Raw genomic sequence first — 52,702 nt, forward strand, 5'->3', positions numbered from 1 at the left:
TACACGTCGGCGCGCAGGCGCTGCACCTGGCCCAGTGCTTCTGCGCCGACCGCACCGCCGCCGCTGGCCAAGCGGCCGCCGATCAGCTGCACCAGGGTGCCTTCAAGCGTGCTGGCGGCGGTGGCGATCTGCGGGGCATTGGTGATCACCGTCAGCCCGAGAGCGGGCGGCAGCTGCTGGGCGATCGCCAGGTTGGTTGAACCGGCATCGAGCAGTACAACCTGATTGGGTTGCAGCAACGCGCACACGCGTGCGGCCAGCTCGGCCTTGTCGCCGCGGTCGCGGGTCAGGCGCTCGCGCAGCGGGCGTTCCTTGGGCGGCGGCAGCACGGCGCCGCCGTAGACACGCTGGCACAGGCCCTGTGCGGCCAGCTCGCGCAGGTCACGGCGGATCGAATCTTCGGAGACGGCATAGCGGCGCGCCAGTTCGGCGGCGACCACGCGCCCCTGCTGGCGCAGCTCCTCCAGGATCTGCCGGGTGCGCTGGGCGGGGAGGGGGCTGGGGTCTGAGCTCATGCCATAAGTCTGCACGTTCGTGCAGTAACGTGCAACACCGTGCATCCGGTATTGGGGGGCACGGGGCGGCTGGACTGCCGGTGAATCCGCCCGCGCCCACGTCTATGGATCGCCCTCGCGGCCCGGCATGATGGCGGGACTCCTGGCATGGAATCCCTGATGTCCCACACCGTTCACCGCAAGCTGCGCATCGGCGCGGACCAGTACACCGGCCAGAAAGTGGTCGATCAGCAGTTCCACGAGTGCGATTTTTCCGGCGTGGACCTGACCGGCACCGAGTTCATCAACTGCAGTTTCTACGATGCCGACAGCCGTACCGGCTGCCGCTTCAATGGCGCCACGCTGAAGGAAGCCAGCTTCCGCAGCTGCGACATCAGCATGTGCCACTTCAATTTCGTCAAGGCATTGGGCCTGGAAATCAGCGAGTGCCGCGCGCAGGGCGCGGATTTCAGCGGCGCCAGCTTCATGAACCAGATCACCCCGCGCAGCGGGTTCTGCAGCGCCTTCATCAAGAAGTCGAACCTGCGCTACGCCAATTTTTCGCGGGTGACGCTGGAAAAGTGCGAGCTATGGGAAAACCGCTGGGACGGTGCAAACGTGAGCGGCGCCAGCTTCGCTGGCTCGGACCTGTTCGGTGGCCAGTTCGAGGGTGTCGATTGGAACAGCGCCAACTTCACCGACTGTGACCTGACCCACTCGGAGCTGGGTGAGCTGGACCTGCGCAGCACCAACCTGCGTGGCGCCACGCTGGATCTGCAGCAGGTGGCGCTGTTGATGCAGCGCATCGGCATCACCGTGGTGCCGTAGGCTTCACCCGGCGTACGCCACCCAGCCCCTGAAGCTGAAGCCTGCATAGAACAGCTCCACGCCGTCGAAGCCGGCCTCCTGCAGCAGCGCCACTTCCTGTTCGGGCGCCAGCAGTGGCAGTCGCTCGGCAATGGCGTCGATCGCGCGCTGTGCATCGGCGTGGGCAACACCCGAGGCTTCGGCGAACGCGGCGTAGCGCTGCAACCAGCGCAGCTTGCCGTCCGGATCCTGCGGCATGCTGTGGTGGGCCACCACCAGCGGCGCGCCGGGCTGCAGGCGCCTGTGCAGCTCGCGCAGCGTGTGCAGGCGCTGCGCGGCATCGAGGAAGTGCAGGGTCAGCAGGCAGCTGGCACCATCGAAGCGCACGTCCGGGGCATCGTCGATGTAGCCTTCCAGCAGCTCAACGCGTGCGTTCAACGGGCCCAGTGTCTGCTCGGCCAGCGCGAGCATCGGCGCGGCCGGATCCACGCCCAGCAGCTGCCAGCCCGGTTGCGCCTCGGCAAAGGCCTTCAGCTCCAGCCCACCCCCGGCACCGAGTACCAGCACGCGGCCCTGCGCGGGAACGCGTTCGGCCAGCAGCAGGCGGCTCATCTGCTGCAGGGCGAGGAAACCGGGCACCTGGCGCAGCGGTGCTTCGGCATAGCGGGCCACCGCCTGCGGATCGGAGAACGTGGACATGCGCGGATTCCTGCAGCAGGGGACATACCACTGTAGCGCGGCGCGCAAGAGGCATTGCGCGCCGCTGCCGCACAGGCAGGGCAGGACTCAGGCCGCCGCGGCCTCAAGCACGTCTTCCAGCCGCACCTCGCCGAGGAAGCCACCGCTGCTGGTAGCCGGCCGCTGTGCTTCGACGGCGTGGGCGAACTGCACGCCGGCGTCGTCCTGCAGGCGCTCGAACAGCTGCTGCACCCTGGGGAACTCGCGGCGGTCGACCACCTGGTGGTAATCGTTCCAGCGGGCGATGCCGGCGAAGTAGGCGTCGGCGAAGCTGCGCTGCTCGCCCAGCAGCCACGGGCCTGTGCTGAGCATCTGCTCCAGCGCCTGGTGGGCTTGGCGCACCTTGGTGGTGCCATAGGCACGCAGCGCCTTGCCGTCATCGCCCTCGGCGTGTTCCAGCGCGTGCCAGAGCGGGGCGTAGGCACCGAAGAAGCTGGTGTTGAGATAGGCCAGCCGGTGGTTGAGGCGGTCGAAGCCGGAGGTGCCCTGTGCGAAGCCCAGCCCCTGCGCGACGCCCTGGGCGGCCAGGTGGTTGAGGATGGCCAGGCTCTCGCTGAGCAGTTCGCCCTGCGCGGTGCGCAGAGTGGGAGTTTCGCCCAGTGGATTGAGGCGGCGATAGTCTTCGCCCTGCACCTGGCCGGGCATGTCGATACGGCACAGGTGATACGGCTGGCGCAACCATTCCAGCGCGACGATGGAGCCGAACGAGCAGCCCGAGGGCACGCCGTAGAAGAGGATCGGGGTCATGGCAGGTTTCCGGTTCAAGCCGCGATGCGGCGGGCGAGGAAAGCGTGCCTGCGTGGACATTGCCCCGGAAGCGGTTCGAATGGCATCCTGAAGTCCACACCTGTGGACGTTGCGCATGCTCAACCTCAACGATCTGGCCCTGTTCGTGGCCGCAGTGGAGCAGGGCGGTTTTGCAGCAGGCGGACGCCATCTGGGCCTGCCGCGCTCGACGTTGAGCAAGCGCGTGGCGCTGCTGGAAGAACACCTCGAGGTACGGCTGCTGCAACGCAGTTCGCGCCGCTTCGCGCTGACCGAAGTCGGCCAGGCGTTCTTTGATCGCGCACGCGCGGCGTTGTCCGAGGTGGAGTCCGCCGAGGCCATCGTCCGTGACCGCCAGGCCGAACCGAGTGGCACCGTGCGCATCAGCGCTTCGATTCCGGTGGTGCAGGTCGAGCTCGCCGTGTGCCTGCCCCCGTTGGCCCGCCGCTATCCGCGGCTGCGCATCGAAGTTGAAGTGAGTGATCGTTTCGTCGACCTGGCGCAGGAAGGCATCGACATTGCCTTGCGCAGCCACTTCGGTCCGCTGCCGGATTCCGGTCTGGTGCAGCGCTCGCTGAGTAGAGAACGCATCGTGCTGGTGGCGTCGCCTGGCTATCTGGCAGCCGCGCCAGCAGTGGATACGCCCGAGCAGCTAAGCGCGCATGCCGGCCTGCTGACGGCGCGCCACGCAACGCGCTGGACACTGCACGGCACCGACGCCCGCACCGTGCAGGTGGAACCGCAGGTGGCGCTGGTCGGCAATGAGTCGCAGCTTCTGGTCGCGGCGGCCGAAGCGGGCCTTGGCATCACGGTGTTGCCGCACAGCCTGTGTGCCGCAGCGATTGCGGCCGGCCGCCTGCAGCAGGTCCTGCCGGCGTGGCATGCCGGCGAAGTGACCACCAGCGTGCTGCTGCCGCATCGTCGTGGACAGTTGCCGGGCGTGCGCGCGGTGGTGGATGCGCTGGTCGCGCATTACCAGCTCAACGCAGCGCCAGCGCCCAGGGAAAAAGGCGACGGAGGGGATTAAGTCGTTTCGGGCACAGTAGGGCCGATTACGACTTAATCCCCTCCGTCCCCTTTTTATGAGGCGTTCTGGAACAGGTTCGCGACGGCATAGTCGATGAACACCCGCAGGCGTGCACTGGGATGGCGCCCACCGGGCCATAGCAGCGAGAACTGCCCCTGGCGCGTAGGTAGTGTGGGCAACACCTGTTGCAGGCGGCCGTCGGCCAGCGCGTCGGCGGCGAGGAAGTCGGGCATCCAGGCCAGGCCCATGCAACCGATCGCAGCGGCCAGCACGGCTTCCATGTTGTTGCAGGTCATCGCCGTGGAAAGGCGCGCCCCGGCGTCGCCTTCGATGCCCGGCAGCTGCCACGGATGCAGTTTTCCGGTGGTGGGGTAACGGAAGCGCAGCGCGGTGTGCAGGCGCAGGTCGCCTACATCGCCGGGAATGCCGTGCGCCTTCAGATACCCCGGTGCCGCACAGAGGATGAAACGAAAGTCGCCCAGTCGCCGTGCGGTCAGGCTGGAATCGGCCAGCTCGCCGCTGCGTATCACCGCGTCCAGCCCTTCGCTGACCACATCGACGATGCGGTCATTGAACTCCAGTTCCAATTGCACCTGCGGATAGCGTTGCTGGAAGCCGGGCAACACCGGCAGCAGGAAGCGGTAGCCGATGGTGGGCAGGCCGATGCGCAGCAGCCCACTGGGAGCGTGCTGTCGTTGCGCCAGGTCCGCCTGCGCTTCGGAAAGTTCATCCAGTGCGCGGCGGCAGCGCTGCAGCAGCAGTTCGCCTTCGTCGGTGAGGTGCACGCGGCGGGTGGTGCGCTGGAACAAACGGGTGCCCAGGTTCTGTTCAAGGCGGGCGATGCGCTTGCCTACCGCCGAGGCGGACAGGCCGAGTACGCGGGCGGCGCCGACGATGCTGCCCGCCTCTGCGGTTCGGACGAAGGCGAGCAGAGCAGAGATGGAGTCCATGACCGACATGATTGCGGAACATATGGCCGCAATCAACGTCCATAGAGCCTGTTTTTCAGGAATAACGGCCCGCTCATCATCAATGCCCCTGATGGAAGGAGGCCCGCATGGCCCCGGATTCGACGTTCCCTGTACCTGCCCAGACGCCGCAACGCTGGACGCTGCTTGCGGTTTGCCTGGCCGCGCTGGCGCTGCCGTTGTCCTTCACCGCCGGTGCCGTCGCGGTGCCGGTGCTGGCCCGCTCCGCAGTGGCATCGCCCACTGCGCTGGCCTGGGTGACCAACGCCTTCATGCTCACCTTCGGCAGCCTGCTGCTCGCTGCCGGTGGCCTGGCTGATCGCCATGGCCGACGGCGGATGTTCCTGCTGGGCACGGCCGGCTTCACCGTCGCGACGGCCGCTGTATGCCTGGCGCCTACGCTGCTGTGGCTGGATCTGGCGCGCGGCCTGCAGGGCGTGGCCGCCGCCGCAGCGCTGGCCTCGGGCACCGCTGCGCTGGCGCAGGGCTGGCAGGGACCGAGGCGTGCCCGTGTCTTCGCCCTGCTGGGCACGACATTCGGTGCGGGCTTGGCGCTGGGGCCGCTGCTCGCGGGCCTGCTGCTGCAGGCGCTGGGCTGGCGCAGCGTGTTCGCTGCGGGCGGTGTGCTGACGTTGGCGGCGTTCGCCCTGGCCGCGCGCGCGTTGCCCGAAAGCCGGGGCGAGCGCGGACGGCTGGACATCGCCGGCATGCTGGGCTTCAGCCTGATGCTGGCGGCATTGACCCTGGCCCTGCTGTGGCTGGGAGAGTACGGCCTGCACGCCGGTCGCGTGCAGCTGGCGCTGTTGGCGACGCTGCTGTTGGGCGGCGCGTTCGTCTGTACCGAACGGCTGCATCCTTCCCCGTTGCTGGACCTCTCACTGTTCTGGCAACCGGCGTTTCTCGGCGTCCAGCTGCTGCCGGTGGCGACCTGCCTGGGCTACGTGGTGCTGCTGGTCGTGTTGCCTCTGCAACTGCTGGGCGTGCATGGCCAGAGCACGACGCTGGTGGGACTGCAGATGCTGGCGCTGTCCGCGCCGATGCTGATGCTGCCGATGCTGGCCGCGCGTTGGGCGGAACGCGTTGGAAGCGCACGGCTGTGCACGCTGGGGCTGCTGGTGTGTGCCTCTGGCCTGTACCTGCTGTCGCGCCATGCGACGCATCCGTCGCCCTCGCAGTGGGTGCCGTTGCTGATGTGGGTCGGTGCAGGCACGGCCTTGCCGTGGGGGCTGATGGATGGGCTGTCGGTGAGCGTGGTGCCTGTACAGCGTGCGGGCATGGCCGCCGGCATCTTCGGAACCGTGCGGGTAGCAGGCGAAGGTATCGCCCTGGCCGCAGTGACGGCGCTGCTGGCGATGCTGGTCGACCAGCAGCTGCATGGGGCATCGCCCGCGTCGTTGGCGCGTGCCGGTGCCTATCTGGCGAGCGGGTCCCGCGACCAGGCGGCGGCACTGCTGCCGGCGATGAGCGCTGAGCAGCTGCAGCAGGTCAGCGCCAAGGCGCTGGCAACACTGCTGCGTGTACTGGCGCTGCTGACGGCTGTGTGTGCTGTGTTGTTGCACCTGTTGCTGCGGAAACGCAAAGGCACGTTGGCCGAGCATACGGCGTAGCAGGCTCATCGCCCCCTCCGCCGTCATCCCGTTGTCGTCTTCCGCTCACACCGCCCATGCCCACCCAGGTCTAATGTTGATCGTCCCCGTCCCCCACGGAGACCCGCCATGTGGCTGCTCGACCATCTCTGGCCCAGCCGTCGACCGCTTCCTCCCCCGGTCGCGGATGCGCCGCAGGCGCCGCCACGCCGGCCTTGGCTGAAACGACCCGCGCGGGCGGGGCGCAGCGGCATGGCGCCCTGGCAGAAGATCGCCACGCCGCCGCGGCGCACGCGCCACTAGTCGCTGCGGTCTGACGGGTGATTGATCCCGTCGCTGACCGGAATGACCCCCAGCGCGAACGGGTCGATGCCTTCCAGGCAGGCCACGTTGTAGCCGTACTCGTCCGGGTTGGAGCGGCGCCGGTGATGGGTGTAGATGCCGCACACGCCGCAGAAGTAGTGCTCCGCCACATGGGTGTTGAACTGGTACTTCTGCAGGTGATGCTGCCCGCGCACCACCTGCAGGCCCTGACGGGGGACGCTGGCGGCGATGGCGCCACGGCGGCGGCACATCGAGCAGTCGCAGCGGCGGGGATCGACGATCCCGTCCGGCAGGTCCAGCAGCAGCTCGACCGTGCCGCAGTGACAGGTTGCGCGGTGCCGGGGTTGGACCGGAACGCCGGCCACGGAAGTGATGCCCATCGTTGCTCCTGTGTGATTCATCTGGCCGCGGGGCCGCCGCAGACGGTGCGCCGGCGTGCCTGAACGGGCCGTAGATGCCACGGTGAACCCGCTTGTGGCTAACTATGCGGCTTCGGGACCGCGACAGGATGCCAGTGAGAGCCGCAGGACGTTGGATGACAGGAAGTGCCATGGCGCTGGCAGCGTTGTGGGTGACCGGGCTGCTGGCTTACCAGATGCCCGGGCCGGGCTGGCTGGCGAACGGTATTGCCGTGCTGTGGCTGCTGGCTGCGCTGTGGGCCTCGTGGCGGGTCGCGCGTGGCCGCAGCAGCCGTCGCCTGGGCCTGGCGTTCGGCGCTTCGCTGGCGCTGGCTGGCCTCTGGTGGCTGCTGCTGACCCCGCGCCAGGACCGCATATGGGCCGACGACGTGGCCCAGCGCCTGCATGTGGTGTCCTTCGACGGGCGCCACGTGGTGTTTGACAACGTGCGTGATTTCACCTGGCGCAGCGAAACCGACTACGACGCGCACTGGGTGCGCCGCGCGTACGACCTGGACCAGCTGCGCTCGGCCGACCTGGTGCTGTCGTACTGGATGGGCCCGGCGATCGCCCACACCCTCATCTCGTTTGGCTTCGAGGATGGGCGCCACGTGGTGTTCTCGCTGGAGATCCGCAAGGAGCGCGGCGAATCGTTCTCGGCACTGGGCGGTTTCTTCCGCAGGTTCGAGATGACCCTGGTGGCCGCGGAGGAAACCGACATCATCCGCACCCGCACCAATGCGCGCGGTGAGGACGTCTACCTGTACCGCCTGCATGGCATGGACCGCGCGCAGTTGAAGGAGCTGTTTGCCGCGTACATCGCACAGGCACGCGAGCTGGATGCGAAGCCGGGCTTCTACAACACGCTCACCAGCAACTGCACCACCATCGTCTTCGACCTGGCCCGCCACATCGCGCCGCGCCTGCCGCTGGACTACCGCCTGCTGCTGTCCGGGTACCTGGCCGAGTACGCACAGGAAGTGGGTGCGTTGACCCCGGGTGTGCCGTACGCCGAGCTGCACGACAAGGGCCGCATCACCCAGCGTGCGTTGGACCTGGGCAGCGGCGAACACTTCTCCACCGTGATCCGCCAGGGCGTGCCTGGCACCGAGCAGGACCCGCAGTAATGACTCGACTCCTCCTGATCCGCTGGCAGCGTGCGCTGCCGGTGTTGTTCGCCGCCTTCCTGCTGCTGGGCAGCAGCGGTTGCGCGATGGTCACCGTCAAGCAGGTCAAATCCAGCGATTCGCTGGTCAACAAGCGTGCCGACGTGCTCAATACCGGCAAGCTCAGCCCCGCCGCGCGCGAGACGCTAAGCGCGGCAGGCCTGGACGAATCGCAGTGCGAGAAGGACTTCCTGGTCTGCCGCAGCACGCTGCTGATGACCGACGATCTCAATGTCGAGCAGCGGCTGTCGGCGCTGTCCGAACTGTGGGTGAAGGCCGCGCTGGCGCTGACGCCGAAGAAGACCGCAGCCGGTGATCCGCCGATGAGCGACGCAGCGCTGGACGCCTGGCTGGAAGCCGCGCGCTACGCCTATGCCTACCTGTTCTACAGCGGCCGATCGCCGTCCGACCGTGCCTTCGAGGACCGGCAGACACAGGTGCGCGACTACTACAACTACGCCGCCGAGAAGGCAGCGGTGGTGCTGTTCGTCCGCGCGCGCGCCGCTGCGTTGGCTGGCGAGGACTACACGAAGCCGATCGCGGTTGGCAGCTGGTCGCTGGCCTCCAACTACCAGCAGCTGAACCTGAAGAGCATTCCCGCACAGCTGGTGCCGGCCGGCACGGTCAGCTTCGTCGGGCTGCGCAGTACTTATCGCCGTGATGGCTTCGGTGCCGAGCTGGTGATGGTGATGGACCCGCCGAAGCTGGTCGCACCGGTGATCGCGCCTGAGGGCCCGAAGGCCGAGACACCGCAGGATGACGAAGAGGGCGCACGCCGTGGCCGTCGCCACCGGCATGACGATTCGGTGCCCGAGTTCAGCGAGATGTCCTCGATCAACGTCACCGCGTTGCTGCGTTTCGAAGGCAGCAGCCTGGACGATGTGATGCGGACGCGCCGGGTTGAACTGGATGCCTATTCGCCGGAAGCCACCGAGCGCATCACCCTGCACGGCGAGCAGGTGCCGCTGGCCGGCAATTTCACCGCAGCCTACGGCCTGTGGCTTGCCCAGAGCGGCTTCGCCCGGCAGTCACTGCGCACCCTGTTCGGCATGAGCGAGGGCATCGGCGAGCCACACATCTACCTGATGCAACCGTGGGACCCGAACCGCCGCATCATCTTCATGCTGCACGGCCTGGCCAGCAGCCCGGAAGCCTGGGTGAACCTGGCCAACGAGATCATGGGCGACCCCGAGCTGCGCCAGCAGTTCCAGGTGTGGCAGGTCTATTACCCGACCAACGCACCGATCGCGCTGAACCGCTACGAGATCGCCAACGCGTTCAACGACACGCTGAAGCACTTCGATCCCAATGGCAGCACTCGTGCATCGAAGGATATGGTCTACATCGGCCACAGCATGGGCGGCGTGCTCGCGCGGCTGCTGGTGAGCGATTCCGGTGACGTGCTGTGGAACGACCTGCTGGCCAACTATGACCTGAAGGGCGAGCGTCTGAAGCGCGTGCAGAACAAGCTGGGGCCGTTGCTGCATTTCAAGGCACAGCCGAACGTGGAGCGTGCGATCTTCATCGCCGCTCCCCACCAGGGCACGGACATCGCCGGCAACAAGGTCGGGCGCCTGCTGGGCCGGCTGGTGCGCCTGCCGCTGACCATTCTCGGCAAGTTCGAGGACGTGTTCATGGCGCTGGCGCAGGCCGAGCAGCAGGTCGATGGCACGGCCAAGCCGAAGATTCCCAACAGCATCGACAACCTCAAGGCCAGCGATCCGTTCGTCAAGGCCGCAGCGCAGCTGCCGATCGAAGCGGGACTGAAGTACCACTCGATCATCGCCCAGCGCAAGCCGGAGCTGCCGGTGGACAAGTCCGATGACGGACTGGTGCCGTACTGGAGTGCGCACCTGCCGGGTGCACAGTCGGAGAAGGTGATCATTTCCGGCCACAGCGTGCAGGAGACCCCGCAAGCGGTGCTGGAAGTGCGGCGCATCCTGCACCGGGATATCGATGACGTGGGGACGGGGACCCGGTAGTGCCGGCCGCTGGCCGGCACTCTCCGCGCACGCGGGAATCCCGTGATGGTGCCGGCCAGCGGCCGACACTGCCGAAACCGGGCGACGCTACACCCGCCGCGCGATCACCGCGGCCAGCACCGCCAGGCCGAAGGTGATCGCCAGGCACAGCAGGTAGCCGGTGTGCGGCGCGCTTTCCACGAACAGCGCGAACAACGCACCGGAGACCGCCAGCGCGGTGGTCACCGACAGGGCCTCGCTCAGCTGCAGGGCCGACGTGTTGGCACCCTGCTCATGCGCTGCTGACAGCGAAAGCGTGAGTACCGAGAGGCTGGCGTAGATCATGCCCATGCCGAAACCGGTGACCGTCCAGCCCACCAGGGCCACCGGCAATGGCACTGCATTGAACAACACCGCAAGCGTTGCGGCGATGCCGACCGTCATCATCGCCGTGCCGACGCGCAGCAGCTGCTGGCGTGACCAGCCGCGCTGCTGGTGACCCTGCAGCCAGGAGCCAGCGAACCAACCGAGTGCGCCGAGGCTGAGCACCGCGCCGGCCCAGCTGGGCGGGAGCCCGCGTTCGCGCTGAAGCAGCAGCGGCAGGTAGGCTTCGCAGGCGAAGAATGCGGCGGCGGCGATGCCGCGCAGTGCGATCACGCTGGGCAGGCCCCTGCGCAGGATCAGCGTTCCGGCCGGCAGCAGGCGATGCACGCATAGCAGCTGCGCCAGCATCGCCACGCTGATGCAGAGCAGGGCGGTCGGACCGTGCTGCTGGCCGCCGAAGTACAGCAGCAGCGCCGCCAGCGATGCACCACTGGCCCAACGTACGACGTTGCCGCGCCCCTCGTCGTCGTTGCTGTCGGCGGAGGGTTGCATGCGCGCCAGCGCAGGCCGCAGCAACAGGGCAGCAGGGACTGCCAGCAGCGGCACCGCCAGGAACACCCAGCGCCAGCCGAGATGCTGGACGATCAGGCCGCTCAGCGCCGGGCCGACCATCGAGGGCACCACCCAGCCCGCCGAGAATGCCGCGAACACCTTCGGCCGCAGGTGCTCGGGGTAGCTGCGGCCGACCATCACGTACAGCGAGACCGAAATCGCGCCCGCACCCAGGCCCTGCAGCAGGCGCCCGGCCACCAGCATGCCCATGCGCACGGCGAAGCCGGCCAGCAGCAGGCCCAGCACGAAGCAGGCCAGGCCGTACCACAGCGGCCGTGCCGGGCCCTGGCGGTCGGCCCAGCGTCCGGCCAGGGTCATGCCGATCACGCTGGTGGCCAGTGTGCCACCGAAGGCCAGCGCATACAGGCGCAGGCCGCTGAGTGCTTCGGCCACCGTGGGCATCGCGGCCGCGACGGCCAATGCTTCGAAGGCGTGCAGCGCGACCAGCGCGACCATGCCGAGGGTGGTGGCGCGGTAGCGCGCGGACAGGATCGATGTGTCAGCCGGCAGGCGGGTGTCGGCGGGAGAGAGGGTCGGGGTCATACCGGTCAGGGGCGGGCCGCGCTTGTCAACGGGCGGCGAAGATAGCAGCATGCCACCTCAACTATAGTTGAGGTCAAGCAATGGCATCCCAGGAACTCAGCGTTGGCGAGGTTTCCCAGCGCAGTGGCGTGGCCGTTTCCGCACTGCATTTCTACGAGCGCAAGGGGCTGATCAGCAGCCTGCGCACCTCGGGCAACCAACGCCGTTACAGCCGCGACGTGCTGCGCCGGCTGGCGGTGATCCGCGTTGCGCAGCGGGTGGGCATGCCACTGGAAGCGGTCGGCCGCGCCTTCGAGAGCCTGCCTGAAGGCCGTGCACCGACCAAGGCTGACTGGGCCAAGCTGTCCGCGCGCTGGCGCACCGAGCTGGAAGAGCGCATCCACATGCTGCAGCTGCTGCGCGATGAACTGACCGGCTGCATCGGCTGTGGCTGCCTGTCACTGCAGCATTGCCGCCTGGCCAACCCTGGCGACGTTCTCGGCGAACGCGGCGATGGCCCGATGCGCTGGGAATGAAAAAGGGGACGCGCTCCCGGTAGCGCCGGGCCATGCCCGGCGGACGAAAACGACTTGATCCCCTCCGTCCCCTTTTTCTTACCAGACCGTGATCGTCTCGCCGCTCTGGATGCCTTCCACTGCACGCTGGAAGGCCAGTGCGGCGCGTTGTGCGCTTACCGCTTCGAAGCCCGGGAAGTAGGGGCCGTAGGCCGCCATTGATTCGATCAGTACGTTCGGGCTGACCACGTTGATGCGCAGGCCGCGCGGCAGCAGCTCCAGTGCGGCAGCGCGCACGAAGCCTTCCAGTGCGGCATTCACTGCGGTGGCGTTGACGCCGTCGCGGATCGGCTGCGCGCTGATGATGCCGCTGGTCAGGGTGATCGAGCCACCGGCATTGAGGTGGTGCTGCGCGGCCAGTGCCAGCCGCACCTGTCCCAGCAGCTTGTCCTGCAGGCCGATAGTGAACTGCTCGGGCGTCATCTCCTGCAGCGGTCCGAAATGCACCGAGCCGGTGGTGGAGATCACCGCATCGACTGCACCGGTGCGGGCGAACAGTTCGGCGACGCTGGCGTCGTCAGTCAGGTCCACACGCAGTTCGCCACTGCGGCGGCCGGCGGCGAGAATCTGATGCTGTTGGCCGAGCTGACGGGCGACTGCCTGGCCGAGGGTGCCGCTGGCACCGACGAGGAGGATCTTCATGGCCGTTCCTTGCGTGTGGGAGTGAGCGCAGTCTGCGCCGTCACAGCGTGGTTAGGTAAGCGGCGTATGATTCGCAGATTCCTAACTCTGGATTAGCAATGGATGCCCTTCGCTGCATGCAGGCCTTCGTGGCAGTGGCCGAGCGCGGCAGCTTCGCCGGCGCCGCCGAACAGCTGCAGGTGTCGGCGGTGATGGTGGGCAAGTACATCCAGCAGTTGGAAGCACATCTGGGCACCGCGTTGCTGCAACGGAACACCCGCCGCCAGCGCTTGACCGAAGCCGGCAGCGCCTACCTGGCCGGGTGCCGGCAGGTGCTGGAGCAGGTGCAGCAGGCCGAGGCCGATGTGGCCGGCCTGCAGGTACAGCCGCGTGGCCTGTTGCGGATAAGCGCGCCCACCACCTGGGGCAGCTGCGTGCTGGCGCCGCAGCTGGCCGGCCTGCTGCGCGCGCAGCCGCAGTTGAATATCGAGCTGGACCTGAGCAACCGCCGCGTGGACCTGATCGAAGATGGCTTCGACGCGGCGATCCGGGTCGGGCCGTTGCCATCGCAGGAGGTGGTGGCGCGGCCGCTGCCGCCGTATGCGATGAGCCTGTGCGCGGCGCCGTCTTACCTGCGCAGGCGCGGCACGCCGCGAACACCGGATGACCTGCAGGGGCACGACTGCCTGAGCCATCTGGCCTGGCGCGGCGGGCATGGCTGGCAGTTGGCCAACGGCGAACAGGTCGACTGGGAGGCACGGCTGAGCAGCAACGATGGCTTCGCATTGCGCGAAGCCGCCGTAGCCGGGGCCGGGCTGGTACTGCAGCCCACCGCACTGCTGGCGGCGGAGATCGCGGCAGGGCGGTTGAAACCACTGCTGCGCGACTACCTGCCGGAACCGCGGCCGATGCACCTGATCTACCTGCCCGATCGACGCCCGCGCCCCCGTTTGCAGTGCTTCGTCGATTTCGTCATGACCACGTTGGGGCAATGATCATCGGGTTAGATCGGGTCAGACCCCTTTGCCTCGGCAAAGGGGTCTGACCCCAGGGGATCAATCATTCGCAGCAGACAATTCCTGTCCACGCACCTGCGCGGCGCGCAGTGCTTTGTCCACCAGTGCCTCGAAGCCGCCAGCCTGGAAGCTCTCGATCGCGGCCTGGGTAGTGCCGTTGGGTGACGTCACGCGTCGGCGCAGCTCTGCGGGGCTCTCACCGGCCTCATCCAGCATGCGCGAGGCGCCCAGCAGGGTCTGCACCACCAGCGTGCGCGCGGCCTCGGCCGGCAGGCCCTGGGCAATGCCCGCCGCTTCCATCGCTTCGGCCAGCAGGAACACATAGGCCGGCCCGCTGCCAGACACGGCGGTGACCGAATCCATCAGTGCCTCGCGTTCGATCCACACCGTGCGCCCAGCGCTGGCCAGCACCTGTTCGGCCTGCGCGTGCTGCTGCGGATTCACCGAGGGCGTGGCATACAGGCCGGTCACGCCGGCGCCGAGCAGAGCGGGGGTATTGGGCATTGCGCGCACCACCGGCAGGTTGCCACCCAGCCAGCGCTCCAGCTGTGCGCTGGTGATGCCGGCAGCGATCGACACCACCAGCGGCCGGTTTGCCTGGGCCAGTGCCTGCAGCGACTGGCAGACCTCACGCAGCACCTGCGGCTTCACCGCCAGCAGCCAGGTGCTGCCTTGTGCGCCGGCATCGGTGGCGTTGTCGTGTACCTGCACGCCGAAGTCGGCAGCCAGCGACTCGCGCAGCGCTGCAACCGGTTCGGCCACATGGATGTGCGCGGCGGGCACGCCCTGGCGGATCAGGCCGGCGATCAGGCTGCGGGCCATGTTGCCGCCGCCGATGAAGGTGATGGAATCAGCTGCCATGGAAGTCTCCTTGGAAAATCAGGCCGGGCGCGCGCGCGCGCCGAACAGGGCGGTGCCGATGCGCACCAGGGTGGCGCCCTCGGCGATGGCTTCGGCGTAGTCGCTGCTCATGCCCATCGACAGCGTGTCGACCTGCGCGCGCTGGGCGGCCAGCGACTGGAAAAGTGTGCGCATGCGCACGAACGCATCCCGACGGCGCTCCACCTCGGGCCACGGCGCAGGAATCGCCATCAGGCCACGCAGGCACAGCGAGGGCTCGGCGGCAATCGCTGCGGCCAGCCCCTCGACATGCTCCGGTGCACAGCCGTGCTTGCTCGATTCATCGTCGATGTTGACCTGGATCAGCACATTCAGCGGGCCGCGTGCGGCCGGGCGATGGCGCGCCAGCGCCGTTACCAGCTTGGGCCGGTCCACGCTCTGCACCCAGTCGAAATGGGTGGCCACCGCCTCGGCCTTGTTCGACTGCAGGTGGCCGATCAGGTGCCACTCCAGCGCCAGGTGCTGCAGTGCCTGCATCTTGGCCAGCGCTTCCTGCACATAGTTCTCGCCGAAGGCCTGCTGGCCCTGTGCGGCCAGCGCGGCCACGGCCTCGGCCGGTTGGGTCTTGGACACGGCCAGCAGGCGCGGATCGGGCCGGCCGGCCGCCTCGGCGGCGGCATGCAGGTTGCTCAGGATCTGGGGCAGGGGAGTGGCCACGTAACGCGTTCCGTTGAATCAGGAGGCTATACTGCCGCCCGGGGAAAGATCCTTCCAGTCGAAGCCGTTATTGGGGAGTAGCCGCTCATGGATATCGCCGAACTGCTGGCGTTTTCCGTAAAGAACAAAGCGTCCGACCTGCACCTGTCTGCAGGCCTGCCGCCGATGATCCGCGTGGACGGCGACGTTCGCCGGATCAACATCCCGGCCCTGGACCACAAGCAGGTCCACGCGCTGGTGTACGACATCATGTCCGACAAGCAGCGCCGCGATTACGAGGAATTCCTCGAAGTGGACTTCTCCTTCGAGATCCCGTCGCTGGCGCGCTTCCGTGTGAACGCGTTCAACCAGAACCGCGGCGCCGGTGCGGTGTTCCGTACCATTCCGTCCGAGGTGCTCACCCTCGAGGACCTGGCCTGCCCGCCGCTGTTCCGCGAGGTAATCCAGCAACCGCAGGGCCTGATCCTGGTGACCGGCCCGACCGGCTCGGGCAAGTCGACCACGCTGGCGGCGATGATCGACTACATCAACAAGAACGAATACGGCCACATCCTCACCGTCGAGGATCCGATCGAATTCGTGCACACCTCGCAGAAGTGCCTGATCAACCAGCGCGAAGTGCACCGTGACACGCATGGCTTCAACGAAGCACTGCGCTCGGCACTGCGTGAGGACCCGGACATCATCCTGGTCGGCGAACTCCGCGACCTGGAAACCATCCGCCTGGCACTGACCGCCGCGGAAACCGGCCACCTGGTGTTCGGCACCCTGCACACCAGTTCGGCGGCCAAGACCATCGACCGTATCATCGACGTGTTCCCGGCCGGCGAAAAGCCGATGGTGCGTTCGATGTTGTCCGAGTCGCTGCGTGCGGTGATCTCGCAGGCACTGCTGAAGAAGGTCGGCGGCGGCCGTACCGCGGCGTGGGAAATCATGGTCGGCACCCCGGCCATCCGCAACCTGATCCGCGAGGACAAGGTGGCGCAGATGTACTCGGCCATCCAGACCGGCCAGCAGTACGGCATGATGACCCTGGACCAGCACCTGCAGGACCTGGTCAAGCGCAGCCTGATCACCCGCAACCAGGCCCGCGAGTACGCCAAGGACAAGCGCCTGTTCGAGTAAGGCGGGACAGCGACGGGCGGCGCGCGCAATGGCGCGGCCGCTCCGTGTTGTTTCCTCCACCGACCGTTACCTGGTAAACCGCTTTCCGGGAGCCCGCCGTGAACACCACCGCGACCACCATCGATTTCACTTCGTTCCTCAAGCTGATGGCGCACCAGCGCGCCTCTGACCTGTTCATCACTGCGGGTATGCCACCGGCGATGAAGGTCAACGGCAAGATCTCGCCGATCACGCAGACGCCACTAACGCCGCAGCAGAGCCGCGACCTGGTCCTCAACGTGATGACCCCGGCACAGCGCGAGGAATTCGAGAAGACCCACGAATGCAACTTCGCCATCGGCCTGTCCGGTGTCGGCCGTTTCCGCGTGAGCTGCTTCTACCAGCGCAACCAGGTCGGCATGGTGCTGCGTCGCATCGAGACGCGCATTCCGACCGTGGAAGAGCTGAGCCTGCCGCCGATCATCAAGACGCTGGCGATGACCAAGCGCGGCATCATCCTGTTCGTCGGTGCCACCGGTACCGGTAAATCGACTTCGCTGGCGGCGATGATCGGTTACCGCAACCAGAATTCGACCGGCCACATCATCACCATCGAAGACCCGATCGAATTCGTGCACAAGCACGAGGGCTGCATCATCACCCAGCGCGAAGTCGGCATCGATACCGACAGCTGGGAAGCTGCGCTGAAGAACACCCTGCGCCAGGCGCCGGACGTGATCATGATCGGCGAGGTGCGTACCCGCGAAGGCATGGACCACGCCATCGCGTTCGCCGAAACCGGCCACCTGGTGCTGGCCACGTTGCATGCCAACAATGCCAACCAGGCGATGGACCGCATCGTCAACTTCTTCCCGGAAGACCGCCGCAACCAGCTGTTGATGGACCTGTCGCTGAACCTCAAGGGCGTGGTCGCGCAGCAGCTGGTGCCGTCGCCCGATGGCCGCTCGCGCAAGGTGGCGATGGAGATCCTGCTGGGCACGCCACTGGTACAGGACTACATCCGCGACGGCGAGATCCACAAGCTGAAGGAAGTGATGAAGGACTCGGTCCAGCTGGGCATGAAGACCTTCGACCAGAGCCTGTTCGAGCTGTACCAGGCCGGCGAGATCAGCTACGAGGACGCGCTGCGTTACGCCGATTCGCAGAACGAGGTGCGCCTGCGCATCAAGCTCAGCCAGGGCGGCGACGCGCGCACCCTGTCGCAGGGGCTGGATGGGGTGGAGATCTCCGAAATCCGCTGACCTGGCCGGCAACGGTCATGACCGGATTGATGAATTCCAGTCATGACCGACTGCGGTCCAGCCGGCTCAATCCATCGCCACCGCAGGCGTATCGTCAGCACTCCCCCTCTGGAGTACGACGATGCAGACACGTGAACTCGGCCGCAGCGGCCTGAAGGTTTCCGCCCTGGGCCTGGGTTGCATGGGCCTGACCCATGCCTACGGCCAGCCGGTCGAACCGAGCCAGGGCATCGCCCTGCTGCACGCTGCCGTCGAGCGCGGCGTGACCTTCTTCGACACCGCCGAGGTGTACGGCCCGTACACCAACGAAGACCTGCTCGGCCAGGCCTTGGCGCCCTACCGCGACAGGCTGGTGATCGCCACCAAGTTTGGTTTCAAGGACGCGCGCACCGATGCCGGCCTGGACAGCCGCCCGGAGAACATCCGTGCCGTGGCCGAAGCCAGCCTCAAGCGCCTGCGTACCGACCATATCGATCTGTTCTACCAGCACCGCGTCGACCCGAACGTGCCGATCGAGGATGTGGCCGGCACCGTGCGCGACCTGATCGCCGAGGGCAAGGTCGGCCACTTCGGCCTGTCCGAGGCGAGCGCTGCCACCGTGCGTCGCGCGCATGCGGTGCAGCCGGTCACCGCCGTGCAGAGCGAGTACTCGCTGTGGTGGCGCGAACCGGAGCGTGAGCTGCTGCCGACGCTGCAGGAGCTGGGCATCGGCTTCGTGCCGTTCAGCCCGCTGGGCCGCGGCTTCCTGACCGGTGCGATCAACGCCGATACCACCTTCGACGCCAACGACTTCCGTAACAGCGTGCCGCGTTTCGAAGTGGAGGCGCGCCGCGCCAATCAGGCGCTGGTGGATCGCATCAGCACGATTGCGGCAGCGCGCGGTGCGACGCCTGCGCAGGTCGCACTGGCCTGGCTGCTCGCGCAGGCACCGTGGATCGTGCCGATTCCGGGCACCACCAAGGTTCATCGCCTGGAAGAGAACCTGGGCGCGGTCGACCTGCAGCTGGCACCGGAAGAACTGCAACGCATCGCGCAGGCGCTGGACGAAGTGTCGATCGTTGGCGAGCGTTACAACCCGCAGCGTGCGGCACAGGCCAAGGGCTGATCACCGGGTGCGGACCGAGGTGGGGGCGGACGGTTGGTCCGCACACCTCATCCAGCCATCGGCCCGCGCAGCGCATCAAGCACCGTCCGCATCGCCACGGTCACGTGGCGGCGCGAAGGGTAGTACGCGTAGTAGCCATCGAAGTGCGGGCACCAGTCGTCCAGCACTGATTGCAGCCGGCCATCGTCCAGCATCGGCTGCACCTGGTCTTCCGGCAGCCAGGCCAATCCGCTGCCTGCCAGCGCAGCGGTGCGGGTCATGCCCATGGTGTTGAACGTCCACTGGCCGCTCACGCGCACGCTCAGTTCATTGCCGTCCTGGCCGAAATCCCACGGCATCAGCCCACCATGCGTGGGCAGCCGCAGGGTCACGCAGTTGTGCCCGGCCAGGTCGTCCGGATGCCGCGGCACCACGTGCTGGCGGAAGTAGCTGGGCGCCCCGACCACGCGCATGCGCAGCGGCGGGCTGATCGGTACGGCGATCATGTCACGCGCCAGCCGCTCGCCCAGGCGGATGCCGATGTCGTAGCGCTCGGCCACGATGTCGGCCAACCCGTAGTCGGCCGCCAGTTCCACCTTCAAATCCGGATACTGCTGCAGCAGCGGCGCCAGCCTGGGCCAGGCGATGTACTCGGCAGCGTGGCCGGTGGCATTGATACGGATGGTGCCGGCCGGGCGTTCACGGTACTCGGCCAGCGCGGCCAGCCCGTCCTCGATCTCGGCCAGGCGCGGGGCCAGGGTATCGAGCAGGCGGGCACCGGCTTCGGTGGTCGAGACGCTGCGGGTGGTGCGGGTCAGCAGGCGCACGCCCAGGCGCTGCTCCAGTCCGCGCATGGCATGGCTGAGCGCGGACTGGGACACGCCCAGCTGGGCGGCAGCCTTGGTGAAGCTGCCCTCGCGGGCAACGTGGACGAAGGCCTGCAGGTCGTTGAGATTTTCGCGGGGCATGCGGGAATGATACGGCCGGGCTGCGCCCGGCACCTGCTTCGAGCCAAGGCAACGTCAACGTCAAATGCGTACATTCCGTGGGATGGCGTGGTGGGTCCGGCTGAGGGGGACGCCGTCCGTGTGGCTCGGTCGCGCTTGCTCGTGTGCGCTGTCCTGCGCACACGGCAAGACCGGGGTTGGGCGTCCTGCCCAACCCGCCCGAGGCATGCCTCGGGCCCATGGCGCTCACGCCCCCGCAACCTGAGCCAGCCCGCCTTCGACAGTTTCCCGCGAGCTGTTGGAACGGCATTCTGCCTTGGTGGGTGCCGACCGTTGGTCGGCACCGGGTCAAACGTGTGGGTATGTCGATTTCAGGGACTGTGGTTCGTCGAATGAATGACTTCAACGGGAGCTGCAGATGAGCACTGACACCAAGCCGAAAGGCCCGGCCTCGTACTTCCCCTTCATCGAGAAGACCTACGGGCAGCCGGTGGCGCACTGGTTCGGGCTGCTGGCGGGGAAGAAGGGCCTGAAATACATGGAACTGGTAAGCTTCCTGAAGAGCGGCACGGCCTGGGCCATGGCCACGCCAACGCGCTGGTGGCATACCACCTGGCCGGAAAGGGGTAACCAGCGGCCGGCGGAGGGCAGGGCAGGACGCATTCAGCTGAACGATTTCATCTGCAACTGTCATGCAGATCGTGTCTAATACCGCTCCCCACCTGCTGTTCCCCCACCCGCATGTCCCTTCCCTCCCATGGCCCCGCGCCGTGCGACGACGCTGACGGCCACCTGGTCACCGCCGGTCCGCTGACCCCGCCGCCCGACAGCGCCGGCACCACCGCCGACGACAAAGCGCTGCGTCACTCGATCGCCGAGGACGTGCAGGGCATGGTGCTGGCCACGATGGTGGCCTCGCTGGGCCTGGCCATCTTCGCCAAGGGCGGGCTGATGATCGGCGGCATGGCGGGCATGGCCTTCCTGCTGCACTACGCGATGGGCTGGAACTTCGGCCTGGTGTTCGTGCTGGTCAACCTGCCGTTCTACTGGGTGGCGCTGCGGCGCATGGGCTGGGAATTCACCCTGAAGACCTTCGCCGCGGTCACCGCCTGTGGCGTGCTGACCGACCTGCTGCCGCGCTGGATCGACTTCTCGCACATCAACCCGCTGTACTCGGCGATTGTCGGCGGTGCGTTGTCCGGCCTGGGCATCCTGTTCTTCATCCGCCACCGTGCAAGCCTTGGCGGCATCGGCATCCTGGCGGTGTACCTGCAGCGCACCCGTGGCTGGAGCGCGGGCAAGGTGCAGATGTCCTACGATGCCTGCCTGATGGTGGCCGCGTTCTTCGTGTTGTCGCCATCGAAGGTGCTGTACTCGGCCATCGGCGCGGTGGTGCTCAGCCTGGTGCTGATGTTCAACCACCGCCCCGGCCGCTACATGGGCGTGTGACGTTCAACGGTGTTGCCGGCCAGCGGCCGGCACTACCTGAACCCATGCATGGCAGCGCCGGGCCATGCCCGGCGGATATCCATCAGCGGGCGGCGGCCTTCAACCACGGCGGCGACAGCATCAGCAGCCGCGCATGCACCGGGCAATCCTCGGCGTGCGCACCGGGCAGGTAGCCCAGGCTCATCAGGAATTCGCCGGTGATCTCGCCGCCGGTGAAGCGGAAGGTCTTCTTGAACAGCTTCACCCAGTCGGCCTTGCTGCGCGGGTGGTGCGCATCCAGCCACGCCGCGAAGCTGCCATGGCTGGCCCGCAGCTGCTGGATCACCTGCGCGTTGTGGATCGCCGCCAGTACCTTCAGCCGGTTGCGGATGATGCCCGCGTCCGACAGCAGGCGCTCGATGTCCTGTTCGGCATACGCGGCCACGCGGTCGACATCGAAGCCGTCGTAGGCCGCGCGGAAGCCCTCGCGCTTCTTCAGGATCGTTTCCCAGCTCAGGCCGGCCTGGTTGATTTCCAGCACCAGCCGCTCGAACAGCTCGCGCTCGTCACGCTGCGGGAAGCCGTACTCGTTGGCGTGGTAATAGTCGTGCACCGGATGGCCCGGGGCGATGAGGCAGTAGCCGCTCATGGGGAAGGCTCGTTGGAATCGGATTCGGATTCGGGATCGATGGCCACCGCAGGGTGCCCGCCGATGGACAGCATCGGCCAGCGCGGTGGAATGAGCGTGAGTCTGCCGTCACGCAGGGCCTGGTTGATCGTCTCGGCCTGGCCGCTGACGGTGCCGAACAGCGCACCGGCCCGGCGCCACTGCGAATCCTTGCCACGTGCGTACAGTACGCAGTCCGGTCCACGGTGGGTGTTCAGCTCGCACAGCAGCACCTCGCCGGTACCATCGCCGTCCAGGTCGCGATGCACGATCAGGCAGTCGCGCTCGCTCTGGGCGCAGGATTCGCCATTGATCGATCGGGTGGCCAGAGCTTTCCACCAGTCGTCCGGTGGCGAACTGGATCCCTTGGCCAGCTTCAGCGCGCGCTGAAGCGCGGCGACGTCCTGCGGCCCCTTGTCGAGGCGATGGCCGTCGTCCCAGCGTGAGGTGCGTGCCAGTGCTGCAGCGATCACCTGTGGCGCGTTGGCATCAGCGGTGATGGCCGGATCGCGCTGCAGTTCGCGCAGCGCCTGCACGCCACGGCGCCCCAGATCGAAGCGCAGCACGTTGACGTCGCTGCTGGTGATCGCCGGCGGGTCCACGCGCAGCCGCTCCAGTTGGCTGGACAGGGTCAGCCGCACCGGGTCCAGCAGGGGCGAGTTGCCCAGCAGGGCCAGTGCCAGCACCGCCCAGCACATCCAGCGGTTGACTGGCTCCAGCATCTGCAGCCAGCGGCGCTGCCGGCGCAGCACCGCCAGCGCGTAGCCCACGGCATAGCCGGCCGTGGCCAATGCGACGAGTACCGCCCAGAAGCGATCCAGGGTCCAGCCGTACTGCGCCACGCGCAGGCCCAATGCATACAGTGCCAGCGCGGCGTAGACCGGCAGTGTCAGCAGGCTGGCTTCGACCAGCCTGCGCAGCACCAGAGGGTAGGAGACACCGTCTTCCCCCTGCTGGTAGACCGCATTGGTGAACGTCACCAGCAGCAGCGACACCACCACCAGCAGGCTGGCGGCCGAACGGGTCTTCCACAGCGGTTCCAGCCCGGTAAGCGGCAGGCTCAGCACGAACAATACGGCGATAAACGACAGCAGCGGCAGCAGCCCACGGCAGATCGCGAACAGCACCTGGCGGGTGATCTGGATCGCGCGGTGCTGGGTGCGCCCGATCAGCACGCCGAACCCGGCCAGGCTGCCGGTGGCCAGTGCGATGAAAGCGTCCTGCCGGAACAGGTCGCGGAAGACATTCACGTCCAGCAGTTGGAACAGCGCTGCCCACAGCCACAGCAGCAGCCAGGTCAGCCCGGTGAACAGCGCCGCCAAAGCGAGGGTCAAACCGTTCTGCCAGGCGCGCTCGAACAACTCGGGGTAGCTGGCGCGCCAGTGCCCATGCTGCAGCTGGAACTGCCACCAGGGCAGGGCCACGAACACCGCCACGCCCATGCCCAGGGTCAACGGAAACTGCAGCGCGCCCGATTCCAGTGCGGTCTCGCCATTGAGGTTCCAGCCGATCCAGGCGGCCAGCGCCAGCACCACCGCCGAGCCGAGCGCGGCCTGCAGCCACAGGCGGCGCTGGCCCAGCTCGACCAGGCTCAGCGCCACCGCGCTGGGAATGGCCAGCACCCAGGCGTACCAGCAGTAGCGCCAGCCGATATCGCGGAACGGCCAGGCATCGGACAGCTCCTGCGCGGCGTACAGCATCAGGCCCTGCAGCAGGGCGATCAGGACGATGGCGCTGCGTGCCGGCAGGGTCAGGGGCGATGAAGATGGCATCAATGACCTTCCGTGGCAAAGCACCATCCTAGCCCATCGCGGTTCGGCGCCATCGCGCGACCATCCCGCCCCCAGCAGGTAGAATGGGCCCATGCCTGTAATGCCGACCTCCCTTGCCGATCACCTGCTCGTCGCGCTGCCGTCGCTGCTCGACGCGACCTTTGCCCGCAGCGTCGCGCTGATCTGCCAGCACGACGAGAACGGGGCGATGGGCGTGCTGGTCAACCAGCCTTCCGAATACACGCTGGGTGAAGTGCTCGCGCAGATGGACATCACCACCGGTGATGGCGAGCTGCAGGCGCGCATGGTGCTCAATGGCGGTCCGGTGCATCCCGAACGCGGCTTCGTCATCCATGACGACGCGCGCGCGTGGGATTCCAGCCTGACCGTGGGCCACGGCCTGTACCTGACCACCTCGCGCGACATCCTCGAAGCGATGGCGCGTGGCGAAGGCCCGGCCAATGCGGTGGTCACCCTCGGCTGTGCCGGCTGGGGCGCAGGGCAGCTGGAAAGCGAGCTGTCCGAGAACAGCTGGCTGACCGTGCCGGCCGATGCCGAGCTGGTGTTCCAGCTGCCGCTGGAGCAGCGCTGGCAGGGAGCGGCTTCGCGCATCGGCGTGGACCTGTTCCGGCTGACCGACTACAGCGGCCATGTCTGAGCCCATCACGCCCGCCCCGGTTCCTGCTGCGCCGGCGATCCGCCGTGACGGCACCGTTCTGGGTTTTGATGTTGGCTCGCGACGCATCGGCGTGGCCATCGGCAGTGCTTTCGCCGCGCATGCGCGCGCGGTGGCCGTGGTCGATGTGCACGGCAACGGCCCGGACTGGACCGCGATCGAACGCCTGCTCAAGGAATGGAAGCCCGACGGCCTGGTGGTCGGCGACCCGCTGACCCTGGACGGCCAGGACCAGCCCAACCGCAAGCGTGCGCAGGGCTTTGCCCGCCAGCTGCGGGAACGCTTCAAGCTGCCGGTGGTGATGATCGACGAGCGTTCCAGCTCGGTCGAGGCGGCCCGCCGTTTCGCCGTCGAGCGCGCCGAAGGGCGCAAGCGTCGCCGTGATGCGGCCGCCCTCGACGCCGTGGCCGCGGCGGTGATCATCGACCGCTGGCTGTCGTCCCCCGACGACGCCACCCCCATTCCCTGACTGCACGACTCCCGCCATGACTGCCCAGCAAATCGATGCCTCCGGACGCCTGCGCCACCTGCTGACCCTGGAGGGCCTGCCGCGCGAAACCCTGCTGCAGCTGCTCGATCGGGCAGGGCAGATCCGCGACGCCGCAGTCGGCCGTGTCGGCAACAAGCGCCACGTGCTGGCCGGTTCGGCGGTGTGCACGCTGTTCTTCGAGCCGTCCACGCGCACCCGCAGCTCGTTCCAGCTGGCCGCGCAGCGCCTCGGGGCCGATGTGCTGAACTTCGATGCCTCGACCTCGTCCACGCGCAAGGGCGAAACCGCCTGCGACACGCTGCGCAACCTGGAAGCGATGGGCGTGCGCGGCTTCGTGGTGCGACACCCCGATGACGGCGCCGTGGCCGCGCTGGCCGAGGCGGCGGGCGAGGGCACCGCACTGATCAACGCCGGCGACGGCCGCAGCGCGCACCCGACCCAGGGCCTGCTGGACATGCTGACCCTGCGCCAGGCCAAGGGCCCGGATTTCTCGAAGCTGAAGGTGGTGATCGTCGGCGACGTGAAGCACTCGCGCGTGGCGCGCACCGACCTGCACGCGCTGCGCACGCTGGGCGTGGGCGAGATCCGCGTGTGCGGCCCGCAGTCGCTGCTGCCGGACGACGAGACCCTGAAGGGTTGCGTGGTCGGCGATGATTTCGACGCGATGCTGGAAGGCGTCGACGCGCTGATGATGCTGCGCCTGCAGCGCGAGCGCATGGAAGAAGGCCTGGTGCCGTCGCTGGAGCAGTACCACGCGCAGTACGGCCTGACCCGCGCGCGCCTGGCGCGTGCCGGCAAGGACGCTGCGGTACTGCACCCGGGCCCGATCAACCGCGGCGTGGAAGTGACCGACGACGTGGCCGATGGCCCGCAATCGTGGGTGCTGCGCCAGGTCGCCAACGGGGTCGCCGTGCGCATGGCCGTACTGGAAACCTTGCTGGGCTGACCACTTTGGTGGGTGCCGACCGTTGGTCGGCACTGAACCATCAGTGCGGTGAAGTGCGGGCCTGGCCATTGAATGGTTTCGGGCCTACCTGTATTGACGTGTTGCCCGATAGAAGAGAGATACCGGCAGGCGCACGCTTGGGCCCATGAACCGCGCACGCCTACGCCTTGGCCGCCATTCCCGGATCGGGCAATCCTACATCCTGACCACCGTCACCCAGGAACGTCGACGCTACTTCGATGATGCCACTGCGGCACAGGAGGTGATGGATGTGTTCCGTCGCATTGATGATGATGGCCTGACGCACTCACTTGCCTATGTGGTCATGCCGGACCACATCCATTGGCTTGTTGAGATCCGTGCGTTCTCGCTGGACTACATCATGCAACGCTTCAAATCGAGCAGTGCATTGCGGATCAACCGCATGCTGGGCAAGACAGGACCATTTTGGCAATCGAGCTATCACGATCACGCCATTCGTTCTGAAGAATCACTGTTTCGCCATGCGATGTACATCGTCGCCAACCCGGTCAGGGCGAACTTGGCGAGCTGCGTGGGAGAGTATCCGTATGCCTGGTGCCGATGGGAGATTGATGGGAGTTACCAAGCAATGGATTACCCCGAAGCGGAGAGATAGTGCCGACCAACGGTCGGCACCCACCAATACCCAAGCCGACCAACGGTCGGCACCCACCAATACCCAAGCCGACTAACGGTAGGTATCCACCAACAGATGTTTCCCAGCAGAAGCTGCGGTTCAGCGCTTCTGCGCGAACAGCCATGCCCACATTGCCGGGTCCGCGTAGGTGGCGTCCCAGGCATTGTGGTTGCCTTCGGGGTACTCGGTGTAGCGCACGTCACGCGCGTTGGCGTTCTGGAATGCGGCGTGCAGCCGGCGGTCGTCATCCGGCGGCACCACGTCATCCAGCGCACCATGGAAGATCCAGATCGGTGTGTGCCGAAGCCGCTTGGCGATCACGGCATAAGGATCGGATTCCTGGGCCACCTCTTCGACGAACAAGGTCGGACGCACCGCGCGCGGCGCCAGCACTGCGCCGCATACTGGCACGATCGCGGCGAAGCGCCCGGGTTGATCCAGCGCGATGTTCCAGCTGCCATAGCCGCCCATCGACATCCCGGTCAGGTACTGCCGCGAGGGATCGGCACCGAACTCGGCGATGGTGGCGTCCAGGGCGGCCAGCGCAACGCGGTTGTTGCGCCCGCTCCATTCCTGGCGGCCCGGCACCTGCGGGAATACGGCCAACGCGGGGAAGTCGGCCGCGTGCCTGCGCAGGTGCGGCCCCAGCCCGGCATGGGTCTGCTTGACGCCGTCGCCGCCACGCTCGCCGGATCCATGCAGGAACAGCACCACCGGCAGTGCGCCAGGCGTGCGCGCCGCGGTTGCCGGAATGAACACCTGGTAATAGGCGGTACGGCCATCCACTTTCACCGCACGCGATTCGAAGCGGCCACGTGCGCTGTCCGGGTGCGAGGCGCAGCCGGCCATCATCAGGATCGCCAGCATCGGCAGCCAGCGCATCATCGTACGGACCATCGACGTTCCCGGAGCGGTGGGTTCAGCCGCATCCTAGTCCGCCGCAGGTCAACGCGGCATCATGCGCCGCATCACTGCGGGCGCGGGAAGCTGGCGATGATGTCCAGCTGTTCCTGCGCTTCGGCATTGCCTGCCGCCGCCGCAGCCTGCACCTGCACCATGTCCGGGTGCAGCACCACCAGCAACGGGTTTTCGCAGACCGGGCAGTCGTACTCGGTGGCGTCCTCGTCCAGCTCCATCTCCATGGCACGCGAGCTGCCCTTCCATTCGCAGGCTGGGCAGGTGTGCTGCTGGTCGCGCCAGCCGGGCTGGAAATAGTTTTCGATCGTTGTTGCCATGAGGGTCCAGTTGGAATCGGGTCAGAGCCCCGCGCTGCGGGGATCCGACCCTGGGTCTTGGTGTGCGTCGGAGCTCCGCGTTGCGGGGATCCGGCCCGGCAGGGATCAATGCAGCAGCACCAGCGTGGCCAGGCCGAGGAAGGTGAAGAAGCCCATCGAGTCGGTCACGGCAGTCAGGAAGATGCCACTGGCCAGCGCCGGGTCGAAGCCGAAGCGTTTCAGGGTCAGCGGCACCAGCACGCCGGCCAGTGCCGCGAACAGCAGGTTGCAGGTCAGCGCGATGGCGATCACCGCCGACAGCCCGGGCGAGTGGAACCAGACCAGCACGATCAGCCCCAGGATCGAGCCGAGCAGCAGGCCGTTGAGCGCGGCCACCCGCACTTCCTTCCACAGCAGCGTGCGCGCGTTGGAGGCGCCCACCTGGCCCAACGCCAGGCCACGCACCATCAGCGCCAGCACCTGGGTGCCGGCATTGCCGCCCAGGCCGGCCACGATCGGCATCAGCACCGCCAGCGCCACCAGCTTGTCGATCGTGCCCTCGAAGTGGCCGACCACGCTGGAGGCCAGGAAGGCCGTGCACAGGTTGATCGACAGCCACATCAGGCGGCGGCGCATGGCGCGCCAGACCGGGCTGAACAGGTCCTCGTCCTCGTCCAGGCCGGCGGCGCCCAGCGCCTGGTGCTCGGCCTGGCCGCGGATGATGTCGACCACGTCATCGATGGTGATGCGGCCAACGAGGATGTTGTTCTCGTCCACTACCGGTGCAGAGATCCAGTCATGGTCGGAGAACTGCCGTGCCACTTCCTGGTCGCTCTCGCCGACGTCGATGGCCGGCTGCTCGTCGTCGATCAGGCGGTTGATCGGGGTGGTGTCCTCGTGGGTCACCAGTGCCGCCAGCGACACCCGGCCGAGATACTGGTGCCGCCGGCTGACCACGAACAGGTGGTCGGTGTGGTCCGGCAATTCGCCGCGCAGGCGCAGGTAGCGCAGCACCACGTCGACGTTGACGTCGGCGCGCACGGTCACCACGTCCGGGTTCATCAGGCGGCCGGCGCTGTCCTCGGGATAGGACAGCACCTGTTCCAGCCGCTCGCGGTTCTCGCGGTCCATCGACTTGAGGACTTCATCGATGACCGTATCCGGCAGGTCTTCGACCAGGTCGGCCAGATCGTCGATGTCCAGGTCTTCGACCGCGGCGATGATCTCGTCCGGGTCCATGTCCGCGAGCAGGCTTTCGCGCACGTCCTCGCCGACGTGGACCAGCACCTCGCCGTCGTCTTCAGGATCGACCAGGCCCCACACCACCTCGCGCTTGCCCGGCGGCAGCGATTCAAGCAGGTTGCCGATCTCGGCCGGGGCCAGGGTGTTGACCAGGCGACGTACCGGGCCCAGCCGGCCGCTGTCCAGTGCATCGGACAGCATCCGCAGTTGGCGCGCAGTCTTGTCGTGGCGTACAGCTTCAGCCATCGCAGCTCCCGCGGGATAAGAAAAGCCGCGATCCCGGCAAGGATGCGGCAACAGGGGTGTTCAGCGCGTCATTATCGCAAGGCGATGTTTCAGCGCATAGCCGCCGGATGGCACCACCCTTGGCGCTCAGGCCGTTTCCGCCACCAGCGCCAGCCAGCGTTCGATGGCGCGGCGGTCGCGCGCGGCCAGCAGTTTCGGTGCACGGGCGCGCAGTGCGCCCAGGTCAGCGTCGCGTATCGCGCGGCGTACCTCCAGCAACGTACCGGGGTGCAGGCTGAACTCGCTCAGGCCCAGCGCCAGCAGCAGCGGGGTCATCCGGGCATCACCGGCCATCTCGCCGCAGACCGCCACCGGGACGCGGTGACGCGCGCCGGTCTCGATCACCATCTGCAGCAGCCGCAGCACGGCCGGGTGCAACGGTGAATACAACTCGCCCAGCGCCTCGTTGTTGCGGTCGGCAGCCAGCAGGTACTGCACCAGATCGTTGGTGCCGATCGACAGGAAATCGACCAGGTCGATGAAGCTCTCCAGCGCCAGCGCAGCGGCGGGGACTTCGATCATCGCGCCCAGCGGTACATGGTCGGACACCATGTGGCCTTCGCCGCGCAGCTGTTCGGTCAGTTTGAGCATGCGCCGGCGCACGGCCAGCAGCTCCTCGCGGGTGCTGACCATCGGCACCAGCACGCGCAGCTTGCCGTACGCAGACGCGCGCAGGATCGCGCGCAGCTGGGTGTCGGCCACCTTCGGCCGTGCCAGCGACAGGCGCACTCCGCGCAGGCCGAGTGCAGGGTTCTCTTCGTTGCTCAGGGTCAGGCCGGTACGGTCGGCCTTGTCCGCGCCCAGGTCCAGCGTGCGTATGGTGACCGGCCGCCCGCTCATGCCCAGCGCGGCATCGCGGTAGGTCTGGAACTGCTCTTCTTCGTCCGGCAGCGCATTGCGCTGCAGGAACAGGAATTCGGTGCGGTACAGGCCGAGCCCCTGCGCGCCCAGTGCATGTGCCTGGGTCACGTCTTCCAGCGATTCGGCATTGGCCAGCAGGGCAATGTCGACCTGGTCGCGGGTACGGCTGGGCTTGCTGCGCAGGCGGCCGAGCTCGCGCTGCTCGCGCGCGTGCTCCTTCAGCCGGACGCGGTAGTCCCGCAGGTTGTCGGCCTGCGGGTTGACGGTGATGCTGCCGTCGGCGCCATCGATGATCAGCACATCGCCATCGGCGATGCGGCTGAGCAGCTGCGGCACGTTGACGATCAGGGGCAGGTGCAGGCTGCGCGCCAGGATCGCGCTGTGCGACAGCGCGCTGCCGGCGGCCGTGACGATGCCGACCACGCCCTGTGCCTGCAGCTGCGCCAGCTCGGAGGGCGCGATGTTGTCGCAGACCAGGATCTCGCCGGCCAGGCCTTTCACCGCCGACGGCCGTTCGGGTTGCAGGAAGGCGTGGATGCGCCCGATCACATGGTCGAGATCGTCCATGCGGCTCTTCAGATAGGCATCGTCCATGCCATCGAAGACCTTGGCCAGGCGGTCGCGCTGCAGGCGCAAGGCATAGCCGGCGCTGTACGGGCCGCTGCGGATCAGCTCGTCCAGGCCGTGCAGCAGCTCGGGGTCGTCCAGCAGCAGCGCGTGCAGGTCGAGGAACTCGCCCACTTCCTGGTTCAGGGCGCCATGCAGGCGCTGGCGCAGCTCGTGCATTTCCGTACGCGCGGCATCCAGCGCCCGGTGCAGGCGCGCTAGTTCGGCCTCGACCTGGTGGGCGGCCACGCGCTGCTCGGCCACCTCCAGCGCATGCGGCAGCCGCACGCGTGTCCGGCCCATCGCCGTTCCGCGCGCGGCGCCGTGGCCGGCCAGCAGCTGTACCGGCCGTTGGCCGGAAGGGACCTGGCTGGCGCGTGCGCGCGGCACGCTCAGCTGTCCTCGTCGAAGCGGCGTTCGAACAGGCCGACCACCGCTTCCATCGCGGCGGCTTCGTCCTCGCCGTTGATGCGCACGGTGACCGGGGTGCCCTGGCCGGCGGCCAGCAGCATCACGCCCATGATGCTCTTGGCGTTGATCTCACGGCCCTTGGCGGCCATGGTCACGTTGCAGCGGAACGGTGCCAGGGTCTGCACCAGCTTGGCGGTGGCCCGGGCATGCAGGCCCAGGCGGTTGCTGACGGTGAGTTCTCGTTCAAGCATCGTCGACTATCGCTCCATTACGGGTACCCGCCGCGGCTGTGGCGGGCAGTTGATCCAGTCCCTGTTCCGGATAATTCATCACCCGCAGCAACATCGGCAGGCTCAGCGCCGATACCCGGCGAACCGGGGTCCCCAGCCGGGCCAGCTGCCCGGCAAGGTTGGCGGGGCTGGCGCCGTACAGGTCGGTCAGGATCAGCACGCCGTCACCTCCATCGACCCGCCGCAAAGCGGCCGAGGCGAGCGGGAGCAGGGCGTCCAGGTCTGCGTCGAACGGTACTTCGAAAGCTTCGGTTTTCAGCGGCAACTGCCGCAGGAGCCGGGTCGCCACGTCAAGCAGGGCGGTCCCGACCCCAGGATGTGTTACGAGGAGAATGCCACAGGTCATTACTGCACGTTAACAGGTCAAGGTGAATCGGCGATAGCAGCAGATGAGGGGTACTGTGTCCCGTATTCAGTGTTGCTCGGGTCGGGGCCCTTTTTCATTGAAAAAGGGATCCGACCCCATGCGTTTTTCGATGCCTGGCAGCGATTCATCCACGCATGGCGTGGATCTACCGTGTCGACCAAGGTCGACACCTACCCACACCGCCCCGCCATCCCACGGAATGCCGCTTTTGCTTTTGCTGTTGCTGTTGCCGGCCAGCGGCCGGCACGACCGGTGGGTGCCGGGCGCAGCCCGGCCGACCACCCTCAATCCTGTTCGCGGTGGTAGGTGGCCACGTCCTGCCAGCCCATCTCGCGGGCGTGCCGGGCCATGCGCTCGGCCAGGAACACCGAGCGGTGCTTGCCGCCGGTGCAGCCGAACGCCACGGTCACGTAGCTGCGGGTGCCATCCCCCAGTTTCGGCAGCCAGGTATCCAGGAAATCCATCAGCTGGGCCAGGTAACGCTGCACGTCGGGCTGCGCTTCCAGATAGTCGCGCACGCCCGGCTCGCGGCCGCTCAGCGCGCGCAGGTCCGGGTCCCAGTGTGGATTGGGCAGCACCCGCGCATCGAACACGAAGTCCGCCTCGGCCGGTACGCCGCGCTTGTAGGCGAATGATTCGAACAGCAGCGACAGGCCGGTGGCATGGTCCATCGCGAACTCGGTGATGATCCGCCGCCGCAGCTGGTGCACGTTGAGGGTACTGGTATCGATCACCGCATCGGCCTCGCGGCGCAACGGTGCGGTCAGCTCGCGCTCGCGGGCGATCGCTTCGGGCAGCGACAGGCCCAGCTGGCTCAGCGGATGGCGACGGCGGGTGTCGGCGTAGCGCTTGAGCACCGTTTCGTCGCTGGCCTCGAAGAACAGTACCTTCAGTTCCACGCCGGCGTCGGTGGCCAGCTGCCGCCAGTCGCCCAGCTGGCTCAGGTCGGCCTGGCCGCGGACATCGATGCCTACGGCCAGGCGGCGCGGTGCGCTGCCGTCGTGGTTGGCCAGCAGGCTGCGCACGAAGTCCGGCAGCAGGTGGATCGGCAGGTTGTCCGAGCAGTAGTAGTCCTGGTCCTCGAAGGTCTTCAGGGCGACGGATTTACCCGAGCCGGACAGGCCGCTGACGATGATCAGGGTCGGGGCGGTGGGGATTGCGGTGCTCATGGACAGGCTCTTCGAGGGGCAGGAGGATCAGGGTGTTCGCCGTTCCAGCAGGTTGCTGTGGCGGGCGATGAACATGGCCGCCGGATCAATGCCCTTGGTGCGCAGGATGTGCAGGCGGGTGGCGGCTTCGGTGAGCACGGCCAGGTTGCGGCCAGGCATCACCGGCAGGGTGATCAGCGGAACGTCCAGGTCCAGCACATGGCGGGTGCCCGAGTCGCCGGTCAGACGCTCGTAGCCATGCGGGGTGGGTTCGGTCATCGGCTTGGTCAGGTGGACGATCAGCCGAAGGTACTTGTTCTTCTTTACAGCCGTGTCGCCGAACATCTCGCGCACGTTCAGCACGCCCAGGCCGCGCACTTCCAGCAGGTCCTGCAGCAGTTCGGGGCAGGTGCCGTCGAGTACATCCGGGGCGATCTGGGTGAACTCGGGGGCGTCGTCGGCGACCAGGCGGTGACCACGGCTGAGCAGCTCCAGTGCCAGTTCGCTCTTGCCCGACCCGGCCTCGCCGGTGATCAGCACGCCAATGGAATAGATCTCCATGAACACGCCGTGCAGGATCACCCTCGGTGCGAGCGTGCGCGCCAGGTGGTAGGACAGGTGGTTGAGCAGTTCGTGGCCGCGCTTGGGCGACAGCCACAGCGGCGTGCCGGATTCATCGGCGGCGGCGCGCAGGTCTTCCGGGCAGGCCTGGTTGCGGGTCAGCACCAGCGCAAGCGGGTGCGACTGCATGATCTTTTCGATGGTCTCCCAGCGCTGGCGCGGTTCCAGCGCATCCAGCCAGGACAGTTCCTCGGTGCCCAGGATCTGCACCTTGTTGGGATAGATGGCGTTGAGGTAGCCGGCCAGCGAGGGACGCCGCGAGACGGTATTGCCGGCCTCCAGCTCGCGCTTCTCACCGGATTTGCCGGCGGCCCAGCGCAGCCCCAGCCGCTCGCGCTGCTGTTCGAACAGTTCACGGGCGGTGATGCTGGTATTCATGCGGCGCTCGCAGGTGGGGTCATGTCCAGCGCCTCGCGCAGGGCCCGGGCATCGCCGGCCTCACGCAGGGCCTGGCGGATATCCGGCGCGGAAAACAGCTCGGCCAGCTCGGACAGCAGCATCAGGTGCTGGTGGGTATAGTGGGCCGGGACGGCCATCGCGAACACCAGGTCCACCGGCTCATCGCCGCCGAAGTCGACCGGGCTCGCCAGACGCAGCAGGGCGCCACGGGGGCGGTCCAGGGTCGGCGCGCGGCCGTGGGGGATGGCGATACCGTGGCCGATCGCGGTGCTGCCCAGGGCTTCGCGCTGGCACAGGTTCAGATAGATCTGTTCGGCATTGGCCTGGCGGCAGGCCAGCAACCCGGCGGCGGCCTGCAGGACGCTGTCGCGGTCGGTGGCCGCGCAGAGCTGGGTCTGCACGGCCGCCAGGAGGTCAGTCAGGGGCATGTCTGCGGGGAACGGTGGCGATCAGCCACCATTGTCACCCACCGGCAGCGGTGCGTGCTGCTGTTTTTTCTCCTTGTGCTTGATGACCAGGCGGTCAAGCTTGTCCGCAAGCAGGTCGATCGCGGCATACATGGTCTGGCCGCCGGCCTCGGCGTGCAGGGTCTGCCCCGGGATGTTGAGGCTGGCGTCGACGTGGTGTTCGGTCTTCTGCAGCTTGAGGGTCACCCGCGCTTCGCAGTGCTGGTCGAAGTGTTTTCCGATCCGGGCCAGCTTCTCCTCCACATAGGACTGCAGGGCCGGGGTGACTTCGACGTCTTTGCCAAACGTTTCGATGCGCATCGGGTTTCTCCTGTGTTCGGATGTGCCAATGAACCTCTCCGCCGGGCGCGGCGGTGCGTCAAGCGATTCTGACCCTTTCGTGCGAGGCGGAGATGTTCATGGCTTCACGATACTTCGCCACGGTGCGTCGCGCTACTGGAATTCCCGACGATTTGAGCAGGTCAGCCAGCTTGGCGTCAGAAAGCGGCTTGCGCGGGTTTTCGTCGTCGATCAGGCGCCGGATCATCGCCTGGATGGCGGTGCTGGACGCCTCGCCACCGCCTTCGGTATCGATGCCCGAGGCGAAGAAGGCACGCAGCGGCAACGTGCCGCGCGGTGTGCGCACATGCTTGCGGGCGATCGCGCGCGACACCGTCGACTCGTGCAGGCCCAGTTCGGCGGCGATCTCGCGCAGGGTCAGCGGACGCAGCGCCTGTTCGCCGAACTCGAGGAAACCGGCCTGCTGCAGGATCAGGCTGCGCACCACCCGCAGCAGGGTTTCACCGCGCTGCTGCAGGCCCTTCAGCAGCCAGCGCGCCTCCTGCAGCTGGCCACGCAGGTAGCCGGCGTCGGCCTCGCCACAGCGGCGGATCAGCTGTTCGTAGCCACGGTGGATCACCACCTTCGGCCCGGCATGGGCGGCCAGCGCCGCGCGCCAGATGCCGTTCTGCCGCCACACCACCACGTCGGGCACCACGTAGGTATCCTGCGAAAGCGGCGCGATCTGGGTCCCCGGACGCGGGTCCAGCGAGCGCAGCAGGGCGACCGCTGTCTCGACCTCGTCCAGCGGCTGTTTCAGTTCATGGGACAGACCGGCGACGCCACTGCGTGGCAGTCGTTCCAGCGGGCCTGCGGCAATCTGCCGCGCCAGCGCCAGGCCCGCGGTGTCGCCAGGCAACAGATCCAGCTGCAGCTGCAGGCATTCGCCGAGCGTGCGCGCGGCAACGCCGACCGGGTCGAAGCGCTGGATGCGATGCAGCACCGCAAGGATTTCATCCTCATCGGCATGAACCGACGGCAGCAGGGTTTCGGCGATGGTGGCCAGCGGTTCGCGCAGGTAACCGTCGTCGTCCAACGCATCGATCAGCGCAGCGCCGATGCTGCGGTCGTGCATGGAAAGATGCGACAGGTGCAGCTGCCACAGCAGGTGGTCGGCCAGCGTCTCGGTTTCGGCCACGCGCTCGGCGGCGCTGCCGGCGTCATCATCATCGTCGAAGCTGCCGCCACTGCCGGCAGCGCTCCAGTCGAGCTCGGCCGGTGCCCAGTCGTCGCCATTGTCGGTGCGTTCGGCCGGCGTGTCGGCGTCCGTGTTGTCGCCGCCTTCATTGGCGGCACTGCTGTCGTTGCTGTCGGCCCAGTCCAGCAGCGGATTGCTTTCCACGGCCTGGGCAATTTCAAGCTCCAGCTCGGTCGTGGACATCTGCAGCAGCTTGATCGCCTGCTGCAGCTGGGGGGTGAGCACCAGCTGCTGTCCCAACGATGTCTGCAGCCGAGTCTTCATGCCTGTGCCGAATGGAAGGAAAGGGACCCAGCACCTGCGGTCACAGCTTGAAGGAATCCCCAAGGTAGACGCGACGTACGTCAGCGTTGTCCAGGATCGCCTCCGGCGAGCCCTGGGCCAGCACGGTACCCTCGGCGAGGATATACGCGCGGTCGCAGATTCCCAAGGTCTCGCGCACGTTGTGGTCGGTGATCAGCACGCCGATGCCACGCTGCTTGAGATGGGTGACGATGCGCTGGATTTCGCCCACCGAGATCGGGTCGACACCGGCAAACGGTTCGTCGAGCAGGATCAGGCGCGGCTGCGCGGCCAGTGCGCGGGCGATCTCGCAGCGACGACGTTCGCCACCGGACAGGCTGGCACCGAGCTGGTCGGCGACATGGCCCAGCTGCAGCTCGTCGAGCAGGCTGTTCAATTCGCGCTCGCGGCCGGCCGAATCCAGGTCTTCGCGCAGTTCAAGCACCAGGCGGAGGTTGTCGGCCACGGTCAGCTTGCGGAACACCGACGGCTCCTGCGGCAGGTAGCCCACGCCCTGCTTGGCACGGGTGTACATCGGGTCGCTGGTGATGTCCTTGCCGTCGAGCACGATGCTGCCTGCATCGGCGGCGACCAGGCCGACGATCATGTAGAAGCAGGTGGTCTTGCCGGCACCGTTGGGGCCGAGCAGGCCGACCACTTCACCGGCGTCGAGGGTCAGCCCGAAGTCCTTGACGACTTCGCGCTGCTTGTAGCGCTTGCGCAGGCCCTTGGCGACGAGCATTACTTCTTGCTCCCCGCCGGCCTGGCCGGCGTGCTGGCCGGAGCCGCCGCGTTCTTGTTCTTCGGCGGAATGACAGTGCGCACGCGGCTGCCATCGCCACCGGAGTTCATCTCCCCGGTGCGGGTGTTGTAGACCATGCGCTGGCCGGCATTGGTGCCGCGCGCGCTGGTGACCTTGTAGCTGCCGGTCAGGGTGATGATCTCGGTCTTGATGTCGTAGTCGATGCGATCAGCCACCGCGTCCATCCAGGTGCCGTCGTCGAGCTGCTGCTTCATCGTGGCCTGCTTGCCGGTGAATACCGCACGCACGGCCTCGCCGTCCTTGAGGTAGATCTCCGCTTCGGACGCGCGGATGTCCAGCGTGCCCTGGGTAACGGTTACGCCCTGCGAGAGCACGGTCTTGCCATCGCCGGTGAGCACGCCCGACTGAGCGCCCGAGTCGATGGTCATGTTCTCGTTGCGGTCGGTGGACTTGGCAAAGCCAACGCTGGGAACAAGGAGACCGAGCGCGAGTACGGCTGCAAAGGGAATCTTCATCGGGGTCCGTTCTACCGGTGGGGCCGTCCGGGAAACCGGCGGCGGGTGGGTGGGCCGCCTTCCTTGCGCCGGTCCGGGGACGTCGCAGGAGGGTGGCGGAATCAGCGTCGGGGCGTGTATCGGCCCTTGGACTGGCTGAGGAAATGATACGTGTTGTTCTTCGAATCCACCTCGAAGCCCACGCCGGACTGTTCCATGCCGGGACGGGTCATGGTGACCCGCGCATCGGTGCGGGCACGGTTCTCCTTCGGGAACACGTCCAGGTGGTCGGTGCGGAACGTGGTCGGCACCACGCCCGGATCGGCCGGACTGTCGCCAGCGACATTGCCGCGCAGCTTCATCTCGTCGCCCTTGGCGCTGAGCCAGCCGGTCTCGGCGCGCAGGGTCCAGTGCTTGCCATCCTTGTCCGGCATCTCGAACAGTGGGGTGGCGATGTTGATGGTCTGGTCGCCGCGCTGCCGTTCCAGCCGCGGTGCGCGCAGGGTGGTCGATTCCTTGCCCTGCTCATCCAGTGCGACGATCTGGAAGTCGTGCAGGATGTAGTCCACGCCGGCGTCCTGGCCGGCAGTGGCCGGGCCCTTGTCACGGTTGCGCAGGGCGGCCCAGCTGCTGAGCAGGGCCGCCAGCAGCAGGCCGATGCCGAGCACGGTGCGCCAGTTCAGGGTGGGCAGGTTCATGCGCCGAACCTCGCCAGGACCGCGTCCACATGGCCCTGGGCGGCCAGCAGGATGTCGCACAGTTCACGGGCGGCGCCACGTCCGCCATCGGCGCGGGTCTGCCAGTGCACGCGCTCGGCGATCCACGGGTGGGCGTTGGCTGGCGCCACCGCCAGGCCGACCGCGCCCAGCGGCGCCAGGTCCGGCAGGTCGTCGCCCATGAAGGCCAGCTGCTCCAGGCCGATGCCATGCTGCGCACACAGCGCCTGCACGCTGGCCAGCTTGTCGCCCACGGCGATCTGGGTGTCGATGCCGAGGTCGGCGCCGCGCTTGAGCGCGGACTGGCTGTTGCGCGCGGTGATCAGCACGGGATGGATGCCGTGCTGCTGCAGCAGTTTCAGGCCCAGACCGTCCTGCACGAAGTACGCCTTGCTCTCGTTGCCGTCCTTGTCGTAGTACAGCCGACCGTCGGTGAGGGTACCGTCCACGTCGAAGCAGGCCAGGCGGACGCGGGCGGCAGCGGCATGCAGGTGGGCGGGGAACGCGGGCAGCGGGGACCAGGGCATCAGGCGATCAGGCTCGGTGGGGGCGTGTGGGGCATTACAGACTGAATGGGGTCTACGGACTGTCGGTTAAACCACCCGGGCCCGCAACAGGTCATGAATGTTCAGGGCGCCGACCGCACGGCCCTGGCCATCGACCACGATCAGGCCGTTGATTTTCTGGGTCTCCATCTGCCGCGCGGCCTCTACGGCCAGCTGGTCGGCACCGATGGTGCGCGGGTTGCGGGTCATCACATCGGCGATCTTCGCGGTGCGCACGTCCAGCGCGCTGTCCAGCGCCCGGCGCAGGTCGCCGTCGGTGAACAGGCCGATCAGCACGCCATCGGCGTCGACCACGGCGGTCATGCCGAGCCGCTTGCGGCTCATTTCCACCAGCGCCTCGCTGAGGCTGGCATCGGCGCTCACGCTGGGCAGGTCCTCGCCGGTGTGCATGACATCGGTGATGTGCAGCAGCAGGCGACGGCCGAGGCTGCCGGCCGGGTGCGAGCGGGCGAAGTCGTCGGCGGTGAAGCCGCGTGCGTCAAGCAGGGCTACGGCCAGCGCATCGCCCATCGCCAGCGAGGCGGTGGTGCTGGAGGTCGGCGCCAGCGCCAGCGGGCAGGCCTCGGCCGGCACGCTTACATCCAGGTGGATGTCGGCGGCGGTGGCCAGGCTCGACTGCGGGCGGCCGGTCATGGAAATCAGCACGTTGCCCTGGCGCTTGAGCACCGGCAGCAGCATCAGCACCTCATCGGACTCGCCCGAATAGGACAGGGCCAGCACCACGTCGGCTTCGGTGATCATGCCCAGGTCGCCGTGGCCGGCTTCGCCGGGATGCACGTAGAACGCCGGTGTGCCGGTGGAGGCCAGGGTGGCGGCGATCTTGCGGGCAATGTGGCCGGACTTGCCCATGCCGGTGGCGACCACCCGGCCGCGGCTGGCCAGGATCGCCTCGCAGGCCTGCTGGAAGGCCTCGCCAAGGCGGTCGGCGACGGCATCCAGCGCCTGCCGCTCGATCTCGAACACGCGGCGGCCACTGGCGACCAGGCCGGCAGGGTCGACGGAACGGGGGGGCAACAGGGATTCGGCCATGCGGACGCCACGCAGCGGAAGTAGAATGGAGGCACATTTTATTAGGAAAGCCCGTTGGACGCCGACACCATCCGCAATCTGATCGAAACCGGCCTGCCTGGCGCCCGCGCCGATGTGCAGGGCGATGATGGCGTGCATTTCGAAGCGACCGTGGTCTGCGAGGCCTTCGCCGGCAAGATGCCGCTGGCCCGCCACCGCATGGTCTATGCCACGCTGGGCGACCTGATGGGCGGCGCGATCCACGCGCTGGCACTGAAAACCGTGACCCCGGCCGAAGCCGGCTGAACCGCAGAAGATCCCGAATACATGGCCAAGATCGTTGTGACCGGCGGCGCTGCGCTGCACGGTGAAGTGAGCATCTCCGGCGCCAAGAACGCCGTCCTCCCCATCCTCTGCGCGACCCTGCTGGCCGATGAGCCGGTGGAGATCACCAACGTGCCGCACCTGCACGACGTGGTCACCACGGTGAAGCTGCTGGGCGAGCTGGGTGCCAAGGTCACCATCGACCAGGGCACGCTGTCGCGTGGCAGTGCGATCGTGGTCGACCCGCGTTCGGTCAACCAGCACGTGGCGCCGTACGAGCTGGTCAAGACCATGCGCGCCTCGATCCTGGTGCTGGGCCCGCTGCTGGCCCGCTTCGGTGCGGCCGAAGTGTCGCTGCCCGGCGGCTGCGCGATCGGTTCGCGTCCAGTCGACCAGCACATCAAGGGCCTGCAGGCGCTGGGTGCCGAGATCGTGGTCGAGAACGGCTTCATCAAGGCCAGCGCCAAGCGCCTGAAGGGCGGCCATTTCACCTTCGACATGGTCAGCGTCACCGGCACCGAGAACGTGCTGATGGGCGCGGTGCTGGCCGAAGGTACCACCATCCTCGACAACTGCGCGATGGAACCGGAAGTGACCGATCTGGCGCATTGCCTGATCGCGCTGGGCGCGAAGATCGAAGGCCTGGGCACTGCCCGCCTGGTCATCGAAGGCGTCGAGCGCCTGTCCGGCGGCCGCCACGAAGTGCTGCCCGACCGCATCGAAACCGGTACCTTCCTGGTCGCTGCGGCGATGACCGGCGGCAAGGTCACGGTCAACCGTGCGCGCCCGAACACCATGGACGCGGTGCTGTCCAAGCTGGTCGAGGCCGGCGCGAAGATCGAGACCACCGACGACACCATCACCCTGGACATGCAGGGCAAGCGGCCGAAGGCGGTCAACCTGACCACCGCGCCGTACCCCGCATTCCCGACCGACATGCAGGCGCAGTTCATGGCACTCAACTGCGTGGCCGACGGTGTGGGCGTGATCAACGAAACGATCTTCGAGAACCGTTTCATGCACGTCAATGAACTGCTGCGCCTGGGCGCGGACATCCAGGTTGAAGGCCACACCGCCATCGTGCGTGGCAGCGAGCACCTGAGTGGCGCACCGGTAATGGCCACCGACCTGCGTGCGTCGGCGTCGCTGATCCTGGCCGGCCTGATGGCCAGCGGCGAGACCACCATCGACCGCATCTACCACCTTGATCGTGGCTACGAGAACATCGAAGAGAAGCTGTCTTCGCTCGGTGCCACCATCCGGCGCGTGCCATGATCCTGCGCGGCAAGTTCAGCCCGCGCCGCAAGGCGCTGCTGGCTCTGGTGCTGATCGTGCTGGCGTGGCTGGGCTATGCCTGGTACGCCAACATCGCCATCACCCAGGGCATCGAGCAGAAGGACATGGACTGGAATGGCGACGGCACGGTCTCGCGTGACGAGATCATCGAATCGTTCTACGCGGTCGCGGTGAACGACAGCCAGGACGGCAACCGCCATTGCCGTACCTTCGTCTGGCGCAGCACCGGCGAACAGATCCGCGTGGACTGCCGCACCGAGTTCAAGCCGGCCGCGGCCGAGGAAAAGAAGTAAGAACAACGCCCGCGAAAGCGGGCGTTTTTCCCGGGGCGTCCATCCACGCATGGCGTGGATCTACTTCAGGTTTCCAGTAGATCCACGCCATGCGTGGATGACGTGGATCTCCGGTCAGTTCATCGCCTTGATGGTCAGGTCCAGCGCATCGCGGCCGCTCTCACGCTGCAGCATGCGCGCCGGCACCGGGAATTCCGGCACGATCCAGGCGATCAGCTCCTTGTTGCCGTCGGCACGCGAGACCTTGGTGGCCTCGTAGCTCTTGCCGCCCACGGTGATCGATTCCTTGCCGATCACGCGGTAGGTCATGTTCTTGATGCGGCCTTCGTCGACCATGCGATAGGTCAGCGGCTTGCCGGCGGCCAGGTCGCGGGCGATCGCCAGATTGATCAGCAGCGCATCCATGTCGCCCGTCTTCAACGCGATGGGGCCCGCACGGTCCGGCTTGATGTCGCCGGTCCAGGTGGCCTGGTTGCTGGTCCAGTTGTAGTTGGCCTGCACATTGCGCTTCTTCACCAGCAGTGCCGAACGGTCCTGGCTGCTGAGCGGGCGCAGCTGGCCACGCACCTCTTCGAACACGGTGCTCTGGCTCAGGTCGGCCAGCTGGTTCTTCACCTGCAGCGTGTAGCGCCACTTGTTGGCTCCCTCGCTGCTCAGCGTCATGCTGCCATTGGCCTGCATGCCCATGTAGCTGGCCAGGTAATCAGCCTTGAATGGCTGCAGGGCCATGGCCGGCAGGCTGGCCACGGACAGTGCGGCTGCAGCGATCCAGGTGAGGGGGCGGGTCAGGGTGCTCATGCTCAGACTCCTTGGTACTCGATCAGGCGCAGATCGACGCGGTCTTCGCCGTCTTCGCGTTGCAGGATGCGCACCGGGGTGGGGACACCGTTGGCGATCCAGAGGATGGTTTCGTTGTTGCCGCCGTTGGTCCGGTAGACCCGCAGCGCGTTGTAGGACAGGTCGCCGACCTCGACATTCTCGGTCTGCGGCGCGGCCTGGTAGTCGTGCTGGCGGACCTTGCCCATGTCCACGTAGCGATAGTGCATGGTGGCGCCCGGGCGGGCATCACGCATGATCGCCAGATTGATCAGCAGCGCGCTCTGGTCGCCCGGCTGCAGCGCGATCGGTTGCGCACGTTCCTTCTTGACGTCGCCGCTCCACTGCGCGGTGCCGGCCTGCCAGTTGTACGTGCCGACCGCTTTCTTGCCCAGGAACAGGCCCTTGCGCACCGTGCTCTGGCTGAGCGGCGCATAGACGCCGCTGCGCTCTTCGAACACCGTGCTCTGCTCGATGTTCAGGCCCAGCACGCTGGCGAAGCCGCGGCGGCCGACCACCTGCATGTCCACCCGCCACTGGTTGCCGCCGGTGTGGGTGACCTGCATGCTGGCGTCGCCGGCCTCCTTGCCTTTGTAGAAGGCCTGGTAGGTCGCGGTGAACGGCTGCAGCGGCGGCGGCTCCCAGGCCAGCGCCGGCGGCATCGGCACGGCCGGTTCTGCGGGCGGCTGTACTACGGGCGCCGGCTGCGCAGGGGCCGCAGGCGCTTGCACCTGGCCCCAACCCACGCCGGGAAGCACGACAAGCGACAGCAGCAATGAAGTGGACAGCAGGGTCGTGGTCTTCATGGAGGACAGGAGCTGCAGGAGGGGGGCAGGATGCCAGCCCCGCAGTCAGCGGGGCGTGTGCGTGGGCGTTACCGGTTCAGGTTCCCGGCGGAATCTAGGGCCAGTGGGCTAAACAGGGGGTGACCGTCCAGGTGCGGCTGCCCCTCCCGTTCAGTCAGGCGGCCGGCGCACAGCAGCTGGAGGGTGGCGATCAACAGGGGGTGCTCCACCTCCAGCACGCGCGCGGCCAGGCTGTCGGCGTCATCGCCGGGCATCACCGGCACCCGCGCCTGGGCCAGCACGGCGCCGGCATCCAGTTCGGGAACGACCAGATGCACGCTGGCCCCGTGCTCGGCATCGCCGGCGTCCAAAGCCCGCGCATGCGTATCCAGCCCTTTGTGCAGTGGCAGCAGGGAGGGGTGGATGTTGACCAGGCGGCCATTGAAGCGCTGCACGAAGGCTGCGCCGAGAATGCGCATGTAGCCGGCGCAGACGATCCAGTCCGGCGCGACCGCGGCCAGTGCATCGCCCAGGGCCTGCTCGTAGGCGGCGCGGTCGTCGAATTCCTTCGGCGCATGTGCCCAGCGCAGGCGTGCACCGACCCGTTGCAGCGCGGCGGCGGCTGGGCGGTCGGAGAACACGCCGACGATCTCGGCGGGCAGGCGGCCCGCTGCGATGGCATCGAGGATGGCCTGCAGGTTGCTGCCGCGGCCGGAGGCGAGCACGGCAATGCGGGTGGGCGTGGTCATTGCCGGGCACTCCGGCGGATCAACGGCCAGCTCAGCAGGCTGCCCACGGTCGCCAGCAGCATGTCGGCATGGGCGTCCCACATGTCGCCCTGCTGCCCGTTGTAGGCCTCGGCGGCGTCGGGCGAAAGGGCCAGTGCGATGGCCCACTCGAACCACTCGTAGACCAGGCTGGCGCACATCACTGCCATCACCGCCAGGGTGAAAGCCTGGCCGCGGCGCAGCGCCGGCCAGGCATGGCGTGCCAGCTGCAGCAGCGCAGGCGTGAAGCAGACGCCGAACAGGAAGTGGATAAGCCGGTCGAAATGATTACGCTGCCAGCCAAACGCCACATTCGGCGACCAGCCGGTCAGCGTCTGCGCCCATGCGTCGTAGGGCACGTTCGAGTACAGCCAGCGCGCAGCCACGCAGTGCAGTGCAATGAAGCCGCAGATCGCGATGAAGGCACCGTTGCCCAGCCAGCCACCCCGGCGGTCGACCCATAGCAGTGCGGCCAGCCCGATCACGGTCAGGGTGCTGTGCAGGGCCTGCTCGGTGGGCCACAGCGGGTGGATCCAGCTGATCGCGAACACCGCCAGCACGGCGGCGAAGGCCAGCTTCTTGGGGCCCGTGAAACGGGAAGCGGCAGGCGAGGCGGTCGTGGAGAGGGCAGGCGCGGACATGGGGAGTCGATCAGGGGAGGGGGCGTCTGCCGGCAAGCTCAGACGCTGAGATGGTCGCCACGGTCGAACAGTGCGGCCATGTCAGGCTTGGACAGGAACACCCAGGCATAGGCGGTCAGGGCCATGCCCAGCGGGCCAGCCAGTACCGCCAGCCAGGCCGCGCGCTGGCACCAGGCCAGCCCGGTGCGGCGCGACAGCAGGCGTGCGGTGTGCAGCTGCACGACGCCAAGCGCGGCAGCCAGCAGCGAAATGACCCCGTACACCGTGGCCAGTACCGCGCCATCGGCCAGCCCGCGTGAGCTGGCGACCAGGCCGATGAAACCGAGGAATGCCAGCGCGGCCATCCAGTGGAAAACCGCCAGCGCGTAGAACAGCACCTTCAGCGTCTGCAGGTGGCTGGCCAGCTGCAGCTGCGCCAGGGTCTGCTGCGGCAGCGGCGGTGGTGCGCCGGGTGTCGTCATGTCGTTGCACCCCTTGCATCGAAGGCGGCCTTGACCTGCGGGCGCAGCAGCGCAACCAGGGTGAATACCCCCAGAACGGTGCCCAGCGGCGCGCACAGGCAGAGCAGGCCGGCCACGATCAGGCACAGCAGGTGGCGACGACGCTGGGCCAGGCAGCGTCCGGCCTGGATGACGAATGCGGCCATGCCCAGGCCACCGGCGACGAACACGGTCCCCAGCACCGTGAACACCCAGCCGAACAGGCGCTGTTCGGCCGGCGACGAGGGCTGGCCCCCGGAGTTCATCGGCAGATGGCCGCTCAGCGCACTGATGCCGAGCACGATGTACAGAATGAAAAACAGCGAGAGCAGCGCGATCAGGCCGCCGAACACGTAGTGCGCGATGGACAGCGCGCGCAGGTGGTCAGCGTCCTGCCTGCTGAAGACCGGCACGGCCGCCAACGGCGGCGGTACCGGGGTGGGTGCCAGGGGGGGCGTTGCGTCCATGCGGGCTCCTCGGGGTCGGGTTCAGCCGATGCGGACGCGCTCGGCGCCTTCGGCGGTGACCACCTGGCCGATGGTCCAGTGCTCCAGGCCCTGCGCCTTGACCGCCTCGGACACCGCAGCCACCTGGTCCGGTGCGACGATCAGCACGAAGCCGATGCCGCAGTTGAAAGTGCGCCACATCTCGCTGTCGGCCACCGCGCCTTCCTTCTGCAGCCACTGGAATACCGGCGGCAGGGTCCAGGACGAGGCCTGGATGTCCAGGCCGAGGCCGTCGGGCACCACGCGGATGATGTTCTCGGTCAGGCCGCCACCGGTGATGTGGGCCATGCCGTGGATGGCGTCGCCGTGCGACTTCAGCAGCGACAGGATCGGCTTCACGTACAGGCGGGTCGGTGCCATCAGCGCATCGACCAGCTTCACGCCACCTTCCAGTTCCAGGTCGGCCGGGCGGCCGGCGCGGTCGTAGATGCGGCGCACCAGCGAGTAGCCATTGGAATGCGGGCCGGACGAGGCGATGCCGATCAGCACGTCGCCGGCGGCCACGCTGGCGCCGTCCTTCAGCTCGCTCTTCTCGACCGCAGCGACCGTGAAGCCGGCCAGGTCGTACTCGCCCGGGGCGTACATGTCGGGCATTTCAGCGGTTTCACCGCCGATCAGCGCGCAGCCGGCCTCGGTGCAGCCGTTGGCGATGCCGCCCACCACCGCTGCGGCGGTGTCGATGTCCAGCTTGCCGGTGGCGAAGTAGTCCAGGAAGAACAGCGGCTCAGCGCCCTGCACCAGCACGTCGTTCACGCACATCGCGACCAGGTCGATGCCGATCGTATCGTGGCGGTTCAGCTGGTGGGCCAGCTTCAGCTTGGTGCCCACGCCGTCGGTACCCGACACCAGCACCGGCTCGCGGTATTTGTTGGACAGGTCGAACAGGGCGCCGAAGCCGCCCAGGCCGCCCATCACTTCCGGGCGGAAGCTGCGCTTGACCAGGGGCTTGATCCGCTCGACCAGCGCGTTGCCGGCGTCGATGTCGACGCCCGCGTCACGGTAGGTGAGGGGGGAGGGGGCGGAAGACGGGGTGTTGGTCACGGGCGTCGGCGCTGGCAGGGGTTGAACGAGCGATTTTAACAGGCCGCATTGGCGCAAAGGCCGTATTCGGGCAACAATTCCCCCGGATTCGTCGAGCCAATGGATGTCCTGATGCGCCGCAGCCTGATTCTGACCCTGCTCCTTGCACTGAGCCTGCCGGTGGCCACGATGGCCCAGAGCGGCCTGCGCACCGAGGGAGATGTTGCCACCGCCTCGGGTGCGTACGAGGCCGAAGTGCCCGTCAACAGCCAGGCCGAAGCCGATCGCAACGGCGCCCTGGCCCGTGCCCTGAGCGTGGTGCTGGGCAAACTGTCGGGCGACCGCAACGTGATGTCCCGCCCCGGCGTGGTGCAGGCGCTGCGCAACGCCAAGGACTACGTGGCCAGCTACGACTACAAGCAGGACCAGAGCGTGGGCGCCAGCGGCGCGCCGAGCTTCAGGACCCTGCTGGTGGCCCGCTTCCGCGAGGATGACGTTGACTCGCTGGTCTCGGCGCTGGGTCTGCCGCTGTGGCCGCAGCCGCGGCCGAAGCCGGTGGTGTGGTTGGCCGTCGACGACGGCAGTGGCCCGCGCCTGGTCAGCGTGCAGCAGGCCAACGCCGCCCGCCCGCTGCTGAACCGCGCCATCGAGCGGGGTTACAAGCTCGGCCTGCCCAGCGGCGGTGCCGCCGAACAGGCGCTGGCCGGTGCCATCTGGCGCCAGGACAGTGCCGCCGTGGCCCGCGCCTCGTCGCGCTACGCGCCGCCGATGCAGCTGATCGGCAAGCTCTACCGCGCCAACGGCGGCTGGCAGGCGGACTGGGTGTTCGTCGACAACGGCCGTGAGCTGAACAAGTGGACCAGCAAGGACGCCAACGCCATGCGCGCGATGGCCGCCGGTGCCGACGGCGCCGCCGACGCGCTGGTCAGGCGCTATGCCAAGGCGGGTGCCGCCGTCGGCCAGGCCGGGACCTACCGCGTGGTGGTCACCGGCATCAACAGTGCCGACGACTACCTGCGCCTTGCCGCCGGGCTGCGCGAGGTGCCGGTGGTGCGCAATGTCACCCCGCTGCACGCCTCGGCCGGCCAGCTGGAGCTGAGCCTGGAGATGACCACCGGCCTGGCCGGCTTCAACCGCATGCTGGGCGACAACGGCGTGCTGGTGCCCAGCGCGACGCTGCCGGCCCTGCCGACCCCGATCGATGACACCACCGGTGCCCCGGTGGCCGTGCCGGTCAGCAACGAGTACCGTTTGCGATGACCCTGACCCCGGAAGCCGAAATCGCGCAGTTCCTGCGCCGCCTGAAGTACATCCTGTTCGCCGGGATGGTCGGCTGGGTGGTGTGGCTGCTGGCACCGATCCTGACCCCGTTCGTGCTGGCGCTGGCGCTGGCGTGGCTGGGCGACCCGCTGGTGGACCGCATCGAGGCCACCGGCCGTTCGCGCATGACCGGCGTGGTGCTGGTGTTCGCGGCGATGGTGCTGGTGATCGTGGCGCTGCTGCTGGTGCTGGTGCCGATGATCGAGCGCCAGATCACCACCCTGATCGCGGTCGCGCCGCAGGCACAGGCGTGGCTGATGGAGAAGGGGATCCCCTGGTTCGAGCAGAAGACCGGCCTGGAAGTGATGCAGTGGCTGGATCCGGACCGGCTGATCGAATGGGTGCGCAGCCACTGGCAGCAGGCCGGCGGCTTCGCCACCACATTCATGGGCTACGTCTCGCGTTCGGGCTTTGCGATGGTGACCTGGGTGGTCAACATCCTGCTGCTGCCGATCCTGGCGTTCTATTTCCTGCGCGACTGGGACAAGCTGGTCGAGCGGGTGGCGTCGGTCATTCCGCGCAACCAGATCGGCACCATCAGCGCGTTGGCGCGCGAGTCCAACGAGGTGCTGGGCGCGTTCATCCGCGGACAGTTCCTGGTGATGCTGGCATTGGGCGTGATCTATGCCGGCGGCCTGTCGCTGGTCGGCCTCAAGCTGGGCTTGCTGATTGGCCTGATTGCCGGCCTGATCAGCTTCATACCGTACCTGGGCGCGACCACTGGCGTGCTGATGGCGGTGATCGCGGCACTGGTGCAGGCGCAGGGCTTCGACCTGAAGCTGCTGATCCTGGTGGGCGTGGTGTTCACCGTGGGCCAGCTGCTGGAAAGCTACGTGCTGACCCCGCGTATCGTCGGCGACAAGATCGGCCTGCACCCGGTGGCAGTGATCTTTGCGGTGATGGCCGGCGGCCAGCTGTTCGGCTTCCTCGGCATGCTGCTGGCGCTGCCGGTGGCGGCGGTGACCAATGTTCTGCTGCGCTATGCGCATCAGCGCTACCGACAGAGCGAGCTGTACGTGGGCGAGAAGCCGGCGATCGTGCTTGATGGCGTAGTGGACGCCCCCCATATCATCGTTCCGAACGACAAGGGCCCCGACCTGAAGTGATGGGTGTGCCGCAACTGCCGCTGGCCCTGCATTACCCGCGGGACCAGCGCCTGGAGACCTTCATCGGCGCGCCGGATGGCGCGCTGGCGCAGCTGCGCGCGATCGCGGTTGGCGCCAGCCACGACTGGGTCTACCTGGAAGGTGCGGCGGGAACCGGCAAGACCCACCAGGCGCTGGCGATGTGCTCCAGCGCCGAGCAGGCCGGGCGCTTGCCGACGTACGTGCCACTGGCCAGCGCCGCCGGCCGCGTTCGTGCAGCGCTGGATGGGCTGGACGCACGCGAACTGGTGGCGCTGGACGGGCTGGACGAGGTTGCCGGCAATCGCGAGGACGAGATCGCGCTGTTTGATTTCCACAACCGCGCGCGCGCTGCAGGTGTAACCGTGCTGTACACGGCGCAGAAGGCGCCGGGCGAGCTGGGCCTGGTGCTGCCGGACCTGCGTTCGCGCCTGGGCCAGTGCGTGCGCGTGCTGCTGCAGCCGCTGGATGAGGAAGGTCGTGCTGCGGTGCTGCGCGAGCGTGCACTGCGACGCGGCCTGGCCATCGACGAAGCGGCCATCGAATGGCTGCTGTCGCACACCGGCCGTGAGCTGGGTGGATTGATCACCCTGCTGGACTGGCTGGACCGCGAATCGCTGGCGGCGAAGCGGCGGATCACCGTGCCGTTCCTGCGCCAGGTGCTGGAAGAAGGCCGGCCTCGTTACTGAGGGCGGGGTTTGTTGGCAGGGCTGCGCCCTGCACCCGCAGAAGCAACGTCAACGTCAAAGGCTGGCTTCCTGAGGGGAGGCGGGGTGGCTCAGGTTGCGGGGGACGGCGCAAGTACGTCCATGTAGCCTCGATCGCGCCATCCATGGCGCTCACGCCCCCGCAACCTGAGCCACCCCGCCTTCGACAGGTTCCTGCGATCTGCCGGGACTGCGTACTGCACTGCTGACGGCTGTTGGTGGGTATCGACCTTGGTCGACACGTGTCTTGCTTGTGGTGGGTGACGACTGTTGGTCGTCACCGGAGCAAGCGCAGCGAAGCGACCCGCTTTTGCTTTTCTTTCCTTTCTTCCGTGGCTGGACGCCCACGGAAACTGTCAGAGGCCGGGCGGGTGGGCCATGCAGGGGCGTTGGCGCCATGGATGGCGCCATCGAGCTTACAGGGGCGAGGGCGCTTTGCTTGCGAAGCACTGCTTCGCAAGCGCCCGAACGCACAGCCGCCAGCGGCTGGGCCGGGCCCCGGAGGGGGAGTTGCAGCGTTCCCTGCATGGCCCACCCGCCCGGCCAAGCACGCGATCCGCTTTACGCGTCCAGCCACGAGGGGCTCAGCCGTTCGCCGCCAGCTCCACATCCAGCGCGCGCAGGCGATCCACGGTCCCGACATCGGTCCAACGCCCCCGATGGTGCTGCCCCGTCATCAACCCCTGCGCCATGAAATGCTTCTGCAGCGGCACCACCGAGAACCTCGGCGGCAGCCGCTCGCTGCCCGGCGCATCGCCGATCACCGCGCGCCAGTCGGCCACGATCGAGGGGCGGTACACGCCGATGCCGGCATAGGTCAGGCATGGCCCTGCGCGGTCGTGGTGCAGCAGGCCCTGTGCATCCAGCCGATAGTCACCGTTCGGGTGCTGAACCGGATTGTCGACCAGCACCAGATGTGCCTGGCCCTGCGGCTCGCGCGGCAGCGTGGCGAAATCGAAATCGGTCCAGATATCGCCGTTCACCACCAGGAACGGGGCATCGCCCAGCACCGGCAGTGCATTGAGGATGCCGCCGCCGGTTTCCAGCGGGGTCTGCCCTTCGTAAAGGAAATGCAGGCGCAGGCCCCACTGGCTGCCATCACCCAGCGTCGCCGGGAACTGCTCGGCCAGCCACGCGGTGTTGACCACCACCTCGCGCACGCCGAGCGCTGCCAGGCGCTCCAGGTGCCAGACGATCAGTGGCTTGCCGGCCACTTCCAGCAGCGGCTTGGGTGTGTGCAGGGTCAGCGGGCGCATGCGCTCGCCGAGCCCGGCGGCAAAGACCAACGCCTTCATCGGGCCACGCGCATCGGTGCGCCCAGTTCGGCCAGCGCCGGCTTGATGCGGTTTTCCAGCAGCTGCTGCAGAGGCGCCAGCTCGCGATAGCGTGGCAGCACTTCATCCAGATAGCCGATGAAGCGCGGTGCGTCGTCCAGGTAATGGCCCTTGTTGTCGCGGTAGCGCAGGCGGCAGAACAGGCCGAGGATCTTCACGTGGCGCTGGATGCCCATCCAGTCGGCATCGCGTAGGAAGGTGGCGCGGTCGGGCACCGGCAGGCCGGCGTCGCGCGCGCGTTCGTGGTACTGCGCCAGCCACGCGTCAACGCGCTGCAGCGGCCAGCTCAGGAAGGCGTCCTTGAACAGGCTCACCGCGTCGTAGGCGATCGGGCCACGCACCAGGTCCTGGAAATCCAGCACCGCGGGGCCGTCGTCGACCGGCATCAGGTTGCGCGGCATGTAATCGCGGTGGGTCATCAGCTGGGCCTGGCCCAGCGCGTTGTCCATCAACCGGCGATGCACCAGCTGCAGCCCCTCGAGCTCACCGCAGTCCAGTTCCAGGTTCAGGTGCCGCTGCAGGAACCATTCGTCGAACAGGCCGGCATCGCGCTGCAGCAGCGCTTCGCCGAACTGGCCGAAGTCGGCCGGTACCGGAATCGCCTGCAGGCGCAGCAGCTGTTCGATCGAGCGGCCGAACCATTCATCGGCATTGCGCTCGTCGAGGATCCTGGCCAGGGTCGGGCCGCCGAGATCTTCCAGCAGCAGGAAGCCGGCCTCCAGGTCCTGCGCCAACAGTGCGGGCACGCGCAGGCCGTTGTCGTGCAGCAGGCCGCGCATGCGCAGCCACGGCCGCGGATCTTCCAGCCCCGGTGGGGCGTCCATCACGATGTGGCTGCCACGGGTGCTGGTGGTACGCCAGTAGCTGCGCATGCCGGCATCGACCGAAGCGCGCTCGACCACCGCGCTGGCATCGTCGAGCTGGGTACGGGCCCACTGCAGGCGCCGCGCGCTGCGCTGGGGATCGGAGGCGGGTTCGGTCATGCGGGCATATCCGGGGGCGCTGGGCGCGCCAACGTCGGGAACAGGAGGGGAAGGAGGGACGGGGTCAGCGGCGGCCGCTGAACAGGCGCAGGACGGCCAGCACGGCCACCGCGCCCACCACCGCACCGAGGAAACCGGCCGGTTCGCCGGGGGCGTACCAGCCCATGTACTGGCCGAACCAACCGGCCAGCAGTGCACCGAGGATGCCCAGCACGATGGTCAGCAGGCAGCCCATGCGGTTGTTGCCGGGCATGAAGAAACGCCCGAGCAGGCCGACGAAGAAGCCGACCAGCAGGATGTACAACCAGCTGCTGCTGCCGAACAGACCATTCATGCGCGCGGATTCCGCTTGAGTGTGGACGCAGCCTAGCAAGGCCAGGCTGCGTCCGTCACCGGTGCCGGATCAGCAGCAGCCGTGGTCGCCGTGGCGGGTGCCGCTGTCGGCAGCCACCGGCGAACCGCTGGTCTCGCCACGCAGGCTGGCGGCGTAGTGCTCGCTGATCACCTTGGACACGCAGGCGGTGACCTTCTTGCCCATCGGGATGTGCAGGAACTC

General features: G+C 67.6%; 60 protein-coding genes and 1 pseudogene (2 of these 61 only partly in view). 22 read left to right on the top strand and 39 right to left on the bottom strand.

Going from position 1 to position 52,702, the window contains the following annotated elements; translation table 11 throughout:
• A protein-coding gene (locus ROV93_RS13045; RefSeq protein WP_072168273.1) for a DeoR/GlpR family DNA-binding transcription regulator crosses the window boundary here: on the bottom strand, positions 1–515 show its 5' portion. The gene continues 262 nt to the left of window position 1, outside the view; 515 of the gene's 777 nt are visible here — the first part of the coding sequence; the start codon lies at positions 513–515; its stop codon lies beyond the left edge, outside the window.
• Between the two features lie 159 nt (positions 516–674).
• On the opposite strand from ROV93_RS13045, the gene smqnr reads away from it, so the two are divergent.
• Complete coding sequence (gene smqnr, locus ROV93_RS13050) at positions 675–1,322, top strand: SmQnr family pentapeptide repeat protein (RefSeq protein ID WP_072168219.1); 648 nt, start codon at positions 675–677, stop codon at positions 1,320–1,322.
• Positions 1,323–1,325: 3 nt separating this feature from the next.
• Here the strand turns inward: smqnr and ROV93_RS13055 are convergent, their stop codons facing one another.
• Both ROV93_RS13055 and ROV93_RS13060 read right to left on the bottom strand, forming a co-directional pair.
• On the bottom strand, positions 1,326–2,000 hold the full coding sequence (locus ROV93_RS13055) for a class I SAM-dependent methyltransferase (protein ID WP_072168218.1): 675 nt from the start codon (positions 1,998–2,000) through the stop codon (positions 1,326–1,328).
• A gap of 87 nt (positions 2,001–2,087) precedes the next feature.
• Positions 2,088–2,786: a glutathione S-transferase family protein gene (locus ROV93_RS13060; RefSeq protein ID WP_072168217.1), complete on the bottom strand. Its 699-nt coding sequence runs from the start codon at positions 2,784–2,786 to the stop codon at positions 2,088–2,090.
• A gap of 115 nt (positions 2,787–2,901) precedes the next feature.
• Here ROV93_RS13060 and ROV93_RS13065 point away from each other — a divergent pair, with 115 nt between their 5' ends.
• On the top strand, positions 2,902–3,831 hold the full coding sequence (locus ROV93_RS13065; protein WP_072168216.1) for a LysR substrate-binding domain-containing protein: 930 nt from the start codon (positions 2,902–2,904) through the stop codon (positions 3,829–3,831).
• Positions 3,832–3,884: 53 nt separating this feature from the next.
• On the opposite strand, the gene ROV93_RS13070 is transcribed toward ROV93_RS13065, so the two are convergent.
• Positions 3,885–4,781 (bottom strand): LysR family transcriptional regulator, encoded by an 897-nt coding sequence (locus tag ROV93_RS13070; RefSeq protein WP_072168215.1) that lies wholly within the window; start codon positions 4,779–4,781, stop codon positions 3,885–3,887.
• 107 nt (positions 4,782–4,888) lie between these two features.
• On the opposite strand from ROV93_RS13070, the gene ROV93_RS13075 reads away from it, so the two are divergent.
• Complete coding sequence (locus ROV93_RS13075; protein WP_072168214.1) at positions 4,889–6,406, top strand: MFS transporter; 1,518 nt, start codon at positions 4,889–4,891, stop codon at positions 6,404–6,406.
• A gap of 278 nt (positions 6,407–6,684) precedes the next feature.
• Here ROV93_RS13075 and ROV93_RS13080 read toward each other — a convergent pair whose 3' ends face one another.
• Entirely contained in the window at positions 6,685–7,089 is a 405-nt protein-coding gene (locus ROV93_RS13080; protein ID WP_072168213.1) for a GFA family protein, read from the bottom strand.
• A gap of 170 nt (positions 7,090–7,259) precedes the next feature.
• Between ROV93_RS13080 and ROV93_RS13085 the strand changes: the two genes are divergently transcribed.
• Both ROV93_RS13085 and ROV93_RS13090 read left to right on the top strand, forming a co-directional pair.
• Positions 7,260–8,234 carry a DUF4105 domain-containing protein gene (locus ROV93_RS13085; RefSeq protein ID WP_072168212.1) on the top strand — a complete coding sequence of 325 codons (975 nt, stop codon included), beginning with the start codon at positions 7,260–7,262 and terminating at the stop codon, positions 8,232–8,234.
• A complete protein-coding gene (locus ROV93_RS13090; RefSeq protein WP_072168211.1) occupies positions 8,234–10,255 on the top strand; it encodes a hypothetical protein in 2,022 nt (673 codons plus the stop codon). The genes ROV93_RS13085 and ROV93_RS13090 overlap by 1 nt, the downstream gene beginning before the upstream one ends.
• 87 nt (positions 10,256–10,342) lie before the next feature.
• On the opposite strand, the gene ROV93_RS13095 is transcribed toward ROV93_RS13090, so the two are convergent.
• On the bottom strand, positions 10,343–11,764 hold the full coding sequence (locus ROV93_RS13095) for an MFS transporter (protein WP_111007637.1): 1,422 nt from the start codon (positions 11,762–11,764) through the stop codon (positions 10,343–10,345).
• 29 nt (positions 11,765–11,793) lie between these two features.
• Here ROV93_RS13095 and soxR point away from each other — a divergent pair, with 29 nt between their 5' ends.
• On the top strand, positions 11,794–12,228 hold the full coding sequence (gene soxR / locus ROV93_RS13100) for a redox-sensitive transcriptional activator SoxR (RefSeq protein ID WP_005415534.1): 435 nt from the start codon (positions 11,794–11,796) through the stop codon (positions 12,226–12,228).
• Between the two features lie 78 nt (positions 12,229–12,306).
• Here the strand turns inward: soxR and ROV93_RS13105 are convergent, their stop codons facing one another.
• Positions 12,307–12,909, bottom strand: a complete 603-nt coding sequence (locus ROV93_RS13105) for a short chain dehydrogenase (RefSeq protein WP_072168209.1) — start codon at positions 12,907–12,909, stop codon at positions 12,307–12,309.
• Positions 12,910–13,007: 98 nt separating this feature from the next.
• Between ROV93_RS13105 and ROV93_RS13110 the strand changes: the two genes are divergently transcribed.
• A complete protein-coding gene (locus ROV93_RS13110) occupies positions 13,008–13,883 on the top strand; it encodes a LysR family transcriptional regulator (RefSeq protein WP_072168208.1) in 876 nt (291 codons plus the stop codon).
• Positions 13,884–13,943: 60 nt separating this feature from the next.
• Here ROV93_RS13110 and proC read toward each other — a convergent pair whose 3' ends face one another.
• Both proC and ROV93_RS13120 read right to left on the bottom strand, forming a co-directional pair.
• Complete coding sequence (gene proC / locus ROV93_RS13115) at positions 13,944–14,765, bottom strand: pyrroline-5-carboxylate reductase (protein WP_072168207.1); 822 nt, start codon at positions 14,763–14,765, stop codon at positions 13,944–13,946.
• An 18-nt stretch (positions 14,766–14,783) separates the two neighbouring features.
• Positions 14,784–15,461 carry a YggS family pyridoxal phosphate-dependent enzyme gene (locus tag ROV93_RS13120; protein WP_072168206.1) on the bottom strand — a complete coding sequence of 226 codons (678 nt, stop codon included), beginning with the start codon at positions 15,459–15,461 and terminating at the stop codon, positions 14,784–14,786.
• 87 nt (positions 15,462–15,548) lie between these two features.
• Between ROV93_RS13120 and ROV93_RS13125 the strand changes: the two genes are divergently transcribed.
• From ROV93_RS13125 to ROV93_RS13135, 3 genes are all read left to right on the top strand, one after another.
• On the top strand, positions 15,549–16,586 hold the full coding sequence (locus tag ROV93_RS13125; RefSeq protein WP_004147099.1) for a type IV pilus twitching motility protein PilT: 1,038 nt from the start codon (positions 15,549–15,551) through the stop codon (positions 16,584–16,586).
• Between the two features lie 98 nt (positions 16,587–16,684).
• Positions 16,685–17,827, top strand: a complete 1,143-nt coding sequence (locus ROV93_RS13130; RefSeq protein ID WP_005415539.1) for a PilT/PilU family type 4a pilus ATPase — start codon at positions 16,685–16,687, stop codon at positions 17,825–17,827.
• A 121-nt stretch (positions 17,828–17,948) separates the two neighbouring features.
• On the top strand, positions 17,949–18,932 hold the full coding sequence (locus ROV93_RS13135; RefSeq protein WP_072168205.1) for an aldo/keto reductase: 984 nt from the start codon (positions 17,949–17,951) through the stop codon (positions 18,930–18,932).
• Between the two features lie 47 nt (positions 18,933–18,979).
• On the opposite strand, the gene ROV93_RS13140 is transcribed toward ROV93_RS13135, so the two are convergent.
• A complete protein-coding gene (locus ROV93_RS13140) occupies positions 18,980–19,879 on the bottom strand; it encodes a LysR family transcriptional regulator (RefSeq protein WP_072168203.1) in 900 nt (299 codons plus the stop codon).
• 397 nt (positions 19,880–20,276) lie between these two features.
• Here ROV93_RS13140 and ROV93_RS13145 point away from each other — a divergent pair.
• A pseudogene (locus ROV93_RS13145) lies at positions 20,277–20,488 on the top strand (DUF4287 domain-containing protein).
• Between the two features lie 111 nt (positions 20,489–20,599).
• On the top strand, positions 20,600–21,307 hold the full coding sequence (locus ROV93_RS13150) for a YitT family protein (protein ID WP_005415543.1): 708 nt from the start codon (positions 20,600–20,602) through the stop codon (positions 21,305–21,307).
• A gap of 82 nt (positions 21,308–21,389) precedes the next feature.
• Here the strand turns inward: ROV93_RS13150 and ROV93_RS13155 are convergent, their stop codons facing one another.
• Positions 21,390–21,935, bottom strand: a complete 546-nt coding sequence (locus ROV93_RS13155) for a DNA-3-methyladenine glycosylase I (protein ID WP_072168202.1) — start codon at positions 21,933–21,935, stop codon at positions 21,390–21,392.
• Entirely contained in the window at positions 21,932–23,725 is a 1,794-nt protein-coding gene (locus tag ROV93_RS13160) for a DUF4153 domain-containing protein (RefSeq protein WP_072168201.1), read from the bottom strand. Before ROV93_RS13160 ends, ROV93_RS13155 begins: the two co-directional genes overlap by 4 nt.
• Positions 23,726–23,816: 91 nt before the next feature.
• On the opposite strand from ROV93_RS13160, the gene ROV93_RS13165 reads away from it, so the two are divergent.
• The 4 genes from ROV93_RS13165 to ROV93_RS13180 all read left to right on the top strand — a co-directional run bounded on the left by ROV93_RS13165 (position 23,817) and on the right by ROV93_RS13180 (position 26,474).
• Positions 23,817–24,383 (top strand): YqgE/AlgH family protein, encoded by a 567-nt coding sequence (locus ROV93_RS13165; RefSeq protein WP_072168200.1) that lies wholly within the window; start codon positions 23,817–23,819, stop codon positions 24,381–24,383.
• The gene (ruvX, locus tag ROV93_RS13170) at positions 24,376–24,870 is read left to right on the top strand and encodes a Holliday junction resolvase RuvX (protein ID WP_049410643.1); all 495 of its coding nucleotides are present in this window, start codon (positions 24,376–24,378) and stop codon (positions 24,868–24,870) included. The genes ROV93_RS13165 and ruvX overlap by 8 nt, the downstream gene beginning before the upstream one ends.
• 16 nt (positions 24,871–24,886) lie before the next feature.
• Positions 24,887–25,837 carry an aspartate carbamoyltransferase catalytic subunit gene (locus tag ROV93_RS13175; RefSeq protein WP_072168199.1) on the top strand — a complete coding sequence of 317 codons (951 nt, stop codon included), beginning with the start codon at positions 24,887–24,889 and terminating at the stop codon, positions 25,835–25,837.
• A gap of 145 nt (positions 25,838–25,982) precedes the next feature.
• Positions 25,983–26,474 (top strand): transposase, encoded by a 492-nt coding sequence (locus tag ROV93_RS13180; RefSeq protein WP_072168198.1) that lies wholly within the window; start codon positions 25,983–25,985, stop codon positions 26,472–26,474.
• A gap of 120 nt (positions 26,475–26,594) precedes the next feature.
• Here ROV93_RS13180 and ROV93_RS13185 read toward each other — a convergent pair whose 3' ends face one another.
• The 16 genes from ROV93_RS13185 to ROV93_RS13260 form a co-directional block, all read right to left on the bottom strand.
• Positions 26,595–27,392, bottom strand: a complete 798-nt coding sequence (locus tag ROV93_RS13185) for a prolyl oligopeptidase family serine peptidase (protein ID WP_072168197.1) — start codon at positions 27,390–27,392, stop codon at positions 26,595–26,597.
• A gap of 71 nt (positions 27,393–27,463) precedes the next feature.
• Positions 27,464–27,730, bottom strand: a complete 267-nt coding sequence (locus tag ROV93_RS13190) for a hypothetical protein (protein ID WP_072168196.1) — start codon at positions 27,728–27,730, stop codon at positions 27,464–27,466.
• A 105-nt stretch (positions 27,731–27,835) separates the two neighbouring features.
• Positions 27,836–29,197 (bottom strand): magnesium transporter, encoded by a 1,362-nt coding sequence (mgtE, locus tag ROV93_RS13195; protein WP_049410631.1) that lies wholly within the window; start codon positions 29,195–29,197, stop codon positions 27,836–27,838.
• A 126-nt stretch (positions 29,198–29,323) separates the two neighbouring features.
• The gene (ptsP, locus tag ROV93_RS13200; protein ID WP_312540062.1) at positions 29,324–31,093 is read right to left on the bottom strand and encodes a phosphoenolpyruvate--protein phosphotransferase; all 1,770 of its coding nucleotides are present in this window, start codon (positions 31,091–31,093) and stop codon (positions 29,324–29,326) included.
• Positions 31,094–31,095: 2 nt separating this feature from the next.
• Positions 31,096–31,365, bottom strand: coding sequence for an HPr family phosphocarrier protein (locus ROV93_RS13205; RefSeq protein ID WP_005408385.1), 270 nt, complete (start codon positions 31,363–31,365; stop codon positions 31,096–31,098).
• A complete protein-coding gene (locus tag ROV93_RS13210) occupies positions 31,358–31,750 on the bottom strand; it encodes a hypothetical protein (protein WP_005408386.1) in 393 nt (130 codons plus the stop codon). Before ROV93_RS13210 ends, ROV93_RS13205 begins: the two co-directional genes overlap by 8 nt.
• 305 nt (positions 31,751–32,055) lie before the next feature.
• Complete coding sequence (gene rapZ, locus ROV93_RS13215; RefSeq protein WP_072168193.1) at positions 32,056–32,940, bottom strand: RNase adapter RapZ; 885 nt, start codon at positions 32,938–32,940, stop codon at positions 32,056–32,058.
• 27 nt (positions 32,941–32,967) lie between these two features.
• Positions 32,968–33,918: an HPr(Ser) kinase/phosphatase gene (gene hprK, locus ROV93_RS13220; RefSeq protein ID WP_005408388.1), complete on the bottom strand. Its 951-nt coding sequence runs from the start codon at positions 33,916–33,918 to the stop codon at positions 32,968–32,970.
• The gene (locus tag ROV93_RS13225; protein WP_072168192.1) at positions 33,915–34,367 is read right to left on the bottom strand and encodes a PTS sugar transporter subunit IIA; all 453 of its coding nucleotides are present in this window, start codon (positions 34,365–34,367) and stop codon (positions 33,915–33,917) included. The genes hprK and ROV93_RS13225 overlap by 4 nt, the downstream gene beginning before the upstream one ends.
• 21 nt (positions 34,368–34,388) lie before the next feature.
• Positions 34,389–34,706 (bottom strand): ribosome-associated translation inhibitor RaiA, encoded by a 318-nt coding sequence (raiA, locus tag ROV93_RS13230; RefSeq protein ID WP_005415556.1) that lies wholly within the window; start codon positions 34,704–34,706, stop codon positions 34,389–34,391.
• 58 nt (positions 34,707–34,764) lie between these two features.
• On the bottom strand, positions 34,765–36,186 hold the full coding sequence (locus ROV93_RS13235) for an RNA polymerase factor sigma-54 (protein WP_180890425.1): 1,422 nt from the start codon (positions 36,184–36,186) through the stop codon (positions 34,765–34,767).
• Between the two features lie 40 nt (positions 36,187–36,226).
• Positions 36,227–36,946, bottom strand: coding sequence for an LPS export ABC transporter ATP-binding protein (gene lptB / locus ROV93_RS13240; protein WP_005415558.1), 720 nt, complete (start codon positions 36,944–36,946; stop codon positions 36,227–36,229).
• The gene (gene lptA / locus ROV93_RS13245) at positions 36,946–37,482 is read right to left on the bottom strand and encodes a lipopolysaccharide transport periplasmic protein LptA (RefSeq protein WP_072168190.1); all 537 of its coding nucleotides are present in this window, start codon (positions 37,480–37,482) and stop codon (positions 36,946–36,948) included. The genes lptB and lptA overlap by 1 nt, the downstream gene beginning before the upstream one ends.
• Positions 37,483–37,583: 101 nt before the next feature.
• A complete protein-coding gene (gene lptC, locus ROV93_RS13250) occupies positions 37,584–38,159 on the bottom strand; it encodes an LPS export ABC transporter periplasmic protein LptC (RefSeq protein ID WP_005415560.1) in 576 nt (191 codons plus the stop codon).
• Complete coding sequence (locus ROV93_RS13255) at positions 38,156–38,704, bottom strand: HAD hydrolase family protein (protein WP_072168189.1); 549 nt, start codon at positions 38,702–38,704, stop codon at positions 38,156–38,158. Before ROV93_RS13255 ends, lptC begins: the two co-directional genes overlap by 4 nt.
• 66 nt (positions 38,705–38,770) lie before the next feature.
• A complete protein-coding gene (locus tag ROV93_RS13260) occupies positions 38,771–39,772 on the bottom strand; it encodes a KpsF/GutQ family sugar-phosphate isomerase (protein ID WP_061479792.1) in 1,002 nt (333 codons plus the stop codon).
• 54 nt (positions 39,773–39,826) lie between these two features.
• Here ROV93_RS13260 and ROV93_RS13265 point away from each other — a divergent pair, with 54 nt between their 5' ends.
• The 3 genes from ROV93_RS13265 to ROV93_RS13275 are packed head-to-tail and all read left to right on the top strand — an operon-like array spanning position 39,827 to position 41,664.
• A complete protein-coding gene (locus ROV93_RS13265; RefSeq protein WP_005408396.1) occupies positions 39,827–40,057 on the top strand; it encodes a BolA family protein in 231 nt (76 codons plus the stop codon).
• A 21-nt stretch (positions 40,058–40,078) separates the two neighbouring features.
• Positions 40,079–41,350, top strand: a complete 1,272-nt coding sequence (murA, locus tag ROV93_RS13270) for a UDP-N-acetylglucosamine 1-carboxyvinyltransferase (protein ID WP_072168188.1) — start codon at positions 40,079–40,081, stop codon at positions 41,348–41,350.
• Positions 41,347–41,664 carry a hypothetical protein gene (locus ROV93_RS13275; protein WP_032957609.1) on the top strand — a complete coding sequence of 106 codons (318 nt, stop codon included), beginning with the start codon at positions 41,347–41,349 and terminating at the stop codon, positions 41,662–41,664. The genes murA and ROV93_RS13275 overlap by 4 nt, the downstream gene beginning before the upstream one ends.
• Positions 41,665–41,778: 114 nt before the next feature.
• Here ROV93_RS13275 and ROV93_RS13280 read toward each other — a convergent pair whose 3' ends face one another.
• The 7 genes from ROV93_RS13280 to purM form a co-directional block, all read right to left on the bottom strand.
• Positions 41,779–42,462, bottom strand: a complete 684-nt coding sequence (locus ROV93_RS13280; protein ID WP_005415565.1) for a DUF3108 domain-containing protein — start codon at positions 42,460–42,462, stop codon at positions 41,779–41,781.
• A gap of 2 nt (positions 42,463–42,464) precedes the next feature.
• A complete protein-coding gene (locus ROV93_RS13285; RefSeq protein WP_072168187.1) occupies positions 42,465–43,286 on the bottom strand; it encodes a DUF3108 domain-containing protein in 822 nt (273 codons plus the stop codon).
• A 68-nt stretch (positions 43,287–43,354) separates the two neighbouring features.
• On the bottom strand, positions 43,355–44,014 hold the full coding sequence (purN, locus tag ROV93_RS13290) for a phosphoribosylglycinamide formyltransferase (protein ID WP_072168186.1): 660 nt from the start codon (positions 44,012–44,014) through the stop codon (positions 43,355–43,357).
• Complete coding sequence (locus ROV93_RS13295) at positions 44,011–44,673, bottom strand: DUF2238 domain-containing protein (protein ID WP_072168185.1); 663 nt, start codon at positions 44,671–44,673, stop codon at positions 44,011–44,013. The genes purN and ROV93_RS13295 overlap by 4 nt, the downstream gene beginning before the upstream one ends.
• 38 nt (positions 44,674–44,711) lie before the next feature.
• Positions 44,712–45,134: a hypothetical protein gene (locus ROV93_RS13300; RefSeq protein WP_005415569.1), complete on the bottom strand. Its 423-nt coding sequence runs from the start codon at positions 45,132–45,134 to the stop codon at positions 44,712–44,714.
• Positions 45,131–45,619 (bottom strand): hypothetical protein, encoded by a 489-nt coding sequence (locus ROV93_RS13305; RefSeq protein WP_072168184.1) that lies wholly within the window; start codon positions 45,617–45,619, stop codon positions 45,131–45,133. Before ROV93_RS13305 ends, ROV93_RS13300 begins: the two co-directional genes overlap by 4 nt.
• 21 nt (positions 45,620–45,640) lie before the next feature.
• Complete coding sequence (gene purM, locus ROV93_RS13310) at positions 45,641–46,699, bottom strand: phosphoribosylformylglycinamidine cyclo-ligase (protein WP_061480735.1); 1,059 nt, start codon at positions 46,697–46,699, stop codon at positions 45,641–45,643.
• A 99-nt stretch (positions 46,700–46,798) separates the two neighbouring features.
• Here purM and ROV93_RS13315 point away from each other — a divergent pair, with 99 nt between their 5' ends.
• Genes ROV93_RS13315 through hda form a run of 3 tightly spaced genes read left to right on the top strand, consistent with a single transcriptional unit; the run spans position 46,799 to position 49,811 of the window.
• On the top strand, positions 46,799–47,938 hold the full coding sequence (locus ROV93_RS13315; protein ID WP_072168183.1) for a DUF2066 domain-containing protein: 1,140 nt from the start codon (positions 46,799–46,801) through the stop codon (positions 47,936–47,938).
• Positions 47,935–49,104, top strand: coding sequence for an AI-2E family transporter (locus tag ROV93_RS13320; RefSeq protein WP_180890427.1), 1,170 nt, complete (start codon positions 47,935–47,937; stop codon positions 49,102–49,104). Before ROV93_RS13315 ends, ROV93_RS13320 begins: the two co-directional genes overlap by 4 nt.
• Entirely contained in the window at positions 49,104–49,811 is a 708-nt protein-coding gene (hda, locus tag ROV93_RS13325; RefSeq protein WP_053500213.1) for a DnaA regulatory inactivator Hda, read from the top strand. The genes ROV93_RS13320 and hda overlap by 1 nt, the downstream gene beginning before the upstream one ends.
• 602 nt (positions 49,812–50,413) lie before the next feature.
• On the opposite strand, the gene murU is transcribed toward hda, so the two are convergent.
• The 4 genes from murU to ROV93_RS13345 all read right to left on the bottom strand — a co-directional run.
• Positions 50,414–51,124 carry an N-acetylmuramate alpha-1-phosphate uridylyltransferase MurU gene (gene murU, locus ROV93_RS13330; protein WP_072168608.1) on the bottom strand — a complete coding sequence of 237 codons (711 nt, stop codon included), beginning with the start codon at positions 51,122–51,124 and terminating at the stop codon, positions 50,414–50,416.
• Positions 51,121–52,146: a phosphotransferase gene (locus ROV93_RS13335; RefSeq protein WP_072168609.1), complete on the bottom strand. Its 1,026-nt coding sequence runs from the start codon at positions 52,144–52,146 to the stop codon at positions 51,121–51,123. Before ROV93_RS13335 ends, murU begins: the two co-directional genes overlap by 4 nt.
• A gap of 64 nt (positions 52,147–52,210) precedes the next feature.
• On the bottom strand, positions 52,211–52,480 hold the full coding sequence (locus ROV93_RS13340; RefSeq protein ID WP_005415577.1) for a GlsB/YeaQ/YmgE family stress response membrane protein: 270 nt from the start codon (positions 52,478–52,480) through the stop codon (positions 52,211–52,213).
• 69 nt (positions 52,481–52,549) lie between these two features.
• A protein-coding gene (locus ROV93_RS13345; protein WP_072168610.1) for a M20 family metallopeptidase crosses the window boundary here: on the bottom strand, positions 52,550–52,702 show its 3' portion. The gene runs 1,341 nt beyond the window's last position; the window shows 153 of its 1,494 coding nt (coding positions 1,342–1,494); its start codon lies off the right edge, out of view — the gene reads right to left on this strand; it ends in the stop codon at positions 52,550–52,552.

It is taken from the genome of Stenotrophomonas maltophilia group sp. msm4 (assembly GCF_032025605.1).
Classification (GTDB): domain Bacteria; phylum Pseudomonadota; class Gammaproteobacteria; order Xanthomonadales; family Xanthomonadaceae; genus Stenotrophomonas; species Stenotrophomonas sepilia.

What these genes read in the sequence shown, in the direction of transcription:
- ROV93_RS13335 (WP_072168609.1), bottom strand. Translation starts at nt 52,146, where the DNA reads ATGACCGAACCCGCCTCCGATCCCCAGCGCAGCGCGCGGCGCCTGCAG.
- ROV93_RS13090 (WP_072168211.1), top strand. Translation starts at nt 8,234, where the DNA reads ATGACTCGACTCCTCCTGATCCGCTGGCAGCGTGCGCTGCCGGTGTTG.
- ROV93_RS13225 (WP_072168192.1), bottom strand. Translation starts at nt 34,367, where the DNA reads ATGCCCCTGACTGACCTCCTGGCGGCCGTGCAGACCCAGCTCTGCGCG.
- ROV93_RS13165 (WP_072168200.1), top strand. Translation starts at nt 23,817, where the DNA reads ATGCCTGTAATGCCGACCTCCCTTGCCGATCACCTGCTCGTCGCGCTG.
- ROV93_RS13155 (WP_072168202.1), bottom strand. Translation starts at nt 21,935, where the DNA reads ATGAGCGGCTACTGCCTCATCGCCCCGGGCCATCCGGTGCACGACTAT.
- ROV93_RS13065 (WP_072168216.1), top strand. Translation starts at nt 2,902, where the DNA reads ATGCTCAACCTCAACGATCTGGCCCTGTTCGTGGCCGCAGTGGAGCAG.
- ROV93_RS13320 (WP_180890427.1), top strand. Translation starts at nt 47,935, where the DNA reads ATGACCCTGACCCCGGAAGCCGAAATCGCGCAGTTCCTGCGCCGCCTG.
- ROV93_RS13305 (WP_072168184.1), bottom strand. Translation starts at nt 45,619, where the DNA reads ATGGACGCAACGCCCCCCCTGGCACCCACCCCGGTACCGCCGCCGTTG.
- lptA (WP_072168190.1), bottom strand. Translation starts at nt 37,482, where the DNA reads ATGAAGATTCCCTTTGCAGCCGTACTCGCGCTCGGTCTCCTTGTTCCC.
- ROV93_RS13255 (WP_072168189.1), bottom strand. Translation starts at nt 38,704, where the DNA reads ATGCCCTGGTCCCCGCTGCCCGCGTTCCCCGCCCACCTGCATGCCGCT.
- ROV93_RS13185 (WP_072168197.1), bottom strand. Translation starts at nt 27,392, where the DNA reads ATGGTCCGTACGATGATGCGCTGGCTGCCGATGCTGGCGATCCTGATG.
- ROV93_RS13110 (WP_072168208.1), top strand. Translation starts at nt 13,008, where the DNA reads ATGGATGCCCTTCGCTGCATGCAGGCCTTCGTGGCAGTGGCCGAGCGC.
- ROV93_RS13140 (WP_072168203.1), bottom strand. Translation starts at nt 19,879, where the DNA reads ATGCCCCGCGAAAATCTCAACGACCTGCAGGCCTTCGTCCACGTTGCC.
- ROV93_RS13315 (WP_072168183.1), top strand. Translation starts at nt 46,799, where the DNA reads ATGGATGTCCTGATGCGCCGCAGCCTGATTCTGACCCTGCTCCTTGCA.
- ROV93_RS13105 (WP_072168209.1), bottom strand. Translation starts at nt 12,909, where the DNA reads ATGAAGATCCTCCTCGTCGGTGCCAGCGGCACCCTCGGCCAGGCAGTC.
- purN (WP_072168186.1), bottom strand. Translation starts at nt 44,014, where the DNA reads ATGACCACGCCCACCCGCATTGCCGTGCTCGCCTCCGGCCGCGGCAGC.
- ROV93_RS13280 (WP_005415565.1), bottom strand. Translation starts at nt 42,462, where the DNA reads ATGAGCACCCTGACCCGCCCCCTCACCTGGATCGCTGCAGCCGCACTG.
- ROV93_RS13275 (WP_032957609.1), top strand. Translation starts at nt 41,347, where the DNA reads ATGATCCTGCGCGGCAAGTTCAGCCCGCGCCGCAAGGCGCTGCTGGCT.
- ROV93_RS13210 (WP_005408386.1), bottom strand. Translation starts at nt 31,750, where the DNA reads ATGACCTGTGGCATTCTCCTCGTAACACATCCTGGGGTCGGGACCGCC.
- ROV93_RS13075 (WP_072168214.1), top strand. Translation starts at nt 4,889, where the DNA reads ATGGCCCCGGATTCGACGTTCCCTGTACCTGCCCAGACGCCGCAACGC.
- ROV93_RS13055 (WP_072168218.1), bottom strand. Translation starts at nt 2,000, where the DNA reads ATGTCCACGTTCTCCGATCCGCAGGCGGTGGCCCGCTATGCCGAAGCA.
- ROV93_RS13135 (WP_072168205.1), top strand. Translation starts at nt 17,949, where the DNA reads ATGCAGACACGTGAACTCGGCCGCAGCGGCCTGAAGGTTTCCGCCCTG.
- ROV93_RS13235 (WP_180890425.1), bottom strand. Translation starts at nt 36,186, where the DNA reads ATGAAGACTCGGCTGCAGACATCGTTGGGACAGCAGCTGGTGCTCACC.
- ROV93_RS13125 (WP_004147099.1), top strand. Translation starts at nt 15,549, where the DNA reads ATGGATATCGCCGAACTGCTGGCGTTTTCCGTAAAGAACAAAGCGTCC.
- ROV93_RS13205 (WP_005408385.1), bottom strand. Translation starts at nt 31,365, where the DNA reads ATGCTTGAACGAGAACTCACCGTCAGCAACCGCCTGGGCCTGCATGCC.
- ROV93_RS13085 (WP_072168212.1), top strand. Translation starts at nt 7,260, where the DNA reads ATGGCGCTGGCAGCGTTGTGGGTGACCGGGCTGCTGGCTTACCAGATG.
- ROV93_RS13260 (WP_061479792.1), bottom strand. Translation starts at nt 39,772, where the DNA reads ATGGCCGAATCCCTGTTGCCCCCCCGTTCCGTCGACCCTGCCGGCCTG.
- murU (WP_072168608.1), bottom strand. Translation starts at nt 51,124, where the DNA reads ATGAAGGCGTTGGTCTTTGCCGCCGGGCTCGGCGAGCGCATGCGCCCG.
- ruvX (WP_049410643.1), top strand. Translation starts at nt 24,376, where the DNA reads ATGTCTGAGCCCATCACGCCCGCCCCGGTTCCTGCTGCGCCGGCGATC.
- ROV93_RS13285 (WP_072168187.1), bottom strand. Translation starts at nt 43,286, where the DNA reads ATGAAGACCACGACCCTGCTGTCCACTTCATTGCTGCTGTCGCTTGTC.
- hprK (WP_005408388.1), bottom strand. Translation starts at nt 33,918, where the DNA reads ATGAATACCAGCATCACCGCCCGTGAACTGTTCGAACAGCAGCGCGAG.
- ROV93_RS13295 (WP_072168185.1), bottom strand. Translation starts at nt 44,673, where the DNA reads ATGTCCGCGCCTGCCCTCTCCACGACCGCCTCGCCTGCCGCTTCCCGT.
- lptB (WP_005415558.1), bottom strand. Translation starts at nt 36,946, where the DNA reads ATGCTCGTCGCCAAGGGCCTGCGCAAGCGCTACAAGCAGCGCGAAGTC.
- ROV93_RS13190 (WP_072168196.1), bottom strand. Translation starts at nt 27,730, where the DNA reads ATGGCAACAACGATCGAAAACTATTTCCAGCCCGGCTGGCGCGACCAG.
- soxR (WP_005415534.1), top strand. Translation starts at nt 11,794, where the DNA reads ATGGCATCCCAGGAACTCAGCGTTGGCGAGGTTTCCCAGCGCAGTGGC.
- rapZ (WP_072168193.1), bottom strand. Translation starts at nt 32,940, where the DNA reads ATGAGCACCGCAATCCCCACCGCCCCGACCCTGATCATCGTCAGCGGC.
- mgtE (WP_049410631.1), bottom strand. Translation starts at nt 29,197, where the DNA reads ATGGCTGAAGCTGTACGCCACGACAAGACTGCGCGCCAACTGCGGATG.
- ROV93_RS13160 (WP_072168201.1), bottom strand. Translation starts at nt 23,725, where the DNA reads ATGCCATCTTCATCGCCCCTGACCCTGCCGGCACGCAGCGCCATCGTC.
- ROV93_RS13175 (WP_072168199.1), top strand. Translation starts at nt 24,887, where the DNA reads ATGACTGCCCAGCAAATCGATGCCTCCGGACGCCTGCGCCACCTGCTG.
- ROV93_RS13150 (WP_005415543.1), top strand. Translation starts at nt 20,600, where the DNA reads ATGTCCCTTCCCTCCCATGGCCCCGCGCCGTGCGACGACGCTGACGGC.
- ROV93_RS13180 (WP_072168198.1), top strand. Translation starts at nt 25,983, where the DNA reads ATGAACCGCGCACGCCTACGCCTTGGCCGCCATTCCCGGATCGGGCAA.
- ROV93_RS13095 (WP_111007637.1), bottom strand. Translation starts at nt 11,764, where the DNA reads ATGCTGCTATCTTCGCCGCCCGTTGACAAGCGCGGCCCGCCCCTGACC.
- murA (WP_072168188.1), top strand. Translation starts at nt 40,079, where the DNA reads ATGGCCAAGATCGTTGTGACCGGCGGCGCTGCGCTGCACGGTGAAGTG.
- ROV93_RS13060 (WP_072168217.1), bottom strand. Translation starts at nt 2,786, where the DNA reads ATGACCCCGATCCTCTTCTACGGCGTGCCCTCGGGCTGCTCGTTCGGC.
- proC (WP_072168207.1), bottom strand. Translation starts at nt 14,765, where the DNA reads ATGGCAGCTGATTCCATCACCTTCATCGGCGGCGGCAACATGGCCCGC.
- hda (WP_053500213.1), top strand. Translation starts at nt 49,104, where the DNA reads ATGGGTGTGCCGCAACTGCCGCTGGCCCTGCATTACCCGCGGGACCAG.
- ROV93_RS13340 (WP_005415577.1), bottom strand. Translation starts at nt 52,480, where the DNA reads ATGAATGGTCTGTTCGGCAGCAGCAGCTGGTTGTACATCCTGCTGGTC.
- raiA (WP_005415556.1), bottom strand. Translation starts at nt 34,706, where the DNA reads ATGCGCATCGAAACGTTTGGCAAAGACGTCGAAGTCACCCCGGCCCTG.
- lptC (WP_005415560.1), bottom strand. Translation starts at nt 38,159, where the DNA reads ATGAACCTGCCCACCCTGAACTGGCGCACCGTGCTCGGCATCGGCCTG.
- ROV93_RS13300 (WP_005415569.1), bottom strand. Translation starts at nt 45,134, where the DNA reads ATGACGACACCCGGCGCACCACCGCCGCTGCCGCAGCAGACCCTGGCG.
- smqnr (WP_072168219.1), top strand. Translation starts at nt 675, where the DNA reads ATGTCCCACACCGTTCACCGCAAGCTGCGCATCGGCGCGGACCAGTAC.
- ROV93_RS13070 (WP_072168215.1), bottom strand. Translation starts at nt 4,781, where the DNA reads ATGGACTCCATCTCTGCTCTGCTCGCCTTCGTCCGAACCGCAGAGGCG.
- ROV93_RS13080 (WP_072168213.1), bottom strand. Translation starts at nt 7,089, where the DNA reads ATGGGCATCACTTCCGTGGCCGGCGTTCCGGTCCAACCCCGGCACCGC.